At 72.4% G+C, this 57,163-nt stretch carries 52 protein-coding genes (1 of these 52 cut by a window edge); 38 read left to right on the top strand and 14 right to left on the bottom strand.

Annotation, left to right across the window (positions count from 1 at the left end):
• From ftsY to ACFO4E_RS00180, 17 genes are all read left to right on the top strand, one after another.
• Nucleotides 1-472, top strand: partial view of a signal recognition particle-docking protein FtsY gene (gene ftsY / locus ACFO4E_RS00260; protein ID WP_378570302.1) — the 3' portion only. The gene continues 698 nt to the left of window position 1, outside the view; 472 of the gene's 1,170 nt are visible here — the last part of the coding sequence; the start codon falls outside the window, past its left edge; its stop codon occupies nt 470-472.
• Nucleotides 473-813: 341 nt separating this feature from the next.
• Nucleotides 814-2,118, top strand: a complete 1,305-nt coding sequence (locus tag ACFO4E_RS00255) for an ammonium transporter (RefSeq protein WP_378570300.1) — start codon at nt 814-816, stop codon at nt 2,116-2,118.
• A gap of 479 nt (nt 2,119-2,597) precedes the next feature.
• Entirely contained in the window at nt 2,598-3,830 is a 1,233-nt protein-coding gene (locus ACFO4E_RS00250; protein WP_378570298.1) for a hypothetical protein, read from the top strand.
• Between the two features lie 107 nt (nt 3,831-3,937).
• The gene (gene ffh, locus ACFO4E_RS00245) at nt 3,938-5,539 is read left to right on the top strand and encodes a signal recognition particle protein (protein ID WP_378570296.1); all 1,602 of its coding nucleotides are present in this window, start codon (nt 3,938-3,940) and stop codon (nt 5,537-5,539) included.
• 195 nt (nt 5,540-5,734) lie between these two features.
• Nucleotides 5,735-6,214 (top strand): 30S ribosomal protein S16, encoded by a 480-nt coding sequence (gene rpsP / locus ACFO4E_RS00240; RefSeq protein WP_378570294.1) that lies wholly within the window; start codon nt 5,735-5,737, stop codon nt 6,212-6,214.
• Nucleotide 6,215: 1 nt separating this feature from the next.
• Nucleotides 6,216-6,458: an RNA-binding protein gene (locus ACFO4E_RS00235; protein WP_067964979.1), complete on the top strand. Its 243-nt coding sequence runs from the start codon at nt 6,216-6,218 to the stop codon at nt 6,456-6,458.
• An 86-nt stretch (nt 6,459-6,544) separates the two neighbouring features.
• Nucleotides 6,545-7,057 carry a ribosome maturation factor RimM gene (gene rimM, locus ACFO4E_RS00230; RefSeq protein ID WP_378570292.1) on the top strand — a complete coding sequence of 171 codons (513 nt, stop codon included), beginning with the start codon at nt 6,545-6,547 and terminating at the stop codon, nt 7,055-7,057.
• 103 nt (nt 7,058-7,160) lie between these two features.
• Nucleotides 7,161-7,952 carry a tRNA (guanosine(37)-N1)-methyltransferase TrmD gene (trmD, locus tag ACFO4E_RS00225; RefSeq protein ID WP_378570290.1) on the top strand — a complete coding sequence of 264 codons (792 nt, stop codon included), beginning with the start codon at nt 7,161-7,163 and terminating at the stop codon, nt 7,950-7,952.
• A 157-nt stretch (nt 7,953-8,109) separates the two neighbouring features.
• Nucleotides 8,110-8,469 (top strand): 50S ribosomal protein L19, encoded by a 360-nt coding sequence (gene rplS / locus ACFO4E_RS00220; protein WP_378570289.1) that lies wholly within the window; start codon nt 8,110-8,112, stop codon nt 8,467-8,469.
• 78 nt (nt 8,470-8,547) lie between these two features.
• The gene (lepB, locus tag ACFO4E_RS00215) at nt 8,548-9,591 is read left to right on the top strand and encodes a signal peptidase I (protein WP_378570287.1); all 1,044 of its coding nucleotides are present in this window, start codon (nt 8,548-8,550) and stop codon (nt 9,589-9,591) included.
• A 159-nt stretch (nt 9,592-9,750) separates the two neighbouring features.
• Complete coding sequence (locus ACFO4E_RS00210; RefSeq protein ID WP_378570285.1) at nt 9,751-10,083, top strand: DUF2469 domain-containing protein; 333 nt, start codon at nt 9,751-9,753, stop codon at nt 10,081-10,083.
• Between the two features lie 338 nt (nt 10,084-10,421).
• Complete coding sequence (locus ACFO4E_RS00205) at nt 10,422-11,951, top strand: MFS transporter (protein WP_378570283.1); 1,530 nt, start codon at nt 10,422-10,424, stop codon at nt 11,949-11,951.
• A 37-nt stretch (nt 11,952-11,988) separates the two neighbouring features.
• On the top strand, nt 11,989-12,582 hold the full coding sequence (locus tag ACFO4E_RS00200; protein ID WP_378570281.1) for a TetR/AcrR family transcriptional regulator: 594 nt from the start codon (nt 11,989-11,991) through the stop codon (nt 12,580-12,582).
• A gap of 886 nt (nt 12,583-13,468) precedes the next feature.
• Nucleotides 13,469-13,891 (top strand): YraN family protein, encoded by a 423-nt coding sequence (locus ACFO4E_RS00195; RefSeq protein WP_378570279.1) that lies wholly within the window; start codon nt 13,469-13,471, stop codon nt 13,889-13,891.
• A gap of 292 nt (nt 13,892-14,183) precedes the next feature.
• Nucleotides 14,184-15,746: a YifB family Mg chelatase-like AAA ATPase gene (locus ACFO4E_RS00190; protein ID WP_378570277.1), complete on the top strand. Its 1,563-nt coding sequence runs from the start codon at nt 14,184-14,186 to the stop codon at nt 15,744-15,746.
• A 1,228-nt stretch (nt 15,747-16,974) separates the two neighbouring features.
• Nucleotides 16,975-17,913, top strand: coding sequence for a DNA-processing protein DprA (dprA, locus tag ACFO4E_RS00185; RefSeq protein ID WP_378570275.1), 939 nt, complete (start codon nt 16,975-16,977; stop codon nt 17,911-17,913).
• Nucleotides 17,914-18,454: 541 nt separating this feature from the next.
• On the top strand, nt 18,455-19,357 hold the full coding sequence (locus ACFO4E_RS00180; RefSeq protein ID WP_378570273.1) for a tyrosine recombinase XerC: 903 nt from the start codon (nt 18,455-18,457) through the stop codon (nt 19,355-19,357).
• Between the two features lie 490 nt (nt 19,358-19,847).
• On the opposite strand, the gene ACFO4E_RS00175 is transcribed toward ACFO4E_RS00180, so the two are convergent.
• Nucleotides 19,848-20,564: a murein hydrolase activator EnvC family protein gene (locus ACFO4E_RS00175; RefSeq protein WP_378570271.1), complete on the bottom strand. Its 717-nt coding sequence runs from the start codon at nt 20,562-20,564 to the stop codon at nt 19,848-19,850.
• A gap of 410 nt (nt 20,565-20,974) precedes the next feature.
• On the opposite strand from ACFO4E_RS00175, the gene rpsB reads away from it, so the two are divergent.
• The 5 genes from rpsB (at nt 20,975) to ACFO4E_RS00150 (ending at nt 25,522) form a co-directional block, all read left to right on the top strand.
• Nucleotides 20,975-21,919, top strand: coding sequence for a 30S ribosomal protein S2 (gene rpsB / locus ACFO4E_RS00170; protein WP_378570270.1), 945 nt, complete (start codon nt 20,975-20,977; stop codon nt 21,917-21,919).
• A gap of 111 nt (nt 21,920-22,030) precedes the next feature.
• Entirely contained in the window at nt 22,031-22,867 is an 837-nt protein-coding gene (gene tsf / locus ACFO4E_RS00165) for a translation elongation factor Ts (RefSeq protein ID WP_378570269.1), read from the top strand.
• Between the two features lie 180 nt (nt 22,868-23,047).
• A complete protein-coding gene (pyrH, locus tag ACFO4E_RS00160) occupies nt 23,048-23,773 on the top strand; it encodes a UMP kinase (RefSeq protein ID WP_378570902.1) in 726 nt (241 codons plus the stop codon).
• Between the two features lie 49 nt (nt 23,774-23,822).
• Entirely contained in the window at nt 23,823-24,380 is a 558-nt protein-coding gene (gene frr, locus ACFO4E_RS00155; RefSeq protein ID WP_378570267.1) for a ribosome recycling factor, read from the top strand.
• A gap of 305 nt (nt 24,381-24,685) precedes the next feature.
• A complete protein-coding gene (locus tag ACFO4E_RS00150; protein WP_378570900.1) occupies nt 24,686-25,522 on the top strand; it encodes a phosphatidate cytidylyltransferase in 837 nt (278 codons plus the stop codon).
• A gap of 15 nt (nt 25,523-25,537) precedes the next feature.
• Here the strand turns inward: ACFO4E_RS00150 and ACFO4E_RS00145 are convergent, their stop codons facing one another.
• The 4 genes from ACFO4E_RS00145 to ACFO4E_RS00130 form a co-directional block, all read right to left on the bottom strand.
• Nucleotides 25,538-26,776, bottom strand: a complete 1,239-nt coding sequence (locus ACFO4E_RS00145) for an MFS transporter (protein WP_378570265.1) — start codon at nt 26,774-26,776, stop codon at nt 25,538-25,540.
• Nucleotides 26,773-27,021 (bottom strand): hypothetical protein, encoded by a 249-nt coding sequence (locus ACFO4E_RS00140; protein ID WP_378570263.1) that lies wholly within the window; start codon nt 27,019-27,021, stop codon nt 26,773-26,775. The genes ACFO4E_RS00145 and ACFO4E_RS00140 overlap by 4 nt, the downstream gene beginning before the upstream one ends.
• The gene (locus tag ACFO4E_RS00135) at nt 27,018-27,335 is read right to left on the bottom strand and encodes a helix-turn-helix domain-containing protein (RefSeq protein WP_378570261.1); all 318 of its coding nucleotides are present in this window, start codon (nt 27,333-27,335) and stop codon (nt 27,018-27,020) included. Before ACFO4E_RS00135 ends, ACFO4E_RS00140 begins: the two co-directional genes overlap by 4 nt.
• Before the next feature lie 233 nt (nt 27,336-27,568).
• Nucleotides 27,569-28,657 carry a suppressor of fused domain protein gene (locus ACFO4E_RS00130; RefSeq protein WP_378570260.1) on the bottom strand — a complete coding sequence of 363 codons (1,089 nt, stop codon included), beginning with the start codon at nt 28,655-28,657 and terminating at the stop codon, nt 27,569-27,571.
• A gap of 174 nt (nt 28,658-28,831) precedes the next feature.
• Here ACFO4E_RS00130 and rlmN point away from each other — a divergent pair, with 174 nt between their 5' ends.
• Together rlmN and ACFO4E_RS00120 are read left to right on the top strand one after the other, a co-directional pair.
• On the top strand, nt 28,832-29,929 hold the full coding sequence (gene rlmN, locus ACFO4E_RS00125) for a dual-specificity RNA methyltransferase RlmN (protein WP_378570258.1): 1,098 nt from the start codon (nt 28,832-28,834) through the stop codon (nt 29,927-29,929).
• 3 nt (nt 29,930-29,932) lie between these two features.
• Entirely contained in the window at nt 29,933-30,406 is a 474-nt protein-coding gene (locus ACFO4E_RS00120) for a VTT domain-containing protein (protein ID WP_378570256.1), read from the top strand.
• A 36-nt stretch (nt 30,407-30,442) separates the two neighbouring features.
• On the opposite strand, the gene ACFO4E_RS00115 is transcribed toward ACFO4E_RS00120, so the two are convergent.
• On the bottom strand, nt 30,443-30,937 hold the full coding sequence (locus ACFO4E_RS00115) for an Lrp/AsnC family transcriptional regulator (protein ID WP_378570898.1): 495 nt from the start codon (nt 30,935-30,937) through the stop codon (nt 30,443-30,445).
• 334 nt (nt 30,938-31,271) lie between these two features.
• A complete protein-coding gene (locus ACFO4E_RS00110) occupies nt 31,272-32,882 on the bottom strand; it encodes a PucR family transcriptional regulator (RefSeq protein ID WP_378570254.1) in 1,611 nt (536 codons plus the stop codon).
• A gap of 242 nt (nt 32,883-33,124) precedes the next feature.
• On the opposite strand from ACFO4E_RS00110, the gene ACFO4E_RS00105 reads away from it, so the two are divergent.
• Together ACFO4E_RS00105 and ACFO4E_RS00100 are read left to right on the top strand one after the other, a co-directional pair.
• The gene (locus tag ACFO4E_RS00105; protein WP_378570252.1) at nt 33,125-34,420 is read left to right on the top strand and encodes an aspartate aminotransferase family protein; all 1,296 of its coding nucleotides are present in this window, start codon (nt 33,125-33,127) and stop codon (nt 34,418-34,420) included.
• A gap of 48 nt (nt 34,421-34,468) precedes the next feature.
• Nucleotides 34,469-36,022: a CoA-acylating methylmalonate-semialdehyde dehydrogenase gene (locus tag ACFO4E_RS00100; protein WP_378570897.1), complete on the top strand. Its 1,554-nt coding sequence runs from the start codon at nt 34,469-34,471 to the stop codon at nt 36,020-36,022.
• Between the two features lie 962 nt (nt 36,023-36,984).
• On the opposite strand, the gene gabT is transcribed toward ACFO4E_RS00100, so the two are convergent.
• Entirely contained in the window at nt 36,985-38,325 is a 1,341-nt protein-coding gene (gene gabT, locus ACFO4E_RS00095) for a 4-aminobutyrate--2-oxoglutarate transaminase (RefSeq protein ID WP_378570250.1), read from the bottom strand.
• A 141-nt stretch (nt 38,326-38,466) separates the two neighbouring features.
• Between gabT and ACFO4E_RS00090 the strand changes: the two genes are divergently transcribed.
• On the top strand, nt 38,467-39,939 hold the full coding sequence (locus ACFO4E_RS00090) for a PucR family transcriptional regulator ligand-binding domain-containing protein (RefSeq protein ID WP_378570248.1): 1,473 nt from the start codon (nt 38,467-38,469) through the stop codon (nt 39,937-39,939).
• An 18-nt stretch (nt 39,940-39,957) separates the two neighbouring features.
• Here the strand turns inward: ACFO4E_RS00090 and ACFO4E_RS00085 are convergent, their stop codons facing one another.
• Nucleotides 39,958-40,563, bottom strand: a complete 606-nt coding sequence (locus tag ACFO4E_RS00085) for a TIGR00645 family protein (RefSeq protein WP_378570246.1) — start codon at nt 40,561-40,563, stop codon at nt 39,958-39,960.
• 171 nt (nt 40,564-40,734) lie between these two features.
• Between ACFO4E_RS00085 and ACFO4E_RS00080 the strand changes: the two genes are divergently transcribed.
• Nucleotides 40,735-41,616 (top strand): Fpg/Nei family DNA glycosylase, encoded by an 882-nt coding sequence (locus tag ACFO4E_RS00080; protein ID WP_378570244.1) that lies wholly within the window; start codon nt 40,735-40,737, stop codon nt 41,614-41,616.
• Between the two features lie 108 nt (nt 41,617-41,724).
• Here the strand turns inward: ACFO4E_RS00080 and ACFO4E_RS00075 are convergent, their stop codons facing one another.
• Both ACFO4E_RS00075 and ACFO4E_RS00070 read right to left on the bottom strand, forming a co-directional pair.
• Nucleotides 41,725-42,351: a phospholipase gene (locus ACFO4E_RS00075; RefSeq protein ID WP_378570242.1), complete on the bottom strand. Its 627-nt coding sequence runs from the start codon at nt 42,349-42,351 to the stop codon at nt 41,725-41,727.
• Between the two features lie 152 nt (nt 42,352-42,503).
• On the bottom strand, nt 42,504-43,076 hold the full coding sequence (locus ACFO4E_RS00070; protein ID WP_378570240.1) for an LURP-one-related family protein: 573 nt from the start codon (nt 43,074-43,076) through the stop codon (nt 42,504-42,506).
• Nucleotides 43,077-43,305: 229 nt separating this feature from the next.
• Here ACFO4E_RS00070 and ACFO4E_RS00065 point away from each other — a divergent pair, with 229 nt between their 5' ends.
• A complete protein-coding gene (locus ACFO4E_RS00065; RefSeq protein ID WP_378570238.1) occupies nt 43,306-43,638 on the top strand; it encodes a nucleotide pyrophosphohydrolase in 333 nt (110 codons plus the stop codon).
• A 23-nt stretch (nt 43,639-43,661) separates the two neighbouring features.
• Here the strand turns inward: ACFO4E_RS00065 and ACFO4E_RS00060 are convergent, their stop codons facing one another.
• Both ACFO4E_RS00060 and ACFO4E_RS00055 read right to left on the bottom strand, forming a co-directional pair.
• Nucleotides 43,662-44,129, bottom strand: a complete 468-nt coding sequence (locus ACFO4E_RS00060) for a hypothetical protein (protein ID WP_378570236.1) — start codon at nt 44,127-44,129, stop codon at nt 43,662-43,664.
• A 143-nt stretch (nt 44,130-44,272) separates the two neighbouring features.
• Nucleotides 44,273-44,701: a spore germination protein GerW family protein gene (locus ACFO4E_RS00055; protein WP_378570234.1), complete on the bottom strand. Its 429-nt coding sequence runs from the start codon at nt 44,699-44,701 to the stop codon at nt 44,273-44,275.
• Between the two features lie 136 nt (nt 44,702-44,837).
• Here ACFO4E_RS00055 and ACFO4E_RS00050 point away from each other — a divergent pair, with 136 nt between their 5' ends.
• On the top strand, nt 44,838-46,178 hold the full coding sequence (locus ACFO4E_RS00050) for a DUF2786 domain-containing protein (protein WP_378570232.1): 1,341 nt from the start codon (nt 44,838-44,840) through the stop codon (nt 46,176-46,178).
• Here the strand turns inward: ACFO4E_RS00050 and ACFO4E_RS00045 are convergent.
• The gene (locus ACFO4E_RS00045; RefSeq protein WP_378570230.1) at nt 46,175-46,915 is read right to left on the bottom strand and encodes a hypothetical protein; all 741 of its coding nucleotides are present in this window, start codon (nt 46,913-46,915) and stop codon (nt 46,175-46,177) included. The genes ACFO4E_RS00050 and ACFO4E_RS00045 overlap by 4 nt on opposite strands.
• A 297-nt stretch (nt 46,916-47,212) precedes the next feature.
• On the opposite strand from ACFO4E_RS00045, the gene ACFO4E_RS00040 reads away from it, so the two are divergent.
• The 8 genes from ACFO4E_RS00040 (at nt 47,213) to ACFO4E_RS00005 (ending at nt 57,075) form a co-directional block, all read left to right on the top strand.
• Nucleotides 47,213-48,226 (top strand): LacI family DNA-binding transcriptional regulator, encoded by a 1,014-nt coding sequence (locus ACFO4E_RS00040; protein WP_378570228.1) that lies wholly within the window; start codon nt 47,213-47,215, stop codon nt 48,224-48,226.
• A gap of 40 nt (nt 48,227-48,266) precedes the next feature.
• Nucleotides 48,267-49,517: a sugar ABC transporter substrate-binding protein gene (locus tag ACFO4E_RS00035; protein ID WP_378570226.1), complete on the top strand. Its 1,251-nt coding sequence runs from the start codon at nt 48,267-48,269 to the stop codon at nt 49,515-49,517.
• Between the two features lie 145 nt (nt 49,518-49,662).
• Nucleotides 49,663-50,496 carry a carbohydrate ABC transporter permease gene (locus ACFO4E_RS00030; RefSeq protein WP_465263117.1) on the top strand — a complete coding sequence of 278 codons (834 nt, stop codon included), beginning with the start codon at nt 49,663-49,665 and terminating at the stop codon, nt 50,494-50,496.
• 5 nt (nt 50,497-50,501) lie between these two features.
• Nucleotides 50,502-51,323, top strand: a complete 822-nt coding sequence (locus ACFO4E_RS00025; protein ID WP_378570222.1) for a carbohydrate ABC transporter permease — start codon at nt 50,502-50,504, stop codon at nt 51,321-51,323.
• Nucleotides 51,324-51,429: 106 nt separating this feature from the next.
• Nucleotides 51,430-52,833: a GH1 family beta-glucosidase gene (locus ACFO4E_RS00020; RefSeq protein WP_378570220.1), complete on the top strand. Its 1,404-nt coding sequence runs from the start codon at nt 51,430-51,432 to the stop codon at nt 52,831-52,833.
• A complete protein-coding gene (gene yicI, locus ACFO4E_RS00015) occupies nt 52,830-55,199 on the top strand; it encodes an alpha-xylosidase (protein WP_378570218.1) in 2,370 nt (789 codons plus the stop codon). The genes ACFO4E_RS00020 and yicI overlap by 4 nt, the downstream gene beginning before the upstream one ends.
• A gap of 287 nt (nt 55,200-55,486) precedes the next feature.
• A complete protein-coding gene (locus ACFO4E_RS00010) occupies nt 55,487-56,593 on the top strand; it encodes a Flp family type IVb pilin (RefSeq protein ID WP_378570216.1) in 1,107 nt (368 codons plus the stop codon).
• The gene (locus ACFO4E_RS00005; RefSeq protein ID WP_378570214.1) at nt 56,590-57,075 is read left to right on the top strand and encodes a hypothetical protein; all 486 of its coding nucleotides are present in this window, start codon (nt 56,590-56,592) and stop codon (nt 57,073-57,075) included. The genes ACFO4E_RS00010 and ACFO4E_RS00005 overlap by 4 nt, the downstream gene beginning before the upstream one ends.
• The last annotated feature ends 88 nt before the right edge of the window (nt 57,076-57,163 follow it).

Raw genomic sequence — 57,163 nt, 5'->3', positions numbered from 1 at the left:
CCAGCTCGAAACCTGGGGCAGCCGGGTCGGCGCCCCCGTCGTCCGCCGCGACGAGGGCGCCGATCCCGCCAGCGTCGCCTTCGACGCCGTGGCCCGCGGGGTCGAGGAGAAGACCGACACCGTGATCGTCGACACCGCCGGGCGGCTGCACACCAAGACCGGCCTCATGGACGAGCTCGGCAAGGTCAAGCGCGTCGTGGAGAAGAAATCGCAGGTCGACGAGGTGCTGCTGGTGCTCGACGCCACCACCGGGCAGAACGGACTGCGCCAGGCGCGGGTGTTCGCCGAGGCCGTCAACGTCTCCGGCATCGTCCTCACCAAGCTCGACGGCACCGCAAAGGGCGGCATCATCATCCAGGTCCAGCGCGAGCTCGGCGTCCCGGTCAAGCTCGTGGGCCTGGGCGAGGGCCCCGACGACCTCGCCCCGTTCGACGCCGAGACGTTCGTCGACGCGATCCTCGGCGACAGCTGACCCGCACGCCGCCCGGCCCGACCACCACGGCCCCCTCCCCGCTCGGGGAGGGGGCCGTTCGGGTATCCGGGGGCGACGGCACGAATCCCCGGCGTCCCAGGGGTGCCCTGTTCGGTCGGGTGTCACCCCGCCGGCACCGCCCACGGCCCATCTGAGCAGATGCTTCACCGATCTGTAACACCGCAGGTCATCTCTTTACGCCGGGGCAACATCGGGGGCTCCACCGGGAAACACGCCGGTACGAGGCTTGCGGCCGTGGTGATCTTCACCGGGCCCGACGACGCGCCCGCTGACCTTTCCTCGATGGCGACGTAATCCCCCAGCCCGACTCTGGAGGCGGCATGGACAGCGGTAACACGGCGTGGGTGCTCATATGCGCCGCGCTGGTGATGTTGATGACACCCGGCTTGGCGTTCTTCTACGGCGGCATGTCCCGCGCGAAGAGCGTGCTGAACATGATGCTGATGAGCTTCAGCAGCATCGCGATCGTCAGCGTCCTCTGGGTGGTCTGCGGGTACTCGCTCACCTTCGGTGAAGGCTACGGGCCGCTCGCACCGCTGCTCGGCGACTTCAGCAGTGTGGGGCTCACCAGCCTGATCGGCAGCGGCGAGGACATCCCCGACCTGGCCTTCGCCGGGTTCCAGATGATGTTCGCCGTCATCACCGTCGCGCTCATCAGCGGCGCGGTCGCCGACCGCGCGAAGTTCGGCGCGTGGCTGCTGTTCGTGCCCGTCTGGGCGCTGCTGGTGTACTTCCCGGTCGCCCACTGGGTCTGGAGCGGCACCGGCTGGATCTTCAACCTCGGCGTGATCGACTTCGCCGGCGGTACCGCCGTGCACATCAACGCCGGCGTCGCCGCCCTCGCGCTGACCCTGGTGCTCGGCCGCCGCAAGGGCTTCGGGTCGGAGTCCATGCGCCCGCACAACCTTCCGTTCGTCCTGCTGGGCGCCGCGCTCCTGTGGTTCGGCTGGTTCGGCTTCAACGCCGGCTCCGGCCTGGCCGCCGACGGCACCGCGGCCCTGGCGCTGGTCAACACCCAGGTCGCCACCGCTGCCGCCACCGGCGCCTGGATGCTCGTCGAGCGGATCCGCTACGGCAAGATCACCGCGCTGGGCTTCGCCTCGGGCGCGATCGCCGGCCTGGTGGCCATCACCCCGGCCGCGGCGTCGCTGACGCCGATCGGCTCGATCGCCCTCGGCCTCATCGCGGGCGGTGTCTGCGCCTACGCGATCAGCTGGAAGTTCAAGTTCAAGTACGACGACGCCCTCGACGTGGTCGGCATCCACATGGTGGGCGGCATCATCGGCTCCCTGGCCATCGGCCTGCTGGCCGCCTCGACCGCGGCGTCGGTCAGCGAGGACAACGGCCTGTTCTACGGCGGGGGGGTCGGGCTCCTCGGCCTGCAGGCCCTGGCCGTGGTCGCCGTGATGGTCTACTCGTTCGTCGTCACCTGGATCATCGCCAAGGTCATCGACCTCGTCATGGGCTTCCGGATCCCCGAGCACGTCGAGACCAACGGCCTCGACCACGAACTCCACTCCGAGACCGCGTACGCCTTCGACGAGCTGGACGAGCTGGAGACCGGAGAGCTCTCCTCGCCGACGCCTCCGGGCGAGGAGAAGACCTCACAGCAGGTCGGGTCCTAGCGTCCCCAGCGTTGAGGCCGCGGTCCCGGCCGCGTATGCGGTGAGGTGGCAGTACGCCGGACCGGTGAGGAGTTCCTCCTCACCGGTTCCGGTGTTTTCCCGGGGCCGGCGCGCCCCCTCCCACTGAGCGGGGAACATCGAGCGTGCCCGTGGAGTGCCGGCGGTGGCTGGACCGCGGAACACGACCCGGCCGGGGAACGAGGGAGGGGCGTGTGACGCGGACGGTTCTCCCGGACCGGCGCCGCCTTGAGGGCGTCCCGCGGGCTGAGTGGGAAACACCGCTTTGACCGGGTGTGCGGAGGCGTTGGGTACGCTGTCCGCAACGGAGGGGCCGCACGAACGTGCGACGAGGGCTTTTCCGCCGCCCGCCGATCCCTACGGCAGTGGGCGCCGGGGCCCTGACCTCGCACGGTGCGTTCGATCCGAACCCCGCTCAGCCCGTCCAATCCCGTGTACCCCTCGGCAAGGGGCCAGGAGGCATGATGTCGCCGGACCAACCCAGCAGACGCCGACCGAGCACACCGGTCAGGTTCGCGGCCGCAACGGCCGTCTTCGCGCTCGGCGCGGCCGGTTGCTCGATCGACCTGAGCAGCTGGCGGCCGGGTGGCGGAGGCGAAGAGCCGGCGCCCTCGCCGACCCCGGTCGAAGCCGGCCCGCTGCTGGACGCCGCCCTCGAATCCCTGGCCGCCGCCCCCGCGATCACCGTGCAGGGGCAGATCGCCGAAGCCGAGGACCAGGCCGTCAAGGAGACCGCGCTGACGGTCACCGACGCCGGGGCCGCCTACGGCACCGTCCAGCAGAGCGAGAACGAGGCCGAGGTCCTCCAGGCCGACGGCAGCCTCTTCGTCAACGCCCCCGACGAGTACTGGCTCGACCAGGACGTCGCCAACCCCGACACCGACCAGTACGCCGGTGCGTGGGTGCGCGTCTCGGGCGCGCAGCTCGGCATCAACCCCGGCTCGGTGCTCACCCCCGCCACCCTCGCCGAGATCCTGCGCGGCCTGGCGCCCGAGAGCGGCGACGCCACGCTGGAGAACCTCGACGGCACCTCCGCCTACCGGGTCGACCTGGGCGGCGGCGAGCAGAACCGCGTCTGGATCGGCGAGGACAGCGGTGAGCTGATGCGGATGGAGATCGAGCAGCTCGCCCCCGAGGACGCCGACTCCGGCCCCCGCACGCGGCTCAACTTCGCCGCGCCCGAGGCCGCCGACATCGAGACCGTCTACGACGACATCCTCGCGGCCGCCGAGGACGGCCTGGGCTCCTCGCGCGATGCCCGCCTGCCCGTCAACTGGGAGGGGCAGCTCGCCCTGGAGTGCGCCGACGGAGGCGCGTGCACGGTCACCGGCCAGGCCGTCGACGAGTCCGGCGGCAGCGGCGACACCACCGTCCTGGTCCGCATGGACGCCGAGCTGACCAACGACGAACTCGGCGCGCAGGAGTGCAGCGACTCCGCCTCGCTCGCGGCCGGTGAGACCGCCGAGCTGACGTGCGAGGTCGACTTCGAGCTGGAGGCCAGCACGGAGCCGCAGGAGTACGAGATCGCCGGCGACGCCCTGCTGTCCACGCGCGGCCTCAGCAGCGACGCCCGCGACGAGCTGATCGCCACGGTGGGGGACCAGCGCGAGGCGACCCTGTCGCCCGAGGAGGGGGCCGGGTCGGCCGAGCCGTCGGCGGACCCCTCCGCCGAGCCCAGCGCATCAGGGAACTAGCGGGGCGAAGCCGCCCGGTGAAGGGCGCGCGGTGGCCGGGGCGCGCGATGGCGCCCCGGCGGGTAACCTAGGGAACAGAAACCTGCGACGAAGGACTGGCCACACTCGTGTTCGAGACGCTTTCCGACCGGCTGACCTCGGTCTTCTCCTCGCTGCGCGGCAAGGGGCGGCTGTCCGATGAGGACATCGACGCGACCGCGCGGGAGATCCGTCTCGCGCTGCTGGAGGCCGATGTCGCGCTCCCGGTCGTCCGCGCGTTCGTCGGCCAGATCAAGGAGCGCGCCCGCGGCGAAGAGGTCTCCAAGGCCCTGAACCCGGCGCAGCAGGTCATCAAGATCGTCAACGAGGAACTGATCGCGATCCTCGGCGGCGAGACCCGCGAGATCCGGTTCGCGAAGAACCCGCCGACCGTGATCATGCTCGCGGGACTCCAGGGCGCCGGCAAGACCACCCTCGCGGGCAAGCTCGCGCGCTGGCTCGCCGCCGAGCGCAACACCCCGCTGCTCGTCGCGGCCGACCTCCAGCGCCCCAACGCCGTCACCCAGCTACAGGTGGTGGGCGAACGCGCGAGCGTCCCCGTCTTCGCGCCGCAGCCGGGCAACGGTGTGGGCGACCCGGTCGAGGTCGCCCGCGCCTCCGTCGAGCACGCGCGGCGCAACAACCACAACGTCGTCATCATCGACACCGCCGGCCGCCTGGGCATCGACTCCGAGATGATGCAGCAGGCGGCCGACATCCGCGACGCCGTCACGCCCGACGAGATCCTCTTCGTCGTCGACGCCATGATCGGCCAGGACGCCGTCAACACCGCGCAGTCCTTCCTCGACGGGGTGGGTTACGACGCCGTCGCGCTGACCAAGCTCGACGGCGACGCCCGCGGCGGTGCGGCGCTGTCCATCCGGCACCTCACCGGCCGGCCGATCATGTTCGCCTCCACGGGCGAGAAGCTCGAGGACTTCGACCTCTTCCACCCCGACCGGATGGCGTCGCGCATCCTCGACATGGGCGACGTCCTGACGCTCATCGAGCAGGCGCAGCGCACGTTCGAGGAGTCCGAGGTCGAGCAGATGGCCAGCACGCTGGCCTCCGACCAGGACTTCACGCTCGACGACTTCCTCCAGCAGATGGCGATGGTCCGCAAGCTCGGGCCGATCAGCAATCTGCTCGGGATGATGCCCGGCATGGGGCAGATGCGCGAGCAGATCAGCAACGTCGACGACAAGGACCTCGACCGCATCACGGCGATCATCCGGTCGATGACCCCGGGGGAGCGGCAGAACCCGAAGGTCATCAACGGCTCGCGCCGGCTGCGCATCGCCAACGGGTCCGGTACCCAGGTCAGCGACGTCAACGGCCTGGTCACGCGGTTCTTCGAAGCGCAGAAGATGATGCGCCAGATGAAGAACGGCGGGATGCCGGGCATGCCCGGGATGCCGGGTATGCCGGGCATGGGCGGCGGCCGTAAGAAGGGCAAGGCCCAGGCCAAGAAGCTCAAGAAGGGCAAGCAGCGCAGCGGCAACCCGGTCAAGGCCAAGCAGCAGGAGGCCGAGCGCGCCGCCGAGCGGCAGCGCCGCAAGGACGACCCCGGTGGTCAGCAGGCGCCGCAACTGCCCCCGGGCCTCGGTGGCGGCGGTACGCCGCAGCTCCCGCCCGGCCTCGGCGGCGGCAACATCCCCGACCTCTCGGGCTTCAAGCTGCCCAAGAAGTGAGGCCGGTGCGCCCCGCGCGGCGTGGGGCGCACCGCGCACGCTCCGGCGTCTGGCACAATTGAGTGCTGACTAACGGTGCCGCGGGCCGGCCCTCTACCTTGCCCCGGCACCTACGTCCCCGCCTCGGCGGTGCGCCGCAACCCCACGCGGCGCCGAACCGGGCACACGCATCGCAATCGAAAGAAGACCACACCCGTGGCTGTCAAGATCAAGCTCAAGCGTATGGGGAAGATCCGTACGCCGCAGTACCGCATCGTCGTCGCCGACGCCCGCACCAAGCGCGATGGCAAGGCCATCGAGGAGATCGGCAAGTACCACCCGAAGGAGGACCCGAGCTTCATCGAGGTCGCCTCCGAGCGGGCGCAGCACTGGCTGTCCGTGGGGGCCCAGCCCACCGATGCGGTCAAGACCATCCTGAAGCGCACCGGCGACTGGCAGAAGTTCAAGGGCCTGCCCGCCCCCGCGCCGCTGAAGGTCGCCGAGCCCAAGGACGCTGAGGCCAAGGAGGCGGAGTTCCAGGCCGTCCTCAAGGAGCTCGTCCTGCCCGACAACGAGGGCAAGGGCAAGGCTCGCAAGTCCGAGAAGAAGGCCGACAAGGCGGAGAAGGCCGACAAGGCCGACAAGGCCGAGGACAAGGCCGCCGAGGTCGCGGAGAAGCCCGAGGGCGAGGACTGACGTGCTGGAAGAGGCGCTTGAGCACCTAGTGCGCGGAATCGTGGAGAATTCCGACGACGTCCAGGTGAGAGCCCGACGGCTCCGCAAGGGCAAGGTGCTCGAGGTCCGGGTCCATCCCGATGATCTCGGGAAGGTGATCGGCCGCAATGGCCGGACCGCCAAGGCCCTGCGGACCGTTGTGGGTTCGCTGGCCGGCGGCCGGTACGTGCGCGTCGACCTGCTGGACCTGAACGAAGTGCGCTGAATCGCGCACTGGGGCGCCGGCCGACGGTCGGCGCCCCAGTGTCGTGCCCGCCGGCCGTGCCGCGGGTACCGAGCACGAGGAGAACGATGCGTCTGGTTGTCGGCCGGATCGGCCGCGCACACGGAGTCCGGGGCGATGTCGCGGTCGATGTGCGCACCGACGATCCCGCCGAGCGCTTCGCCGCGGGCGCCCGGCTGCTGACCGACCCCGATGCCGCCGGTCCCCTGACCATCAAGTCCGTGCGCACCCATTCGGGGCGGCTGCTCGTGCGGTTCGCCTCGGTCGCCGACCGCGACGCCGCCGAGGCGCTGCGCGGCGTCACCCTCCTGGTCGATTCCGCGGACATCCCGCCGGTGGACGACCCCGACGAGTTCCACGACCACGAACTCATCGGGCTGCGGGCCGTCACCTCCGACGGCACCGACATCGGTGTGGTCGACGACATCCTGCACCACGCCCAGGACGTCCTGGTGATCAAGGACACCGAGGGCGCCGAAGTGCTGGTCCCCTTCGTCCGGGAGCTGGTGCCCGACGTCGACACCGGCGCCGGCCGCCTGGTGGTCGCGCCCCCTCCCGGACTGCTCGACCTGGGGCGCTGACCCCGGCACGCACCCGGCCCGCCACCGTCGCCGGCGCCCGCAGGAGCGGGGCGGCGATACCCACCGCGCCGTGGACGACGGCCCCCGAAGCCCGGAAGAACCCATGCGTATCGACATCATCAGCATCTTCCCCGAGTACTTCAGCCCGCTGGAGCTGTCGCTCCTCGGCAAGGCGCGCGCCTCGGGGCTGCTCGACATCCGCGTGCACGACCTGCGCTCCTGGACCCGCGACCGGCACAACACCGTTGACGACACCCCCTATGGGGGCGGCCCCGGCATGGTGATGAAGCCCGAGCCGTGGGGGGAGGCGCTCGACGCCGTCGCGTCCGGCGGCGACGAGGGTGCGGCACCGCGGCTCATCGTGCCCACGCCCAGCGGGCTGCCCTTCACCCAGCAGCGGGCCGACCGCCTGGCAGGGGAGCCCTGGCTCGTCTTCGCCTGCGGGCGCTACGAGGGGATCGACTCCCGGGTGGCGGCCGACGCCGCCGGGCGGATGCCCGTGGAGCACCTGAGCATCGGCGACTACGTGCTGGCCGGGGGTGAATCCGCCACCCTGGTGATGGTCGAGACCATCTCGCGGCTGCTGCCCGGAGTGCTGGGCAACGCGGAGTCGGCGGTGCAGGACTCCTTCGCCACCGGCGCCATGGCGCACCTGCTCGAAGGCCCCGTCTACACCAAGCCGCCCGTGTGGCGCGACCGGGAGGTCCCGCCCGTTCTGCTGTCGGGCAACCACGGGGCGGTCGACCGGTGGCGCCGCGACCAGGCCCTGCGCGCCACCGCGCGCAACCGGCCCGAACTCCTCGACCGGCTCACGGCCGATGATCTCGACCGGCGCGACCAGGAGGTCATCGCCGAGGCTCGGTTACAGACCGGTGCCGAACCTATGGCAGACTAGACGAGTTGCCCCTGTCATAGAACCGTATCCGCATGCGCCGGGCACCGGCCGACGGCTGCGGAGCCCGCAGAGGCACACGAACACGACCCCAGCAGATCTGCCCGCGCGAACCGCAATGTCCGTCGCCGCGGCGCGCAATCGATGAGGAACCGCTGAGATGCACACCGCTATTCAGGAGCTTGAGAAGGACCAGCTGCGCTCCGACATCCCCGACTTCCGCCCCGGCGACACGCTCAACGTCCACGTGCGGGTGACGGAGGGGAACCGCTCCCGGGTCCAGGTCTTCAAGGGTGTCGTGATCCGGCGGCAGGGCCCGGGTGCGCGCGAGACCTTCACGGTCCGCAAGATCAGCTATGGCGTGGGCGTCGAGCGCACCTTCCCGGTGCACACCCCGGCCCTGGAGAAGATCGAGGTCGTCTCCCGCGGTCGCGTCCGCCGCGCCAAGCTCTACTACCTGCGCAACCTGCGCGGCAAGGCCGCCCGCATCCGCGAGCGCCGCGAGCCCGTCGCCCGCTAGGGCGAAGTTCTTCACAGGCCGTATCCGGGTGCGCCTTTTCCGGCGCCCGGCGTCGTGCTCGGCTAGGCTTCGATCCCGATGAGCAACGACGATTTGGACCCTCGCGAGGCCGGGCCCCACACCGGTGGGACCACCCGGCCCGAACCGGGCGACCTGCCCGATGACGCTGGCTCCTCCGTGCCCGAGCACGGAGGAGCCAGCGTCATGTCGGGGGCCGGTGCCACGAAGGAGACCGTGACCGCGGATGAGGTCGATGCCGAGAGCCCAGGGGATGCGATGAGCGCCGAAAAGGAACGCACCAAGGACGAAAAGGCCGGGTCCTTCTGGAAGGAACTCCCGATCCTGATCGTCATCGCACTGGTCTTGGCGTTCGTCATCAAGACCTGGGTCGTCCAGGCGTTCTACATCCCCTCGAAATCGATGGAGAACACCCTCCTGGTCGGTGACCGGGTCCTCGTCAACAAGCTCGTCTACCAGGTCCGCGACATCGAGCGCGGGGACGTGGTCGTCTTCAACGGAACCGGCTCCTGGGACGAGGAGAACACCGTCACCGTCGCGCCCCCCTCCAATCCGGTTTCGCAGCTCTTCACGTGGGTGGGGCAGCAGTTCGGGGTCGCCCCCACGGGCAAGGACTACATCAAGCGCGTCATCGGCGTCCCCGGCGACACCGTCGAGTGCTGCGACGAGGAGAACCGGGTCATCGTCAACGGCGAGCCGATCGACGAGCCCTACCTGTTCCCCGGCAGCCAGGAGACCCACACCGAGTTCGGCCCGGTCGAGGTGCCCGCGGGGCGGCTGTGGCTCATGGGCGACCACCGCGAGATCTCCTACGACTCCCGGCTGCACCAGAACGACCCCGGTGGCGGCAGCATCGCCGTCGACAGCGTGATCGGGCGCGCGTTCGTCGTCGTGTGGCCGCTCAACCGGATCACCACCCTCCCCATCCCCGACAGCTTCGCCCCCCTCAACTCCGAGGACTCCGCCGCGGCCCCCGTCGCGCAGGGGGCCGCCGCCGCTCTGCCGCTCGCCCTGGGTGCGGCGGGTGCCCTGCCCGTCCACCGGGCCGGCCGCCTGGTCACCCGGCGTATCCGCCGCTCACACGCCGGGGATTCGGCGGATTGACCCCATGCGGTTGACACGTGGCGCATCATGGATTCTGTAGCGGATACGTCCGCTGTCAAGGCCACGACACCAGACGACACCGCATGACAGTGCAGTGCACGAGGGCGAAGGGGGCCGGGCCGGCCGAAATCGGGAGTGCACGACGAAAGCGAGCGCGAGATGAGTTCTGAGGACCTGGAGAAGTACGAGGCCGAGATGGAGCTACAGCTCTATCGCGAGTACCGCGACGTCGTCGGCCTCTTCAGCTACGTGGTCGAGACCGAACGCCGGTTCTACCTGACCAACCACGTGGACCTGCAACCGCGCAGCACCGAGAACGGTGAGATGTACTTCGAGGTCACGATGGAGGACGCCTGGGTCTGGGACATGTACCGCCCGGCCCGGTTCGTCCGCAACGTGCGCGTGGTGACGTTCAAGGACGTCAACGTCGAAGAGATCACCAAGGCCGATCTCGAAGTCCCCGACTCCGGCGACCCGGGCACAGCGGACTGACCCGCCCGGACACAACGGACCACCCGGCCAGACCCGAAGGGGGCGCCCCGCCAAGGGGCCGCCCCCTTCTGCGCTGTGCCGGGGCTTCCCCCCCGGGGCCGATGGCCACCGCTCGGGGAATCGGCGGTGCTCCTCATGCCCGGGACCCGATCGCGCCATCGCCATCGCGCGCTTGCTCCGCCTTCCCGTCGGGACCCTCCATGTCCGCCTCCGCTGTTCGCATCCGGCCGCATTGAAGGGTCGCGTCGGAGGGAGCGGTCCGGATGCTCCGCCCGCAGTATATTTTGAACGATAGTTCTAATTGTACTATCGTTCAAATATCTGACGAAGGGGGAGCGGTGGAACACGCGGGAAGAGGGCGCGCGGACGCGCGCCGGTGGGCGGGCCTGGGACTGCTGGCCCTGCCGACGGTGCTGCTGGGGCTCGATGTGACGGTGCTGTACCTGGTGTTGCCGAGCATGGCCGCGGACCTGGCCCCTTCGGCGACGCAGACGCTGTGGATCATGGACGCCTACGGCTTCTTCATCGCCGGGTTCCTGATCACGATGGGAACCCTGGGCGATCGGGTCGGTCGGCGCCGGCTGCTGGTGATCGGCATGGCGGCGTTCGCCATCGTGTCGGTCTTCGCGGCGTTCGCCCCCAGCGCCGGACTGCTGATCCTCGCGCGAGCACTGCTGGGCATCGCCGGAGCCACGCTCATGCCCTCGACGCTGTCGCTGATCTCGAACATGTTCGCCGATGTCCGGGAACGCGCGCTCGCGATCGGGGTGTGGGCGACGATGTTCGCCCTCGGCATGGCGGCGGGGCCCGTGGTCGGCGGTGCGCTGATCGGGGCGTTCTGGTGGGGCGCGGCCTTCCTGATCGCCGTGCCCATCGCCGTCGTGGTGCTGGCCGGGGCGCGGGTGCTGCTCCCGGAGTACGCCGACCCGCACGCGGGCCGGCTGGACCCGGCCAGTGTGGCCCTGTCGCTGATGGCGATCCTGCCCGTCGTCTACGCGGTCAAGGAGGCGGCCGTTCACGGACCCGACGTGCGGACGGCGGTCCTCCTGGCGGCCGGACTGGCAGCGGGAGCGGTGTTCGTGCGCCGCCAGCGCCGCCTGGCCTCCCCGCTGCTGGACGTGGGCCTGTTCGCCGACCGGGCCTTCTCCGCGGCGCTGGCGGTCCTGCTCGTCGGACTGGTGGGAGTGGGCGGCACGATGTACCTGGTCACTCAGTACCTGCAACTCGTTGAAGGGATGACCCCGGCGGCGGCGGGACTGTGGATGGGGCCGCCCGCACTGGCGATGTTCGCCGCCGCGGTCGGAGCCCCGCTCATCGCCAGGCGGGTGCGCCCCGGCCTCGTCATGGCCGCCACCCTCGGCCTGTCCGTCATCGGCTACGCCCTGCTCGCCGCCAGCGGTACCGGCGACGCCCTGGCCGTGGTGGCCGGGTTCGCGCTGGTCTACCTCGGACTCGGGGCGATCGCCGCTCTGGGCACGGACATCGTTGTCGGCGCGGCACCGGCCGAGAAATCGGGCTCGGCGGCGGCCATGTCCGAGACCGTGCAGGAGCTCGGCATCGCCGTCGGTGTCGCGCTCCTGGGAAGCCTGACCACCGCCGTCTACCGCGCCCAGGCGCCCGACCCTGAGGGCGCGCCGCCCGAAGCCGCCGACCGCCTCGCCGACAGCCTCAGCGGCGCCATCGCGGTCGCCGATCAGGTACCGCCGGCCTCCCTCGCGGCGGCTCGGGACGCCTTCACCACGGGCGTGAACGCCGCTTCCCTCGTCGCGGGAGCCGCCATCGCGGCAGCGGCGGTGCTGTGCTTCGTCGCGCTTCGGCACGTGCGCCCGCTCGGCGAGGAGCAACGCGTGGAGGCGCCCCTGCCGTGACCGGCTCGACTACCCTGAGGGGCGTCGGGAGGGAGCCATGGGCGACGAGGACGGCAAGGTCGACGGGCGCAAGGCCCGAGGGCGGAAACGCCGCGCCGAGATCATCGAGGCCACTCTCGCCGTCGTCCAGCGCGACGGCGCCGGCGGCGTCACCCACCGCACGGTCGCCGAGCAGGCCGGTATCACCACCAGCCTGAGCACCTACTACTTCGCGACCATCGACGACCTGCTCGTCGCCGCCCTTTCCAGCGTCAGCGACGCCTACACCGCGCGCATCCGCGACATCATCGACCACCAGGACGACCGGCTCCGCGGTCTGGCCGAGCTCATCGTCGAGTCGGTCGGCCCTGGTCGCGAACGAGCCCTGGCCGAACGGGAACTCTCCACCCTCGCCGCCCGCAGGCCCGCCCTGCAGCCTGTCGCGCGAAGGTGGCGGGAGAACGTCGCCGAACTCGCCGCCACCGTCACCGGCGACCCCGAGGCCATCGCCGCGATCGTCGCCGCCTCCGACGGTCTGTGCACCGCCCTGCTCATCGACAACGCCCCGGCTCAGGCCGACTTCGTGCACCGGGTCCTCCTCCGGGCGCTCGGCACCCGCCGCCCCGCGCCGCCGGCACCGCACCCCGCCTGATCCCGCTGCGCGGCGCCTCACGAGCGCACCGACCGGCCCGGCCGATAACGCCCGCCCGCCCTGCCGGCTAGTGAGGACGGGGCCACCGTGGGTGCCGACCGGGCGGGTGTTCACACGTTTCGAGGGCGCGGGGGTGCGGCCGGGGGTCGGGCGGGTCGGGCGAGCGACGTGTTCCAGCCGATCGCCTCGGAGACGAGGCCGCCGCCGACCGGGCTGAATCGACGCCGCCATGGCCCCGGCGCCGTTGCGTCGGGCGGCGTTGAGTCCGGGGGCGTCGAGTCGGGCGGCGGGGGACCCGGCAGGGCGGGCCTTCGCCCCACAGGACGGGCCGGAGGGCCGCCTGCTTCGGCAGTGCCGCTGAATCGTTCCCGGCGGGTTTTCCACAAGCCAAGGATCGAGGTCGCGGGGAAAGGAGCCGTTCGGTCACTGTGGGTAGTGGAGGTGATCCACCTTGACCGGATCCACACGCCCCCTGTCCGCCGCCCTCCTCACCCCGGCGGCCGCGTCCGCCCAGAAAGCCCCGTTCGCCGTGGCGGCCACGTCCGCCCCGGCGGCACGCGCCCCTCGTCGTCGTACCGGCACCCACCGTCTCGCCGGCCTTCGCCGCCCCGTGGGCACTCACCGCCTCGTCGGCCTTCGCCGCCCCATTGGCACCCATCCCATTGTGGGTACCGCTCGCGGTAGCAACGCGGGTCCACGGGTCCCCGTCCTTCCTTGTGGATTCCGCACCCATCCCCGCGCGGCACGCTCACGCCACCGCGGCCCGCGCTGCCGACCGCCAGGGTGGCTGCGCGCCCTGTGGGCGGGGGTCCTGTGGCACGTGGCGGCCCGGGAGCCGGTGCCGCATCGGTCGGGCCGTCCGGGGACCGCTCGGCAAGCCGATCCCATGACTCCGGTGATGCCGGCCACCCCGGTGATGCCGTCGCCCCCGTCCGATCCGCCTCCGCGCCGGGTACGGCACAAGGACGCACTGGGGCGGCGGGGCGAGGACATCGCGGCCGCCCATCTCGAACGCTGCGGGGTCCGCGTGCTCGCCCGGAACTGGCGGTGCCGCGAAGGCGAGATCGACATCGTGGCGCACGACGCCGGCACCCTGGTCGCCGTCGAGGTCAAGACCCGCACCAGTCTCCGCTTCGGCTCCCCGCTCGACGCCGTCACACCCGCGAAACTCCGCCGCCTGCGCCGCCTCGCCCGATCGTGGACAGCCGAGCACGGCCGCCCTGGATCGCGCATCCGCATCGACGCCATGACCGTCCTGACCGGAACCGGCGGCCGCATGTTCCTCCGACACCACCGGGGGATCGGGTGAACATGTGGGAGGGGCCAACGGAGCCCGGTACCACTGGTGAGCCGCACGTCTCTTCGGCATCGCCGGGGGATGGGGCGGTCCTGCCGGAGGGGCCGATCGCGCCGGGCGCTTCCGCGCGGTCGGGGGTCGCTGCGGCAGCGTCGTGGGGTGGGGCGAGTCGGCCGGAGGGGTCGGTGGTGCCCGGTACCACTGGTGAGCCGCATGTTCCTTCGGCACCGCCGGGGGAGGGGGCGGGTCTCCCCACCCGACTGACAGGGGTCGGCTCCACCTCGCGGCGACCCTGCCGCATCGTGTGTGGAGCACGCCCGCCCGGGGGGTCGTAATGGGACTGGCGCGTACGAAGTCCGTCGCGCTCCTCGGGGTCGAGGGCCACACGGTCGAGGTCGAAGCGCACCTGGGCGGCGGGGCCGCCGGACTCACCCTGGTCGGGCTGCCCGACACCGCACTGCGCGAGGCCCGCGACCGTATTCGGGCGGCGGTCGTCAACGCCGGTGAGACGTGGCCCGAAGGCCACATCACGGTCAGCTTGTCGCCCGCCAGCCTGCCCAAGCGCGGCAGCGGGTTCGACTTGGCCATCGCCGCCGCCGTTCTCGCGGCCGACGGCGCCATTTCGGCCGAAGCCGTGCACGATTGCGTCCTGCTGGCCGAACTGGGGCTCGACGGCCGCGCCCGGCCGGTCAGCGGCGTCCTGCCCGCGGTCCTGGCGTCGTCCCGCCGCGGCGACCGCACGGTCATGGTCGCGCGGGGCAACGCCGCCGAGGCATCCCTGGTCCCCGACATCGAGGTCGTTGCGATCGGTAGCCTCGGCGACCTTCTCGCCTGGGTTCGCGGGGAGCCCATCCCCGACACCCCCGACGATGACGATCATCCGGATCCCGGCACTCCGGAGCCCTCTCACAGCCGCAGCCCCGACCTCGCGGACGTACTCGGACAGCCGGTCGCCCGGCGTGCGGTCGAGATCGCCGCTGCGGGCGGGCACCACCTGATGATGATCGGTCCGCCGGGCACCGGGAAGAGCCTGCTCGCCGAACGCCTCCCGACCGTCCTGCCGCCGCTCACCCAGGCGGAATCGATCGAGGTCACAGCGGTGCACTCGGTGGCCGGAACCCTGCGCAAGGGCGAACCGCTCGTCACACGGGCTCCGTTCTGCGCCCCCCACCACACCGCCACCCGCGCGGCGATCGTGGGCGGCGGCAGCGTCCGCCTCCGGCCCGGTTGCGTGTCGCTGGCCCACCGGGGTGCGCTGTTCCTGGACGAAGCACCGGAGTTCGCCACGGGCGTGCTCGACTCCCTGCGCCAGCCGCTGGAATCCGGCGAGGTCATCGTCTCCCGCTCTGCGGCGACCGTCTGCTTCCCCGCGCGCTTCCAGCTCGTGCTGGCGGCCAACCCGTGTCCGTGCGGGAAATCGGGCAACGCCTGCACGTGCTCCTCGCTTCAGCGCCGCCGCTACCTGGCGCGGCTCTCCGGCCCCCTGCTCGACCGCGTCGACCTCAAGGTCGAGCTCCAGCCGGTGTCGCACGCCGAACTCCTCGCCGACCGCGCCTATGCCGAATCGTCGGAGACCGTGGCGGAACGCGTCGCCCAGGCACGCGAACGCGCGGCCAAGCGCCTCGCCGCCACACCGTGGACCACCAACGCCGAGGTTCCCGGCGCCCACCTGCGCAGGGACTTCCCCGTCCCCGGCCAGGCGCTGCGCATCCTGGCCGCGGCCCTGGACCGCGGCGAGATCAGCGCACGCGGCGTCGACCGTGCGATCCGCCTGGCATGGACCCTCGCCGACCTCGCCGGCCGCCCGCGCCCGGAGGTCGAGGACACGGCCTACGCCTTCGCCCTCTGGTCAGGGAGGACCCCATGACCCCCCTCGGCCCCGAGCCGGTGTCCCGTCCCCGTGCGTCGCGACTCCTGGCGACACTCCCTCGCGTCGCCATCCCGCACCGTGGCACCGCGATTCCCCTTGTGCGTCGCAGGAATGGGCAGAGGGATTGCCACTGCTCGGCGCCGGCGGTCCCGCGATGCCGGTGGATCTCACGCCCTGTCACATATCGCGCGCCTATCCGGAGGGCGGCCGGGCACCCTCCGGACGGTGCCGGCCGACCCGGGGACGTGCGGATCCGGTGGGGGAGGGAAGCGAAGTCGACTCAGGCGCCGATCACGGCCGCCGATGATCATGCCTCGACGGATCTCAGCGGCGTCGACCGATGCGTGGCGCGGACCGATCCCGCGATGGCGATCGATGCCTCTGTGGCAGCGGTGTCGGCCCTTCCGGCGGTAGATGTGCACGGCGGTGGCCCTGCCTGCCCGTCCCCGCCCCACACGGCGGCGGTCAGCGGAGCCGCCGTCCACTGGCCCGACCGACAGCGTGCGGCAGCACGGGGGACCGGCCTCCTGGCCGCGGAGAGTGGTCGTCGTGAATGCCCGTCGGCACCGCGTTCGTTCGTTTCGACCGCCGTGCACGTCGGGGCGCACGAAAGGGGTGGCGCGTTCCGGCAGGCGGTTCTGGGCCACCCGATGCCGCCGGTTCGCCTGCGCGCGGTACGGGAAGGGCGAGGCGGGCGGTGCTGCCCTCAGGAGTTGTTCGTGGGGTTCTGGTGGTGGCGAGTGCCTTCCCCGTCAAGCGTTGGCGTGTCGGGATCAGCGCGGTGTGGAGGCCGTGGGGCGTCCTGGGGAGGCGGGACGCTCGGCTCGGCGGCCGCCCGATGGCACTGTGTCGCCTGTGCGCCTTACAGGTGTGGCAGGGACGCGTGGGGCCGTGCCCGGGACGGGTCGGCTGTGTCGGGCTGGTGTGTCCGGGGCGGTGTTAGGTGTCGATGGGGTACGTGGGGAGGGAGGGTGTGGTGAGTTCGGGGACGGCGGACTCCGGTGGGTCCGATGATGGTGTTGCCCGTGCGTGCCTGACCGCTGTGGCGGGGGCGGGGGATCCCGTTATGGGGGTGCTGCTCGACACGTATGGCGCCTCCTCCGTGTGGGAGGCGCTCCGGGGCGGTGACCCCCCACCCGAACCGGCCGGTGTCCGGGGCCGGTCGCTCGGCGACCGGTGGGAGCGCTGGCGTCGGCGTTCCGTCGGCGTCGACCCGGATCGGCTGATGAGCGCCGCCGCCGACATCGACAGCCGTCTCGTTGTCCCGGGTGACCCCGAATGGCCCCACCAGCTCGACCGACTCGCGGAGCGGCGGCCCTACGCGCTCTGGGTCCGCGGCGCCCACGACCTCCGCAATGCCTGCCTGCGCTCCGTGGCCGTGGTCGGCTCGCGTGCCGCCTCCTCCTATGGCCTGCACGTCACGGGCGACCTCGCCTGGGCGCTCGCCGAGCGCTCCTGGACCTGTGTGTCGGGCGGTGCCTATGGGATCGACTCCGCGGCCCACCGTGGAGCGCTGGCCGGGGGAGCACCCACTGTGGCGGTCCTGGCCAGCGGCCTCGACCTCGGCTACCCCCGCGGCAATGAGGGCCTCTTCGCCGACATCGCCGTGCGCGGCACCCTGGTCAGCGAGCACCCGCCCGGAACCGCGCCCACCCGCCACGGCTTCCTTGTGCGAAATCGGATCATCGCCGCCCTCACACCAGGCACGGTCGTGGTCGAGGCCGGGCTGCGCAGCGGGGCGCTCAACACCGCCCGGCACGCCCTCGACCTGTGCCGCGTGCTCATGGCCGTGCCCGGCCCGGTCACCTCCGCGCTCTCCGCGGGCTGCCACCGCCTGCTGCGCGAGTGGCGCGCGGTCTGCGTCACCGACGCCACCGACGTCGCCGAGCAGGTGGGACACATCGGCGCCGACCTTCGGCCCGGAAACGGCACCGCCCTGGCCCGAGACGCCCTCGACGACCTCGCGCGCAAGGTCCTCGATTCCGTCCCGGTGCGTACCGGCGCGGGTACGGCCACCATCGCGTCGAAGGCGGGCCTCGACCTCGATCTCACCCTCGGACGCCTCGGACTGCTGGCGGCCGGGGGCTTCATCGAGCGATGCCTGGCAGGGTGGCGTGTCCGCCCCGGAACCGCCGACGATGACCGGGGTAGTGTGACGCTATGACGAACCGTCACGGCGACGCCGTTCCGGCGGGCGGGCCGCTCGTCCCCGCCTCCGGCGGGACGCCGCGCGGCGCCGATGCCGGTGCTGCCGGCAACGGCGCTGAAGAATGGCGGAGGCGCGTGGCGTCCGGCACCATCACCATCACCCGCGCGCAGTCGGCCCACACAGTCGGACCCCGCGACGTTCGACTGGTGTCCGATCGTGCTCTCGCGCATTGGCCGTACCCCGTGGCCCTCCACATCCGGTGGCCGGCAGGCCGAGGTCTGGCGCGTCGGCCGCGTCTGGCGGCCGACCTCGTCGGGCTGGTGTCTGTTCGTGCTCTTGCGCGTCTGCCGTATCCCGTGGCCTTGCAGGTTCGGTGGCCGGTCGGCCGCGGCCTCGTGCGTCGGCCGCGGCCGGCGGCCGTCCTCGGTCGACGGATGCCCGGTCGTGGTCCCGTGAGCATGCCGCATCCAGCGGCCGCCGTCCTCGCCGGGAGGAGCGGGTCGGTCGGCCCGCGTCGTCGCGCCGGGGCCGCCACCCCCATACCCCTCAGCGCCGCATGACCGCGTCCGCATACGACGACCTCGTCGAAGAGTTCCGGCGCCACATCGGCGCCGACCGGTCCGCGCACACCGTGCGCGCCTATGTCGGGGACCTCCGCGGGCTGCTCGGCCACCTCGACTCCGTCGGCTGCGCCGTCGGCGAGATCGACGTCGCCGCCCTGCGCGGCTGGCTCGCGGCGCAGCACGAGGCCGGTGCCGCGCGGTCGACCGTCGCGCGCCGGGTCGCCGCCGCTCGGGCCTTCACCGCGTTCCTGCACCGCACGGGCCGGCTGGCGGTGGACCCCGGACCCCTGATCGCCACCCCCAAGGCCCATCGCACCCTGCCCGTGGTGCTCGACGAAGCGCAGGCCGGCTCCGCGCTCGACTCCGGTACCGCCTCCGACGACACCACCGCGGACGGGCTGCGCCGCCGGGCCGTGGTCGAACTCCTCTACGCCACCGGTATCCGGGTGGCCGAGCTGTGCGCCCTGGACGTGGACGACATCGACCGCGAGCGCCGCACGGCCCGCGTCTTCGGCAAGGGCGGCAGGGAACGCGTTGTCCCCGTCGGCGTCCCCGCGCTCGATGCGCTCGACCGGTGGCTGACCTCCGGCCGCCCGCACCTGGCCGCGCCCGGCAGCGGCCCGGCACTGTTCCTGGGGGCGCGCGGCGGACGGCTCGGCACGCGGCAGGCGCGCCGCGATGTGCACGCCCACATGGGCGCGGCCGAGGGCGACGCCGACATCGCCCCGCACGGCCTGCGCCACAGCGCAGCCACCCACCTGCTCAACGGCGGCGCGGACCTGCGCAGCGTCCAGGAGATGCTGGGCCACTCGTCTCTCCGGAGCACCCAGATCTACACCCACGTCTCGATCGAGCGCCTGACCCGCACCTACAACCAGGCCCACCCCCGAGCCTGAGCGAGGGCGGGGTGCGCGGGGGTGCCGCCGATCATCGTCCGAGATCCGGGGCCGGAGCCCGAGCTCGGCGTTCCCGTTGCCCGGGGCGGCCTCTCGGCCCCGAGGGGTATGTCCTCAGCGGGCCCGTTCAGATTCGCGTTGCTAGAAGGCGGCGGCCGGATCGCAGGAGCACCCGGCGGTTCCTCCGCCTTGATGGTGGTGGTTGCTGCGCGCCCGGGCCGAGGCGGCCGACCGGGCGATGGCAGGCCGCCCCGATGCACGCTGTACTTCCGGGATCAGACGGCACGGCGACTTCCCTCGGTGCTCACCCCGTTCACACACGGTGCCTCACCCCGATCACAGTGCCGCTCCGTGCACCGGTGGGGTCTGGACGCGTGGCCGGTGACGGGCCCGGTCGAGTGCCGAGGAGCCGTTCCGCCGTGCGCCGCTCACCCCGCCGGTGCGGATGACCCCGTGCCGGTCGTCCTGGCGCGTCCATTCGCCGGCGCCCTCAGGTCCTGGGGCCGTGGAGATCGCGGGCCGGATGGGGTGCGGACAGGGGCAGCAGGCGGATCTCTCCGGTGCCCAGCAGGGACATGGGGTCGAGGTAGTCGGTGCCGCGGCGCAGGCCCCAGTGCAGGCAGGGGCGGTCCGGGCAGTGCGGCGGGTTGTCGGCAAGGGTGCCGATGAGGGTTCCGGCCGATACGGGGTCGCCGCGCACGACCGTGGGTGCGACGGGCAGGTAGGTGGTGCGGAGTTTGCCGTGGACCACGGTGACCGCCCCTGTTCCGGCGACCCGTCCGGCGAAGGCCACTCGGCCCGCGCCAGCGGCGACGATATCGGCCCCCTCGGCGGCGGCGAGGTCGACGCCGCGGTGCCCCGGCAGCCAGGGGCGGTCCGGCGGGTCGAACGCGCGCAGGACCACGGGGCGGCCGTCGAGCGGCGGGCGCCACGGGCCGTGGTCGGCGGCCGCCGGGCCGGCGGTGAGCGCCACGAGGGCCACAAGCGCCACGACGGCCGGGAGCAGCAGCGCCGATACTCCGAGGATCGGGGCGGGTGTCGGCCGGGGTTCGAGCCGGGCGGCTTCCAGCCGCGGCGTGAGGTGGGCCGGTGTCAGGCGGGACGGGAGACGGGCGGTTCTCCGGCGGGGATCGAGCCCGGCGGACCTCGGCCGGGGGTGGAGCCGGGCGAGTATCGGCCGGGGCCAGATCAGGGGGCGGGGCGTCATCTCTTGAGCGTGCCCGGCGGCGGGCCCCGGGAGCCAGGACGATGTACGGCCTGTGGACAGGGGCGGGCCGCTGCGGGCGACGGCGCGGCGACGGCGCGCGGTGGCGTGGAGTCCGTCCGAGCCCCGCTCGGTCGGTGTTCCGGGGTCGCCTCGCCACCCGCTGTGACCCGGTGTGACACAGAGGTGCTTGACATCCGGCGAGCCGATCCGGCCCGGCTTGGACGGCCCGCGATCACGGTTAGAATCTTGTATGGCTCGTCATGAGCCGACAACTACGCACGTCCTCGTGCTTCCCCAGGGAGGGGCCGCTCTCACGGTCCGCGTCGTCGAAGAACGGCGCGGCGGAGCGGCCGGGGCGTCAGGAACAACCGAAGGCGGGCCCGCCCCGCCGCACCAAGGAGGACCCGGTCATGGCCACAGTCGTGACGATCCGTCAGCTGCTCGAGAGCGGCGTCCACTTCGGGCACCAGACCCGTCGCTGGAACCCGAAGATGAAGCGCTTCATCTTCACCGAGCGCAACGGCATCTACATCATCGACCTGCAGAAGTCGCTGGCCTACATCGACCGCGCCTACGAGTTCGTCAAGGAGACGGTGGCCCACGGCGGCACCATCCTCTTCGTCGGCACGAAGAAGCAGGCGCAGGAGGCCATCGACGAGCAGGCCCGGCGCGTCGGCATGCCCTTCGTCAACCAGCGCTGGCTGGGCGGCATGCTCACCAACTTCTCCACCGTCCACAAGCGGCTCCAGCGGCTCAAGGAGCTGGAGGAGATCGACTTCGACGACGTCGCCGCCTCCGGCCTGACCAAGAAGGAGCTCTTGGGCCTGCGCCGCGAGAAGGAGAAGCTGGAGCGTACGCTCGGCGGTATCCGCGACATGTCCCGCGTGCCCAGCGCCGTGTGGATCGTGGACACCAAGAAGGAGCACATCGCGATCAGCGAGGCTCGCAAGCTGAACATCCCCGTGGTGGCGATCCTCGACACCAACTGCGACCCCGACGAGGTCGACTACCCGATCCCGGGCAACGACGACGCCATCCGCAGTGTCAGCCTGCTGACCCGCGTCGTGGCCGACGCCGTCGCCGACGGCCTGCTCGCCCGCTCCGGTGCCTCCACCGCCGGTGAGGAGAAGGCCGCCGACGAGCCGCTGCCCGAGTGGGAGCGGGAGCTCCTTGAGGCCAAGAGCGAGGCCCCCGCCGCGGAAGCCGCCGCTCCGGCCGAGGCCGCCCCGGCTGAGGCCCCCGCCGCCGAGGCCCCGGCCGAGGCTCCGGTCGCCGAAGAGGCCCCCGCCGAGACTCCGGTCGCCGAAGAGGCGCCTGCCGAAGAGGCGCCCGCCGAGGCCCCGAAGGAAGCCTGAGCCGCCGAGGCCGTGTGTCGTCCCTCCCCGCGCCCGCGGGATCCGTCCCGCGGGCGCGGAGGGGCGCTTAGAGACCCCGTCGACCCACACCAAGGGAATTAGAGAACAGCTATGGCGAACTACACCGCCGCTGACGTCAAGAAGCTGCGCGACCTGACCGGCGCGGGCATGATGGCGTGCAAGAAGGCGCTGGAGGAGAACGACGGCGACTTCGACAAGGCCGTCGAGTTCCTGCGCGTCAAGGGAGCCAAGGACGTCGGCAAGCGCGCCGAGCGCACCACCGCCAACGGCCTGGTCGTGCTGAAGCAGGACTCCGACGCCGCGGCCGTCCTCGTGGAGATCAACTGCGAGACCGACTTCGTCGCCAAGAACGACAAGTTCCAGCAGCTCGCCGGCGAGATCGCCGACTTCGTCGCCCGCGCCGACGCCGCCGATGTCGAGGCCCTGCTCGCCACCGAGTACGCCGACGGCAAGTCCGTGCAGCAGGTCATCGAGGAGAACAGCGCCGTCATCGGCGAGAAGCTCGAACTCCGCCGCTTCGCGAAGTTCGAGGGCGCCTACGTCGCCAGCTACATGCACAAGTCCGACCCGGACCTGCCGCCGACCATGGGCGTCCTGGTCGAGCTGGACAAGGCCGCCCCCGAGGTCGGCAAGGACCTCGCGCAGCAGATCGCCGCCCTCGCTCCGAAGTACGTGAGCAAGGACGACGTCCCCGCGGAGATCATCGAGAACGAGCGCCGCATCGCCGAGGCCACCGCCCGCGAGGAGGGCAAGCCCGAGCAGGCGCTGCCCAAGATCGTCGACGGCCGCGTGAACGGCTTCTTCAAGGACGCCACCCTGCTGGGGCAGCCGTTCGTGAAGGAGAACAAGAAGACCGTCCAGAAGATCGTCGACGAGGCCGGTGTCACCGTGCGTCGGTTCGTGCGCTTCAAGGTCGGGCAGGCGTAGACCTTTGACATGATGGAGGTGCCGGGGAGGAAGCGTCGTCCCCGGCACCTTCGGTGGATAAGGCGCGGTTCCGTCCCGGCACGGGTGGGGCCGCGTGCCGCAATACCACTCGGGGGAATCAGAAGGAGGCCGAACGCCGTGCCGGAGACCGAAGACCGCACCATCGCCGATGGCCCAGCCATGCACGATTCGAGCTGGAGCCGCGTCGTACTCAAACTGTCCGGCGAAGCGTTCGCCGGCGGTGAGCAGCAGGGCATCGATCCCGGAGTCGTCCAGTACGTGGCCGAGGCGGTCGCCGCGGCCGTATCGGAGGGCATCGAGGTCGCCGTCGTCGTGGGCGGCGGGAACATGTTCCGCGGCGCCGCCATGGCCGAGCACGGAATGGAGCGCGGCCGCGCCGACTACATGGGCATGCTGGGCACGGTCATCAACTGCCTGGCGCTCCAGGACTTCCTGGAGCGGCTCGGGGTCGAGACCCGTGTGCAGACCGCCATCCACATGAGCCAGGTCGCCGAGGCCTACATTCCGCGTCGCGCGGTCCGCCACCTGGAGAAGGGCCGGGTCGTCATCTTCGGCGCCGGTCTGGGCGCGCCGTTCTTCTCCACCGACACCACCGCCGCCCAGCGCGCGCTGGAGATCGGTGCGCAGGCGGTGCTGAAGGGCACGCAGGTCGACGGCGTGTACGACTCCGACCCGCACCGCAACCCCAACGCGGTGCGCTTCGACCGGCTCGAATACAACGAAGTGCTCACCCGCGGCCTGAAGGTCATGGACGCCACCGCGGTGAGCCTGTGCATGGACAACGGCCTGCCGATCGTGGTCTTCGACCTCATGGGCGAGGGCCACATCCTCCGCGCCGTGCGGGGCGAGAAGATCGGCACCATCGTCTGTCCGGCCGATAGCTGATCCGCGCACACCTCGAACCGACGGACCACAGCGACATACGGGAGCCGCAATGACCGAAGAGACCCTCCTCGAAGCCGAGGAGAAGATGGAGAAGGCCGTCGTGGTCGCCAAGGAGACCTTCGCGGGGATCCGCACCGGCCGCCCGAGCCCCGCCACCTTCAACAAGATCACCGCGGAGTACTACGGCACCCCGACCCCGATCAACCAGCTCGCCTCCTTCTCGGTCCCCGAGCCCCGCATGGTGGTCGTGTCCCCGTTCGACCGGTCATCGATGCAGGCCATCGAGAAGGCGATCCGCGACAGCGACCTCGGCGTCAACCCCGCGAACGACGGCGCCGTCATCCGCGTGGTCTTCCCCGACCTGTCCGAGGAGCGCCGCAAGGAGTACGTGAAGGTGGTGCGGACCAAGGCCGAGGACGGCCGGATCTCCATCCGCAACATCCGCCGGCAGGCCAAGGACAGCTTCGACAAGGCCGTCAAGGCCGGCGAGATCGGCGAGGACGAAGGCCACCGCGCCCAGGAGGAGCTGGAACAGCTCACCCACAAGTACGTCGGCGAGATCGACGAACTGCTGAAGCACAAGGAATCCGAACTGCTAGAGGTCTAGGTTCTGTGTCGTTGTCCGAGCCCGGATCCGAGCAGGGAGACGATCGCGGGCAGGCCGCAGCTTCCGGCCCGTCCGCTGCCGACTCCGGAGAGGTGCCGGTGGTGTCGTCATCCAACGGTTCCGCACGCGTGAGCGGAACCGCCCCAACCCCTGCCCACCCGGGCGACGGCGACGCCGCGGACGGCGCGTCCGACCCGCATCACGGTGCGAACGGCGCCGCCGCGACCGGCCCCGAGGGCACCGGCGGTGCGTCCGCCGCGGACGCCCCCGAGGACGCCGCCGACGGTGAGAAGCAGCGGTTCGTCCTGCACAAGCCCAGCGGCGAGCCCGTGCGCGCCGGGCGCAACCTGCCGTTGGCGATCATCAGCGGGTGCGCACTCGGCGCGCTCGTGTTCATCTCGATCTACCCCTTCCCGGCGGCGTTCGTGGCCATCACGTCGCTCGCCGTGCTGCTGGGGATGCGGGAACTCCACCGCGCCGTCGCCGCCCGCGGCACCCGCATCGCGCTGCTCCCCCTCGCTGTGGGCGGGGTCGCGATGCAGGCGGCCGCCCACTTCGGCGGGGCGGAGTGGCTGGTGGGCGTCACCGCCCTCACCGCCATCATCACGCTGTCCTGGCGGCTGCGCGACGGAGCCGAAGGCTACGTGCGCGACGCGGGCGCGAGCCTGTTCTCGCTGATCTACCTGCCGTTCCTGCTGGGTACCTGGCAGCTGCTGATCGCCACCCCCGGCGACGGCCAGGAGCGCATCGTCGCCTTCATCCTGGTGACCATCAGCAGCGACATCGGCGGGTACTTCGCCGGGATCCTCATGGGCAGGCACCGCATGGCCCCGGTGATCAGCCCGAACAAGACCTGGGAGGGCTTCGCCGGCTCGGTGCTCGGCTGCATGATCGCCGGGGGGCTCACCGTGGCCCTGATGCTCGACGGCCCGATCTGGGTCGGCCTGGTGCTGGGCGTGGCGATCGTCCTGGCCGCGACGGTCGGCGACCTCATCGAGTCGCTGGTCAAGCGCGACCTCGGACTGAAGGACATGGGGCGGTTCATGCCGGGCCACGGCGGCCTGCTCGACCGCGTCGACTCCCTCCTCATCGCCGGCCCCGTGGCCTGGGTGGTACTGACCCTTCTGATCCCCGCGGGGTAGTGAAGTCTTCCCCGCTCAGCCGGAAGGGGCGCGGGTGAGGCCGCGGACGCTCCTGCCGGCCGCTGCGAGCGCCGTCGACACCAGGAGCAGCGCGGCCATCCCCTTCAGCGTCGTGTCGGTGCCGACCGCCTCGGCGAGCGGGCCCACGGCGATCTCCCCGACGGGCAGGGCGATGAAGGACCCCAGCGCGTCGTAGGAGTACACCCGGGCCAGCTTGGCCGGCGGGATGTTCTCCTGGAGCGACACCTCCCAGGCCACGGTGAATTGTTCCAGGGCGACCCCGGTGAGGAACATCGCGCCGAACAGGAACGCCGGCGAGGGGGTCCCGGTCAGCCCCAGCATCGGCACGGCGTCGACCACGACGAGTACCACCCCCACCAGCAGCGCGCGGCGCGGCTGCCAGCGCGCCGCGAGTAGCCCGCCGAGGATGAGGCCGGCGCTGTAGGACATGAGGACCACGCCCCACGCCACCCGGCCGAAGGTGTCGTCGGCGATGGCGGGCCCCAGCACGGCGGTGGTGCCCGACCAAGTGGCGTTGACCACCATGAACTGCAGCACGACGATCCAGACCCACGGCCGCGACGCGAACTCGGTCCAGCCCTCGGCCAGCTCGCGCAGCGGATGGGCGGGCCCATCGGGGGCCGGAGCGGCGGCGGGCAGCCGGAGCAGTGCGAAGCAGGCACCCGCGAGCGCGAACAGGGCGGCGTCGACCGCGATGGCCCACCCGGGGCCGATCCCCCCGACGATGACGGTGCCGATCGACATGCCCGTGAGCAGCCCGATGTTGACGCCCACGCGTACGAGGGCGTTGGCCTGCTGGAGCAGCGCGCGCGGGACGGTCTGTGGGGTGAGCGCGGCCGCCGCCGGCAGGTTGGCCGCCGCCGCCGCGCCGTTGAGCAGGCTCAGCACGATCAGGATGGGCAGGTTCGCCGCCCCCAGGAGGACGGTCGCGGCGACCAGGCCCTGGGAGAGCGCCGCGAGGACGCAGCCGCCCTGGAGCACCAGCGCGCGGGGGAGCCGGTCGGCGAGTACCCCGCCGAACAGCAGGAGGATGACGTTGGCCAGGGAGCGCGCGCCGACGACCAGGCCGAGGTCCACCAGGGAGCCGGTGACGTCGAGCACGGCGAAGCCCAGCGCCACCGTCGCCAGGCCGTTCCCGAAGTACATGAGGGCCCGGCCGGCCGCCAGCGCGCGGAACGGGCCGTGTCGCAGTGGGGCCAGGACCCCGGGCCGCTGCCCGGTGGGGGCGGTCATCCGTGCTCCCCGGGATCGGGGCCGGCCCCGCCGTCGAGTTCGAAGAGCAGCAGCGAAGCGGTGACGGTGATCGTGCCGGGCGTGCGCGGCGGGCGGGCGGCGTCGTGGAGGTCGGCACCCAGCGCGTCCGCTCGGGCCAGGAGGTCGCGCCACACCTCCGGGTCGATCCACAGCTCGGCGTCGGTGAGGTGTCCGGACGCGCCGTCGCGCCGGCGTTCGGCGCGCGTGGCCAGGACGGCGGTCACCGCGGCGATGACGCGGCGGTGCTCCGCGGCCGAGGTGGTGGCGGCCCGCTTTCCACTGTCGTGGCGTGCCGGTAGCGCTTGGCGAGCCCACCGCGGATCTCGGTCTGCCCGGCGGCCTCCAGCAGGCCCGCGTCGTGCAGCCGGCGCAGGTGGTAGCTGACGTTGGCCTGGGTCTCGCCGAGTTCGCGAGCGGCTTCGGCGGCGCTCATGGCGGCGCCGGTGAGGAGGGAGAGGAGGCGCAACCGCAGCGGGTGCGCGAGTACCCGCAGCGCGGGCAGGCCGGGGGAGGGCGGGGCGGTCTCGTCATCGGGCACGCGGTTCAGGATCGGGCGTGCGGCGGCCACCGTCAAACAGTTATTTGGCGGTCGGTCGCGCGTCCGGGCACGTCGGCCTCCCGGAGCGGGGCGGACGAGCGGACGCGGCCGGATCCGGACACCGGCGAAGGGCTGGTGCGGGCGGGGCGGAGGCGGCGGTCAGAGGCCGCTGAGGGCGTCCAGCGCCGCCACGAAGGCGTCGCACCGCGGCCCTGGGGCGTGCGCGGCCCGGGTCAGGGGCCCAGGATCCAGCTGCGGCCTTCGGCGGCGAGTTTGTCGATGAGGGTGGCGGAGTCGTGCTCCTTGGCGAACAGGTGCTCGGGCCGGGTGATGGGCACGACCCACAGCCACGTCACGGGGTCGCCGTGGAAGGTCAGCCCGGTCGTGGCGGGGGGAACGTGGCCGTCGGGCCCGGCGAGCGGGGCGGGGTCGGCGATCAGCAGGACCGCCGTGCTGCCGCCGCGCATGGCGGAGTCCTCGGGGTTGTCGAGCCACTTCACGCTGTGGCCCGAGCCGAACCAGGTGACCGCCCGCCACGGGAAGGCGCCGATCCAGCGGAAGATCCGGGCCGAGACGTGGGCGGGCGCGGTGGTGGCGAGCGCGAGCTCGATGCGGGCGTAGGAGGAGGTGTCGGCCATGTACCGATCGAGCGTGGGCATGCGCTGCCCGCACATGCCCACCGTGCTCAGGATGGTGTAGGGCCGGGTGGCGGTGGGCGGGCGCTCCGAGACCCGGATCAGCGGGGCGTGGCCGTCGGACACGTCCCAGTAGTGCCCGGCCGGGCCGACCGTGCGGGTGAGGTGGTTGAACACCGTCCGCTGTACGCTGCGCCAGGCGCTGGGGGAGGAGCGCCAGTCCCAGTACGCCTCGGCGTGCACCACGCGGGGCCACAGCTGTGCGGCCACGGGGTCGAGGGCCCAGGCGTAGGGGCTGCGGCCGATCGCCTCGCGCGCGTAGCCGGGCAGCCCGCTGTCGGCCTCGGCCCAGCCCGGGATGATCGCCAGCAGCCCGTCGTCGTCGATCAGCGCGACGCCGTCGCCCTCCTCGAACCAGACCGCGCGCAGCCGGTCCGGATCGAACGGGGAGCGCCCCTGCGGGTGCTTGGTGTGGGCGGCGGGCATGAGGGGCGCCTGCCCCTCGTAGAGGCCCGAGGGGTCGCCGGTGTCGGGTGCCATGCCGTGGTTGGCCAGCCATACCGGGACCCGGATGGTCCCGCGGGCGTCGAGCAGGTAGGCGGCCGTGGTCCGGGAGTCGTATTCGACGATCACGCGGCGGCTGCGATACGGGCTGAACTGGTCGAGGAGGACCTGCGCTCCTGCCACCTGCCCTCCTTGTCGGCTCGTCGCACGGCGGTGTCCGGGCGCCGCATAGTATGAACCGTAGTGCCCTAAGGGTGGCACTGCGGTGGTGAACGCGAAAGGTCGTACAGGCCCCTAAAGTACCGCGCATCGCCGTTCACGTCCGCCCCTCCCCTTCCCCGTCCACGTTGGAATCCCATGCCTGCCGAGCTCACCTTCGCCGCACCGCGCCGGGCCAAGCCGCCCCGCCACCTCGCCGACCTCACCCCCGAGGAGCGCCGCGACGTCGTCGCCGAGCTCGGTGAGAAGCCGTTCCGCGCCAAGCAGCTCGCCCAGCACTACTTCGGCCACCTCGAATCCGACACCGCGGCGATGACCGACCTCCCCGAAGCGTCGCGGGAACGGCTCGGCGAGGCGCTGCTGCCCACGCTGCTGACCCCGGTCAAGCACATCACCTGCGACAACGGCATGACCCGGAAGACCCTGTGGCGGGCCTTCGACGGCGTGCTGTTCGAGTCCGTGCTCATGCGCTACCCCGACCGCGCCACGCTGTGCGTGTCCTCGCAGGCCGGGTGCGGGATGAACTGCCCGTTCTGCGCCACGGGGCAGAACGGCCTCACGCGCAACCTCTCGACCGGTGAGATCGTCGACCAAGTGGTCTCCATCGCGCGCGATCTCGCCCGCGGCGAGGTCGCCGGCGGGCCCGGGCGCATCAGCAACATCGTCTTCATGGGCATGGGCGAGCCCATGGCCAACTACCGGCGGGTCCTCGACTCCGTGCGGCGCATGACCGACCCCGTCCCCGGAGGGCTGGGCATCTCCCAGCGCGGGGTCACGGTCTCCACGGTCGGGCTGGTCCCCGCCATCGACAAGCTCATCGCCGAGCGGATGCAGGTGCGGCTGGCCATCTCGCTGCACGCCCCCGACGACGAGCTGCGCGACGAACTCGTGCCGGTCAACACCCGCTGGAAGGTCGCCGAGGTCCTCGACGCCGCGTGGCGCTACGCCGGGACCACGGGCCGCCGGGTCTCCATCGAGTACGCGCTCATCCGCGACATCAACGACCAGGCGTGGCGGGCCGACCTGCTGGGACGGCTGCTGAAAGGCCACCTGGTGCACGTCAACCTCATTCCGCTGAACCCCACGCCGGGGTCCAAGTGGACCGCGTCGCGGCCCGAGGACGAGCGCGAGTTCGTCCGCCGGCTGGAGGCGCACGGGGTGTCGACCACCATCCGCGATACCCGCGGCCAGGAGATCGACGGCGCCTGCGGCCAGCTCGCCGCCGCCGAAGGCTGACGGGTGGCGGCGACGGCACTGGCGTTCGCGGTCGCGCTGGTGTCGGCGCTGCTGCCGTTCCTCAACATCGAGCTGTACCTGCTGGGGGCCGCGTCGATCTCCAGCGGGCCGGTGCTGACCGCCATGGCCCTGGCGGCGGGGGCCGGGCAGACCCTGGGCAAGGTCGCCTACTACTACCTGGGCCGCGGCGTGCTCGATCTGCCGTGGCTGCGCCGCCGGGCCGACAAGACCGGCAAATGGGGCGACCGGGTCGCGGACCTGCGCGCCAAGGCCGAGGGCCGCCCGTGGTGGACAGCGGGCCTGGTGGCGGTGAGCTCGTTCGCCAGCATCCCGCCGTTCATGGTCGTCTGCGTCCTCGCCGGAACGGTCCGCATGCCGCTATGGGCGTTCGCGGCGGTCACCATGGCCACCCGCTCGGCGCGCTTCCTGCTGCTGGTGCTCGCGCCGGGGACCGCCATGGCCCTGCTGCCCGGCTGACTCGGCGCGTGGAGCGGCGGCGGCCGCTCCGGGTCGTCAGCGGGTGCCCCACGCGTAGGACTGCTTGCGCAGCTTGAGGTAGACGAAGCTCTCGGTGGCGGTGACGGTCGGGACCGCGCGGATGAGGGTCAGGACCTCCAGGAGCTGGTCGTCGTCGGCGGTCACCACCTCGGCCAGGACGTCGAACGACCCCGCGGTCACCACCACGTACTCCACGCCCGCCAGCGCCGCGATCGCGTCGGCCGCGGCGGTGGGGTCGCCGCCGCACCGCACCCCGATCATGGCCTGGCGGTTGAACCCGAGCATCATCGGGTCGGTCACGCCGACGACCTGGACCACTCCGGACTCCAGCAGCCGCTGCACGCGCTGGCGAACCGCGGCCTCGGACAGGCCCACGGCCTTGCCGATCGCCGCGTAGGACCGCCGCCCGTCCTGCTGCAACTGCTCGATGATGCGCTTGGCGGTCGCGTCGAGCACGACGCCCGACGGTGTCCTGTGCACCGTGGTCTCCGGGACGTCCTGGTCGGTCACACGGTCCTCCGGTTTCTCGGGCACGCCCCGACCGGTCACGGAAGGCCGGTCGATCGACGCCCCGAAACCCTGAATCGGTGGTCGCGGGACGCATGGGCGACGGAATCCGATTATCCCACGGTTCCTCTGGTCACGCTCGCCTTCTCCCTCGGCTCCGCCGGCCCCGCGTGGGGGGCCTTCGGCCGGGGGCAGGGCCGGCTGCGCTCGCTCGGCGGCTCGCCGTTCGGGTCCTCTGGTCACGCTCGCCTTCTCGCTCGGCTCCGCCGGCCCGGCGTGGGGGCCTTCGGCCGGGGGCGGCGCCGGCTGCGCTCGCTCGGCGGCTCGCCGTTCGGGTTCAGCCCGTGAGCCGGTCGCGCACCGAATCGAGCGACAGCAGGGCCACGTGCAGCGACAGGCAGGTCTCGACGGAGTCGAGGTCGGCCTGGAGCACGTGCGAGATCCGGCGCAGGCGCTCGTAGAACGCCGGCCGCGACAGGTGGGCGGTGGAGGCCGCGAGCGCCTTGTTGCGCCCCGAGGTCAGGTAGCACCGCAGCATCGCGGTGAGGTCGGTGCCGTGGCGGGCGTCATAGGCGAGCAGCGGGCCGACCTCGCGCTCCACGTAGGTCTGCAGCCGCTCGTCGTCGCGGAACAGGTGCAGCAGCCCCCGCAGGTGCAGGTCGGGCAGCCGGTAGAACGGGCGGTCGTCGGACTGGTGCACGGCGACGTCGGCCACCTGGCGCGCCTCCAGGAAGGAGCGGCGCACCTGCCGGATGTCGTCGGTCTGCGATCCGACGGCCAGCACCGGCCCCAGGCCGACCCGTTCGCGGACGCGGTCGGCCATCCGGTGCACGCAGTCGTCCAGGCCCTCGCGCGGGGGCAGCGCGAGCAGGATGCCCACCCGGAGGTCGTCGACCGACCCGACCAGCGCCGCCAGCCGCAGCTCCCGGCAGGCCCGGGCGACACCCTCGGCGCTGTCGGCCAGCCGGGCCTGGGCGGCCAGGCCGGTGCCGCCCTCGCGCAGCCGCAGCACCATCCCCACCAGGTTGCGCCCGGTCAGGGGCACCCCCACCGCGCGGGCGCGGACCAGCGCCTCCTCGGGGTCGGAGTAGGCGCGGTCGATGATCCCGGCGATGATCGTGCGGTGGGTCTGGCGCTCCAGGCTCTCCTGGTGGCGTTCGAGCAGCCGGCCCAGCGCGAGCGTGGTGGCGGCCCGCTCGACCAGCATGGTCTGCCGCGGAGCCGGGGAGGCGCCGCAGATGAGGATGAGCCGTCCCCAGTCCTGGCCGCGCGCCCCGACCATGGTCACCAGCCACCCGGTGGCGGGGTCGTGGACGGTGCGCGGGCCGTTGCGGATCGCGCGCGACCTGCTCTCCCACGACGTCAGCAGCGCCCCCGGCTCCTCGCCGTTGAGATCGCACACCAGCACCTGGTGGGCGAGGTTCTCCAAGACCACGGGGCACCCCGACAGGTGGGCGACCTCCTCCAGGACCTGGGCGGGGCGCGCGCCCTCGACCGAGAGCTGGGTGAACACCTCGTGCAGCCGCTCGGACTCCCGCAGCTCCTCCAGCTGCCGGTTGACCACCCGGACGTGGACGGCCTCGGTGATCTCCACGAACCTGGTCTCGCGCTCCAGGGAGATCACGGGGACCCCGGCCTCCTGCGCCGCGTCGAGCAGCGCCCCCGGGAGTTCGGAGTGGTACTTGCGGCCGAGCTCCACCGCGATGCCGCTCACACCTGCCGACGCGAGGTCGTCGACGTAGCGGCGCAGCGCAGCGGGGTCGTCGGGCATGGCGATTCCGGTGGTCAGCACCAGTTCGCCGCCGCGCAACAGGTGCGCGAGATCGGTGACCTCGGCGATGTGCACCCACCTGACGGTCACCCCCAGGTGCTCCGAACCGACGACAACGCGCGGGCGGGCACGCTGGACGGCGGGCAGGCCGAGCACGTCGGCAAGGGTGGGCAGCACCCCCTCAGTCTAGGCGGCGCGGCCCCGGGCGGCCCGAGGTCCTTTACAGACTGCTCGATCGCGCGGTGTCGCCTGGTCGCAGGGCGAGCGGAGCGACCAGGAAGGGTTCGCCGGCGGCACCTCCGGCCGTCCGTGCGGAGGTGGAATGCCCCGCTTTCTGCTTGACACTCTGTCAAGAGCGCCGGTGTGACCTCAACAGTCTGGTCCTGGCGGCGCCGGGATCCGCTTGTGAGACTGAACGCATGTCGGAACTCCTCGCTCGCCACCGCGCTGTCATGCCCTCGTGGCTCTCCCTCTACTACGACGCCCCCATCGAGATCACCGGTGGGAAGGGCGTTCGCGTCACCGACGCCGACGGCAACTCCTACCTCGACTTCTTCGCCGGGATCGTGACCAACATGCTCGGCTACGACGTGGCCGAGGTGCGCGAGGCCGTCGAGCGCCAGATCGCCACCGGGGTGGCGCACACCTCCACCCTCTACCTGCTCCGCGGCCAGGTGGAGCTGGCCGAGAAGATCGCCCGCCTGTCCGGCATCCCCGACGCGAAGGTCTTCTTCACCAACTCCGGGACCGAGGCCAACGAGACCGCGCTGCTGCTCGCCACGCAGGCGCGCGGCACCGACCAGGTGCTGGCCATGCGCAACAGCTACCACGGGCGCTCCTACGGCACGATCGCCGTCACCGGCAACCGGGGCTGGAAGAACTCCTCGCTGTCGCCGCTCAACGTCCACTACCTGCACGGCACCGACCGCGACACCCCGGCGTTCCGGGGCATGGGCGACGCGGAGTACATCGAGGCGTGCGTCGCCGACCTGCGCGACGTGCTCGCCACCGCCACCGCCCCCGATGTCGCCTGCCTCATCGCCGAGCCGGTGCAGGGCGTCGGCGGGTTCGCCATGGCCCCTGACGGCCTCTACGCCGCCTACAAGGAGGTCCTCGACGAACAGGGCATCCTGTTCATCTCCGACGAGGTGCAGACGGGCTGGGGCCGCACCGGCTCGTCGTTCTGGGGGATCGGCGACCACGGGGTGGTCCCCGACGCCATCACCTTCGCCAAGGGCCTCGGCAACGGCTTCGCCGTGGGCGGCGTCGTCGCGCGCGGCGACCTGATGGACGGGCTGACCGCCAACGGCGTGTCCACCTTCGGCGGCAACCCGGTGTCGATGGCCGCCGCCAACGCCACCCTCGACTACGTGCTCGACCACGACCTCCAGGCCGCCGCCGCGCGCCTGGGCCCGGTCGTCCTCGACGGGCTGCTCCCGCTGACCGCCCTGGCCAGTGTGGGCGCCGTGCGCGGGAAGGGCCTGATGTTCGCGGTCGAGATGGCCGACCCCGCCACGGGGGCGCCGTCCCCCGCTCTGGCCGGGGCCGTGCTGGAGGCGACGCGCCGCCGAGGGCTGCTCATCGGCAAGGGCGGGCTGCGCGGCAACGTCCTGCGCATGGCGCCGCCGCTGACGATCACCGAGGCCGACGCGCGCGAGGCCCGCGACATCCTCGTCGACGCCATCACCGAGGTCGACCACGACGCCGCGTCCTGACGAGCCCGGAGCCCCGCAGGCCCCACGCCACCACCGAATGAGGTCATGATGAGCAAGCACGTCACCCACTGGATCGCGGGCAAGCCCTTCACGGGGACCGCCGCCCGCCGGGGCGACATCCACAACCCGGCGACCGGCCAGGTCTCGGGCACCGTCGACTTCGCCGGCCCCGACGAGGCCGCGGCCGCCGTGGCGGCCGCCCGCGCGGCGTTCCCCGGCTGGCGCGACACCTCGTTGTCCAAGCGGACGTCGATCCTATTCCGCTTCCGCGAGCTGGTGCACGCCCACAGCGGTGAACTCGCCCGGCTGATCAGCGCCGAGCACGGCAAGGTCGTCTCCGACGCCGCGGGCGAGGTCGCACGCGGCCTGGAGGTCGCGGAGTTCGCCTGCGGGATCCCGCACCTGCTCAAGGGCGGGTTCTCGGAGAACGTCTCGACCGGTGTGGACGCCTACTCCATCCTCCAGCCGCTCGGCGTCGTCGCGGGCATCACCCCGTTCAACTTCCCGGCGATGGTGCCGATGTGGATGTTCCCCGTGGCGATCGCCTGCGGCAACACCTTCGTGCTGAAGCCGAGCGAGAAGGACCCCTCGGCGGCGGTGCGCATCGCCGAGCTGTGGTCGGAGGCGGGGCTGCCCGACGGTGTGTTCAACGTCGTGCACGGCGACAAGGAGGCGGTCGACGCGCTGCTGGAGGCGCCGGACGTCAAGGCGGTCAGCTTCGTCGGCTCCACGCCCATCGCCCGCTACATCTACGAGAACGCCGCTCGCGCCGGGAAGCGGGTCCAGGCCCTCGGCGGGGCCAAGAACCACATGCTGGTCCTGCCCGACGCCGACCTCGACCTCGCCGCCGATGCGGCGGTCTCGGCGGGGTTCGGCTCGGCCGGCGAGCGGTGCATGGCGATCTCGGCGGTGGTGGCCGCGGACGCGATCGCCGATGACCTGCTCGACCGGATCAAGGATAGGGTGGCCGGGCTGCGTGTGGGCGCCGGCGACGACGACAGGAGCGACATGGGCCCGCTGGTCACGCGCGCCCACCGCGACAAGGTCGCCTCCTACCTGGAGTCCGGGGTGCGCGAGGGCGCGACCCTGGCGATCGACGGCCGCGTGCACCCGGTCCTGGGCGACGCCGCCGAGGGGTTCTGGCTGGGGCCGTCGCTGCTGGACCACGTCACGCCGGAGATGGCCTGCTACCGCGACGAGATCTTCGGGCCGGTGCTCAGCGTGCTGCGGGTCCCCGGGTACGACGCCGCGCTGGAGCTGGTCAACGCCAACCCCTATGGCAATGGGACCGCGCTGTTCACGCGCGACGGCGCGGCCGCGCGCAGATTCCAGAACGAGGTGGAGGTGGGCATGGTCGGCATCAACGTGCCCATCCCGGTTCCCATGGCCTACTACTCGTTCGGCGGCTGGAAGCAGTCGCTGTTCGGCGACTCCCACGCGCACGGCACCGAGGGCGTGCACTTCTACACGCGCACCAAGGCGGTGACCTCGCGGTGGCCGGACACGGGCGGGGACGCGGTGGACCGGCGGGCGGGGGCCGGCGCGGCCGGGGCAGCGCGGTCCCCGGGCGGGGTGGACCTGGGTTTCCCGACCAACGGGTGATCCCGGCGGGTTCCGGTGGCCGCGCGGCAGCGGATTGGCCTACTCTCGGTCGCTCGGGCGCTACGAGGAGTATCGTGGTGTCCGGTCAACCGCGGTGCCGGGCGCACGGGTGCCGCGGCCGACCGCGGACCTCGCCGGACGACGCGCTCATTCCCCTCCTCCCCCCATGGAAGCGGGCGCGTCACAGAGGCGCTCCGGGACCTAACTCCCCCCTGGTCCCGGAGCGCCTCCCCGCATATCGCTGTCAGTGGGCGACGAGCGCGTGCTCTAACTCGCGGGCCGCGTGTGAGGCGGCGAGTTCCGCGCACTCATCGCATCCGTAGACCTCCGCGCCGCCGGGCAGCGCGCCCAGCGGATTGCGGGGTCGCGGCCACCTCGCGTGGCAGACCACGCAGGCGTCCCCCAACGCCTGTGCGGAGCTGAGTGCCCCTGGATCGTAGATACAGCTGTCGCTTGTGTCCGCATTCGGTGTGCTTGACGCGCACATAATGCTCAGACCGCTCAACGTCCCTGCTCCCCCCGTGGTTTAGGACAGTCTGGCGGACCTATAGTTATCGACTCTTATTGAACCAGAGCGAGTCTGTCTCGGGAATAGGTCAGGCCGATTTTTGTGACTGTGAGCTTAGTCAGAATAACTCTCTGTAGTTCAGAAGGGAATATGCCGCCCGATTGTGTTGTGAGACGGGTGACATGTCGGATTTGTCGCACTGTCAGGGAGCGTGCGGGCGACCCTTGGGCGGGTCCTTTCGCGCGCCGATCGCGCCCCGGAGGTTTGAACGCCGGAGCTCCCCGCTCCGCCTGGGCGACGGCGGAACGGGGAGCTCCGGTGGGGTGGGCGGGGGCGGGCGGGGGTGGCGGCGGCCGCGGGCGGTTCACCGGGATAAGGGTCATTTGGTCACAAAAAGGACAAAAGCGTCATTAAGCGAAACCGTGGGCGATTCGGGATGGGGTGCGTGCGCGGCCTACAGTCGCGCGAACGCGTCCTCCAGAATGGACAGGCCCTCGTCCAGCAGGGCGTCGCCGATCACCAGCGGAGGCAGCAGCCGGATGACGTTGCCGTAGGTTCCGGCCGTCAGCAGGATCAGCCCCTGGGAGTGGCAGTGGCGCACGACCTCCGCCAGCGCCTCGGTGTTGGGCGCCGTGTCGCCGGCCCCCGCCACCAGTTCGACCGCCACCATCGCGCCGCGCCCGCGCACGTCGCCGATGACGTCGTGCTTCTCCGCGAGCGCGTGCAGCCGGTTCAGCAGCGTCGCGCCGATCTCGCGGGCGCGCTCCACCAGCCCGCCGGACTCGATGGTCTCCAGAGCGGCGAGCGCGGCGGCGCACGCCACCGGGTTGCCGCCGTAGGTGCCGCCCAGCCCGCCCGCGTGGACCGCGTCCATCAGCTCGGCGCGGCCGGTCACCGCCGCCAGCGGCAGCCCGCCCGCGATCCCCTTGGCGGTCGCGATCAGGTCGGGCACGACGCCTTCGTGCTCGCACGCGAACATGTCGCCGGTCCGGGCGAAGCCCGTCTGCACCTCGTCGGCGATGAACACGATCCCGTTGGCGCGGCAGAACTCCGCGATCGCGGGCAGGAAGCCGGCGCCCGGTTCGATGAACCCGCCCTCGCCCTGGATCGGCTCGACCAGCACCGCGGCGACGTTGGCGGCGCCGATCTGCTTGCCGATCTGGTCGATCGCCTGGCGTGCCGCCTCGGGGCCGCAGTTCTCCGGCCCGGTCGGCCAGCGGTAGGGGTAGGCCATCGGCATCCGGTACACCTCGCCGGCGAACGGGCCGAACCCCTGCTTGTAGGGCAGGTTCTTGGCGGTCAGCGCCATCGTGAGGTTGGTCCGCCCGTGGTAGGCGTGGTCGAACACCACAACGGCGGAGCGGCCGGTGGCGCTCCGGGCCACCTTCACCGCGTTCTCCACCGCCTCGGCCCCGGAGTTCAGCAGGATCGACCGCTTCTCGTGGTCGCCCGGGGTGATCCGGTTCAGCGCCTCGCACACCTCCACATAGCCCTCATAGGGGTTGACCATGAAGCAGGTGTGGGTGAACCGGGACAGCTGCTCGGCGGCGCGCTCGACCACGGCGGGGGCGGCGTTGCCCACGTTGGTGACGGCGATGCCCGCGCCGAAGTCGATGAGGGCGTTGCCGTCGACGTCCTCGACGATGCCGCCCCCGGCGCCGCGCACGTACACCGGCAGGACGCTGCCGACCCCCTGGGCGACCGCCCTGCCGCGGCGCTCCTGGAGCGCGCGCGACCGCGGGCCGGGGATCTCGGTGACGATCCGGCGCTCCTGCGCGATCTCGGTCGTTGCCATGGGACGGTCCTCCTCGTACCTACGCGCCGGTACCTGAACGGCGATCGGGCTCGACACTAAGGGCGCGCGACCACCCCCGGAATCTCCTTTGTGGATAAGATCGAGCCAGCTCATTGGCCATTCCGGTGATCGGGGGACCGTGTGCCGCCAACGCTGGGCGCCCTGCTGCGCACCCCGCGCCTGGGACTGCGCCTCCTCACCCGCGAACACGGCCTCGACCGGCCCGTCCGCTGGGTGGCCGTCAGCGAGCTGACCGACCCCACGCCGTTCCTCGAGGGCGGCGAACTTGTGCTCACCACCGGTATCCGCTGGCCCGGCGACGACGACGGCCAGACCGCCCGCGACTACGTCCGCCGCCTCGTGGAGCGCGGGGTCACCGGGCTCGGGTTCGGCGTCGGGGTGGCGCACGACCAGGTCCCCGCGCGGCTCGTCGACGCCGCCGACGCCGCGGCCCTGCCGCTCATCGAAGTATCGCGCTCCACCCCGTTCATGGCGGTCGGCAAGGAGGTCTCGCGCCTCCTCGCACGCGAGGAGTACGAAGGGCTGACCCGTGCGTTCGCGGCGCAGCGGCAGCTCACGCAGGCGGCCCTGCGCGGCGCCGGGCCGGTGGCCGACCGGTTGCGGGCCGAGCTGGACGCCTGGGTCCTCCTGTTCGACGCCGACGGAACGCTGCGCCACGCGGCCCCCGCGGCGGCCGCCTCGCGCGCCCCGGCCTTGGCGGGGGAGGTGCGGCGGCTGCGCGGCTCCCGGCAGCGCGCCGGCGCCGCGGTGGCGGCGGAGGGCGAGAACGTCGCCCTCCAGCCGCTGGGAGTCGGCGGACGGGTGCGCGGTTTCCTGGCGGTGGGCGCCGGGCACCGGCTCGGCGCCGACCAGCGCACGCTGGTCAACGCCGCCGTCTCCCTGCTCTCCCTGGAACTGGAGCGCACCGCGCCCGGCCGTGCCGAGGAGCTGCGCGGCGGGCTGCTGGAAGCGCTGCTCGACGGCGCGGTCGACCTCGGCCGCGATTCCGCGGCACGGCTGCGCGCCGCGCTGCCCGCCGAACCCGTGGCCCTGGCCGTGACCGACGCCGCCGGAGGGCAGGGCCCCGTGTGGGATCCCGCGCTGGACGGCTGCCTGGTCGCCGAGGCCGGCGGATACCTCACGGTGCTCGGCGCCGCCTCCGCCGACCCGGGGGCGGTCCTGGCCCGGGTCACCGGGGGCCCGGTGGGCGCCGCCGATCCGGGCACCTATGCGGCGCTGCCCGCTGCGCGGGCCCAGGCGGAGCGGGCGCTCGACGCCGCGCGCGCCGACGGCGCCGCCCTGGTCCGCGCGGCCGACCTGCCCGGCGGCTTCCTCGGCCTGGCCGCGACCCCCGCGGGCGCGCGCATCGCCCGGGACCTGCTCGCCCCGCTGCTGTCGCACCGCACGGGCGACGATCTGGTGGCGTCCCTGCGCGCCTACCTGGCCGCGGCGGGGCGCTGGGACGCCGCGGCCGACACCCTCGGGGTGCACCGGCACACGCTGCGGTACCGCATCACGCGGATCCGCGAACTCCTCCCCGGCGACCTCGATGATCCCGACTACCGCACCGAGCTCTGGACCGCGCTGCGCACGCTGGACCGCACCCGGCCCTGATCCGCCCGGCCGGCGGGGTCAGACGCGTGCGTCCTCGTGGTCCTCGCGGTCCTGGCGGGCGGCCTGCCGTTCGCGGGCCACCCGGGCGACCGACGGGCTCAGCATGCGGTCGATCAGCGCCAGCGCCAGCGCCGACACCACGAAGGTCAGGTGCAGCACGGTCTGCCAGAGCATGGTGTCGGATTCGGTGCGCGCGGCCTCGATGAACGTCTTGAGCAGGTGGATCGAGGAGATCCCGATGATCGCCGTGGCCAGCTTGACCTTGAGGATGTTGGCGTTGACGTGGTCGAGCCATTCGGGCTGGTCGGGGTGGCCGTCGAGGTTGATCCGCGAAACGAAGGTCTCGTATCCGCCGACGATCACCATGATCAGCAGGTTGGCCACCATCACGACGTCGACCAGGCCGAGGATGATCAGCATGATGGCGGTCTCGTCGACGTTGCCCAGCGCGACCTCATGGATGAGGTGCCACAGCTCCAGCATGAACAGCCAGACGTACACCAGCTGGGCGACGATGAGGCCGAGGTACAGGGGCACCTGTAGCCAGCGGCTGAGGAACATCAGATAGCCGAGACTCAGTCGGCTGGTAGAGGAGATCTTCGTGGCGGCGGGCACGTCGGTCATCAGGGAATCTTCTTCTCACGGGCGCGTCAATCGGGTGGGATGCCTTCACTTTAGGCGGGTCCGCGACCGGGTGATCACATCCGTCCGCGCCCGTCGAAGCGCCCGGACGCCCCGATAGAGTGCGCATCGTCCGGGCCGCCGCGGCCCGGTGAGCACACGGGGAGGACGCACGTGCCCGAAGGCCACACCCTGCACCGCCTGGCCGCGCATTTCACCAAGCACTTCGGCGGCTCCCGGGTGCGGGTGACGAGCCCCCAGGGGCGGTTCGCCGACGGCGCGCGGCGCATCGACGGCCGTACCCTCGCCGAGGCCGAAGCGCACGGCAAGCAGCTGTTCCTGGCGTTCGACTCCGGTGACCGGCTGCGCGTGCACCTGGGGCTGTACGGGGCGTGGACCTTCGGCGACGCCGACGGCGAGCGCCACCTCGGCGCACCCCGGGTGCCGGGCGGCGAAAAGCGCGACCTGATGCGCGACCCCGACGGCTTCGTCCTGGCCCCCGCGCCGGTGGGCACCGTCCGGGCCCGGATCGTGACGGCGTCGGGCTGGGCGGACCTGCGCGGCCCCTCGGCCTGCGAGGTCATCACCGAGGAGGAGAAGGAGGCCGCGCGGGCGCGCCTGGGCCCCGACCCGCTGCGCCCCGACGCCGACCCCGAGCGCGCCTGGCGCACCATCAGCCGGTCGCGCACCACCATCGCCGCGCTGCTGATGCGCCAGGACGTCATCGCCGGGATCGGCAACATCTACCGGGCGGAATCGCTCTTCCGCGCTGGAATCGACCCTTACCGCCCCGGGCGCGAGATCACCCGCGCCGAATGGGACGCGCTGTGGGCCGACCTCACCGCGCTGCTCCAGGACGGCGTGCGCGACGGCTACATCATCACCACCCGCCCCGAGCACCGGCCCGACCCCGCGGCCCTTCCGGTTCCGCGGCCCGACACCCTCTACGTCTGCTACCGCACCGGCGAGCCCTGCCGGATCTGCGGCACCGCGGTCGTGCAGGCCGAGCTGGCCGCGCGCACCCTCTACCGGTGCCCCGCCTGCCAGGCCCGCTGACCTTCCGGCCGTACCGGCCGGCCGCACGGCCGGCCGGGCGACGGCCCCGGCGCGGTGCGCCGGAGCCGTGCGGCCGGGCCGGAGCGGCCGGGCGGGAGAGCGCGGGACCTAGTCGGCGACCGGGTAGCCGCGACGGATGTCGACGTCGTTGCCCTGCTCGAATGCGGTGAGCAGGCGGTCGGCCTCGGCCTGGGTGTCGGCGTGCTCCAGGGACTCCGTGGTGGCGGCGAGGGCGCGCACGGTGTCCTCGGTGCCGGCCCGGGTCAGGGCGTCGGCGGTGCTGGTGCTGGAGGCGCCGAACTCGCGCACGGCGTTGTAGTAGATGTCCGCGGTGCCACGGCACAGCCAGTTGCCGCCGCACTCGTTGTAGAGGTCGTCGCGGAAGTGGTCGTCGATGCGCAGCCGGGTGTCCTCGTTGAAGCGGGACTGGAGCTTGTAGTTGCGGTAGCCGAAGTCGTGTCGCTTGCACGAGGGGTCGAAGTCGAACCCCAGGGGGGAATCGGGCGACCAGCTGCAGGAGTCGCTGCTCCAGTCGAGCTGGTCGGAGTAGGGGGCCTGGTCGCGGGTCGCGATGAACGTGGTGATGGAGTCGGTGAAGAGGTACTGGTCGGTGACGCGCTGCAGTTCGGCGGGGGGCAGGGCGGCGTTGGCGACGCCGGCTCCGGTGAGGGACACCAGGGCCGCCGCGGCGATCGCGACGAAGGACTGGCCGATACGTCGAGCGGGGTGACGCATGTGGGGGATTCCCTTCCGTCCAACACGATGTGACCCCTGAGTAATAAGGGAATCGGCCGGTCAATGGAAGAAGGACACGGGGAATCAGGGGTAATGATCGTGTGTCCATCCGGATACGGCGGGCAGCGCCCCCGCCGTATCCGGCGCGCGCGTCAGCGCTCCTGGAGCGCGTCCAGGGCGACGGCCATGGCGATGACGAGGCGGCGGTCGATGTTGCGGTCGTGGATCTCGACCGTGTACCGGTCGCGCAGGCCGAAACGCTTGTCGACGCTGAACACCGGCGTGCCCTGGATCGTGAAGTCGAAGTGGTACGGGATGATCTGGGCCGCTTCGAAGAGCCTGCGCAGCACCGCCAGCGCCCCGTTGCGCTCCTGGCCGACGATCGGCGGCAGGCCGGGCTGCTCGACGTGCCAGGTGCTGCGCAGCAGCGACCGCTTGAAGTCCTTGCGGAACAGGCCGACGGGCTGCCCCGACGCGTCGAACACGTCGTAGGTCGCACCCAGGTCGATGGCCTGGCGGGCCTTGAAGCCCAGAACGGGGTACTGCTTGGAGTCGTCGGTGTAGAGCGTGACCTGCTCCTTGAACGCCAGCCGTTTCTGCTGGGCGAACGCCAGCAGGGGGCCTTCGCCGCCGTCGGGCGCGGTGGCGTGTACCTCGTACTGGTTGACCATCATCCGGACGCGCTGGCGCACGGTGAGGTGGGTGAGCGACTGGAGCTGGTTCATCGTCGGCCTTCGCGTGCTGGTTGCGGGTGTGGCTGCGGGGCGCGTCCGGCGGCGGAGGAACGTGCCGGACCGGATGGCCGCCGCGACAGCATCAGACGGCCGGGCCCGCGTTCCGGTTGCATCGGGGGCGGAAATGTCGCCGATCCGGATACCCGGGGGGCGGGGGCGGGGGTGCGCACGACGCGGCCAGGCGCGCCGCGCGGCCCGCGGAGATGGTAGAAACCGCCGTGTGAGCATAACCGAGCTGCAACTCCTGCTGGCGGACTTCGCCGAGCGCCGCGACTGGGGCCCCTTCCACACGCCCAAGAACCTCGCGATGGCCCTGACCGGTGAGGCGGGGGAACTGGCCGCGGAGTTCCAGTGGCTCGAACCCGGGGAGTCGGACCGGGTCATGGACGATCCCGACAAGGCGCGCGCGGTCCGCTTGGAGATGGCCGACGTCTTCAGCTACCTGCTGCGGCTCGCCGACGTGCTCGATGTCGACCTGGAGGCCGCGCTCCGCGAGAAGGTCGCCATCAACGAGGGCCGCTTCCCCGCGGCGCGGCCCGTGCCCGACGACTGACGGCCCGCGGTCCCGCGAACCGGTCAGGCCGGGGAGACCTCACTGGTGACCTCCCAGGAGATCTCCTCGGCGAGGTCGTCGGTCAGCTCGCGGCCGCCGAGGCGTTCGGCGAGCTGCGCCGCGGTGTAGACGACGCGGAAGGCGCGCTGCTCCGCCTCACCGGCGCTCATGACCGCGTAGTGGCCCCAGGTCGCGGGGTCGACGGCCAGGACGGTGATGTCGCTGTTGTGCGGCACCGCCCCCGCCTCGTGCGCCTCGTGGATGTCGCGGATGTCGTCGGCCTCGACCACCGGCAGGTCGCGCTCGGCGAGGAGGTTCTCCGCCAGGGCGTCGGCCTGCTCCCCGCTCAGCCGCTCGTGGTCGTAGCCGAAGGCGTCGGCATGGCCGGCGAGCAGCCGTTCGATGCCCTCGATCTGCCGGGCGACCGCCGCCGCGCTCGCCGGCCCCAGGACCTCCCCGCGGATCCGCACCGCCAGCCGATGGATGTCCACGCCCGTACCGCCCCCTCGAATGGCCGCATGGGGCGGCGCCGCCCCACCGCCCATGATCCCACCGCGGGAGCGCGGTCGTGGCGCACCGTCCACGGGGCCGTCCGGATCGCCGGAGCGGGCGGGCGTGCGGGGGCGCCCCGCGGTCACCCCCGGGACGCGGCGGCGCGTTTCATGACGGTGGCGACCACGCTGATCGCCGTCGCGCCGGCGATCAGCGCCAGCGGGATGACGATCGCCTTGGCCGGCCGGCGGATCGGCACGAACGCCGCCCCGCCGTCCTTGATCTCGATGAAGCCGACGGGGACGGCCGTCCCGCCGCCGCCCGCTCCGTCGCCCGACCCCGGGGCGTCCGCGGTCCCCTCGCCCGAACCGCCGCCGAAGCCGAACGCGACCTTGGTCACGGGGACCACCGTGACCCCCGCGCACTCGATCGGGGCGCCGTAGACGGTGTGCGCGCTGAGCGCGCCGCCGATCCGGGAGGCGAGTCCGTCCACGACCGAGCCGCGGGACGCCGCGACCGCCGCCTTCGCGGTCGCCGGATCCACCTCGGCGGGCAGGTTCGAAGCGCTCATGAGTCCTTGGGTCCTTTCCCCGTTGCACCGGGCTCTCACGCTACCCCCGGGGGGACGGCGCTGCGGTGGTCCACCGGAAGCTGGGACCATGGGCGTACCAGGGCACGCGGCGCGCCCATGGCGGAATGGGGGACCAGTGGGCAGGGCCGATCAGGGGCGCGGACGTGCCGGGCGGCACAAGGGCGACGGCCGGGGGCGCGGTTCCGCCGCGCGCGACCCGGCGGCCGGCGGCGGGACGCGCTCCGGCGCCGCCCCCGCGCCCGAGGCGGCGGTGCGCGACGACCTGATCGGCGCCGCGCTGGACGCGCACGGCCGGGGCGACCACGCCGGGGTGCGGTGGTACCTCGACCAGCTCACCGCCCGGCCCGATGAGCGGTCGTGCGACGACGCCGACCGCGCACTCGTCTCCCGGCTGGTCGCCACCACCACCTCGGCCTGGCACAGGGGCTGGCAGCCGGCCGAACTCGTCCGCCACGTGCGGCGCGCCGCCGGCGAGCGGCAGGCCGGCGTGGCCGCCGACATGATGGCGGCCGAGCTGCGCCGATACGACCCGCGGACCATCGACGCGAGTTGGGACGCGCAGCTCGCGTCGGTCGGCGCACACCAATGGTGGGACGGCGACGACGCGTACGTCCGCGCGTGGACGCGCCGCGCCGGCGCCCTGCGCGCCGAGTGGATCGAGGCCGCGGTGGAGGCGCTGCACGTGCTCTCGCGGCTGCCGCGGATCACCCTGCTGCGGCCGCCGCCGGGCCGGGCGCGGCGCACCGCCGCACCGTCGGCGGCCGCGGGCGCCGCGTCGGTGGACCGGCGCATGCTCGACAAGGTCCGGGCGCTGCTCGGCAAGGCCGAGAGCACCGGATTCCCCGCCGAGGCCGATGCGCTCACGGCCCGCGCGCAGGAGCTCATGGCGCGGCACCGGATCGACGAGGCGCTGCTGGCCGCGGCGGAGGCCGGCGACACCGGCGGGCCGGTCGGCAGGCGCATCCCGGTCGACGACCCCTACCCCGACGCGAAGGCGGTTCTGCTCGACACCGTGGCCGAGGCCAACGGCTGCCGCGCCGTGTGGGACCAGGACCTCGGCTGGTGCACGGTGGTCGGGTTCCCCGGTGAACTGGACGCGGTGGAGCTGATGTTCACCTCACTGCTGGTGCAGGCCACCGGGACCATGGCCGGCGGCCGCCGCAAGGCGTTCCGCCACTCGTTCCTGCACGCGTTCGCCCAGCGCATCGGCGAGCGGCTGCGCGCGGCGGCCGGAGCCGAGGAGCGGCGGGCCGCCGAAGAGCGGCCGGGCGGCGACCTGCTGCCCGTTCTGGCCGCGCGCGACCGGCAGGTCGAGGACGCCACGGAGGACCTGTTCCCGCAGACCGTGCGGGGCAGGGTCCGCGGCGTCCATGACCACGAGGGCTGGGAATCGGGCCGTGCCGCGGCCGACGACACCGCGCTGGACCCGCGCGGCCGGCTGCCCGGCGGCCGCTAGCCCTGGTCGAGGAGGCCGCGGGCGATGACGTCGTCGGTCAGGGCGCGGATGATCTCGTCGGAGTCGCCCGCGTGGCCCGCGTGCTCGGTGCGGCGCCGGAGTTCGGCGCGGATGGCGGTCACCACGGACGTGCTGCGCAGCGCGTCGGCGAGCGGGGCCGGGCCCAGGGCCGCACGCCACTTGCGGAGGTCGCCGAGGCGGCCGTTCTGCACGGCTTCGCGGCTGAGGTGGAACAGCGCGTCGACGGTGACGGCGCGCGCGTCCTCGTCTTCGTCGAGCACGTCGACGTCGATGATCAGTTCGGACATGCCGGACTCGTCGTGGGGGAGGTGGTGGACCTGCCACACGGAGCCGTTGGTGAGGATCACCCACTTCACGCTCTCGGACACGGCCTGTAGTTTCGCCTGGCGGAGGTTGCGGTGGTCCAGGCTCTGCCCGGCGGGTTTCACTTCGACGAGGGCGAACAATTCGTCGTCGAGGACGATCCCGTAATCGACGGATTCACCCTTGGTGCGGTATTCCGTGGTCAGTTCGCCGTACTTGTTGTAATTGAGGGCGTCGCTCAGGAAATCCGTCACCAGGAGGCGGGTGTCGCCTTCGTTCGCGCCGCGCTCCACGAGCTCGGCCAGGGGGCCGGCGAACCGCCGCATCGCCCCGCCCAGGCGGTCGCGCGCCACCGCCTCCCAGGGGGCCGGGGCGGGCTCCTCCTCGGCGCCGAATTGCCCGCTCCTGTGCATTACCTGAGTCGCTTCCAGATCCACCGCTGTTCCATCCCGGACAAGGCGGGCCGCCAGCCGCCCCACCAAAAAACATGAACGTGAGAAACGATATCCCTCGGCGTCATTCCTGGCAAAGGGAGGGTAAAGCCCTCGCTTCGGCGGTGCCCGGGCCGCCGTCCCGCGGGCGGGCCGCGGCGGGGCATTGACCGGTGGGCGCCGGGTTCTTACGATCCCCATGAGGTGAATCGATTCGACACCGCCCCGCCCGGGCGGGGCGGATCGTCCGGCGCGGTCGACGGCGGGAGGCCGGTTGTGGTGACGATCAAGGATGTCGCCCGGGCGGCCGGAGTAGCGCCCTCCACGGTCTCCTATGTGCTGAGCGGATCGCGGAAGATCTCGGCCGAGACCGGCGACGCCGTGCGCGCCGCGATCGCCGAACTGGGCTACCACCCCAACGCCGGCGCGCGGTCGCTGCGCAGTACGCGCACCAACGTCATCGCCCTGTCCCTGCCGCTGCCCTCACGCGGCTACCTGCCGGTGGGCGGGCGCTTCATGTACGGGCTCAGCGAGGCGGCCCGCGAACACGGCCACGACCTCCTGCTCATCACCGCCGGCGACGGAGGATCCGGGCTGGAGCGCGTCGCGCGCAGCCGGCTGGCCGACGCCGCGGTGCTCATGGGCGTCGAGATGGAGGACCCCCGCATCGACGCCATGCGCGGCCTCGGCCTGCCGGTCGCCCTGCTGGGCCGCCCCGCCGACGAGGCCGCCGCCCCCTGGGCCGATCTCGACTGGGCCGCGGCCGCCGCGCTGGCGGTGCGCACCCTCCACGACTCCGGGCACCGGCGCATCCGCTACCTCGCCACGGTCGAGGCCGATATCCGCACCCGCCGCAGCTACTCCGTCCGCGGCATCGACGGCGCCCGCCGCGCGGCGGCCGGCCTCGGCGTGTCCGCGCCCGTCCACCCTTCCAGCCCGGACCCCGCCGAGCTGGCCCGCCGGATCGACGCGCTGCTGGCCGCGCCCGACCCGCCCACCGGCCTGGCCGTCCAGCACCCCGCCGCGATCCCCGGCATCCTGCGCCACCTCTCCCGCCGCGGCCTGGAGGTGCCGCGCGACGTGTCGCTCATCGCCATCGGCAACTTTCCCGAAGACCTCGGCGGACTCGACACCACCCGCATCGAGCTGCCCGTACCGGAGATGTCGGCCGCCGTGACCCGGCTGGCCGTCGCCGCCGCCTCGCGTTCGGACAGCGAGGCCCCCGATCCGGGGAGCGGCATCCTGATCCCGCCCCGGCTCACCCGCGGGGGCACCCTGGCGCCCCCGCGCTGAATCCACCGCCCATCCGCCGTCCCGAGGACGGAGAACGCACATGCCCCACCGACCCCCCGACCCCGCCATCCCCCGTTCCCCGCGCCCCCTGCCGCTCGCCGCCGTTGCCGCGGCGCTGGCCGTCACCGCCGCCGGCTGCGCCGCGGAGCCGGATCCCGGCGTGTTCACGATCATGAACTCCGCCACCGATGAGCCCTACCACTCCTGGGACCAGGAGGAGATGGACCGCTGCGGCGAGGAGGCCGGCGTCCGCGTGCAGCAGCTCAGCGTGCCCGCCGACCAGCTCGTCCCCAAGGCGCTGCGCATGGCGTCGTCCGGCTCGCTGCCCGATGTCCTGATCGTGGACGGGTCGGACCTGCCGCAGTTCGCCGCGGCCGGCGGCCTGGTCCCGCTGGAGGAGCTGGGCCTGTCGACCGACACGCTCTCCGACGGCGCGCTGTCCTTCGGCGGCTACGACGGCGTCTACTACGGCGCCGCCCGTTCGGTGAACTCGCTCGGCCTCTTCTACAACACCGACATGCTGGAGGAGGCCGGGATCGAGCCGCCCGAGACCTGGGCGGAGCTGCGCGATGCCGCCGAAGCCCTCACCGAGGGCGACCGCTACGGCCTGGCCATCAGCGCCCTGGCCACCGAGGACGGCGTGTACCAGTTCCTGCCGTGGCTCTGGTCCAACGGCGGTGACGAACGCGAGCTGGCCGCCCCCGAAGCGGTCGAGGCGCTGACGTTCGTGACGTCGCTGATCGAGGCCGGGTACGCGTCGCGCTCCGCGGTGAACTGGACGCAGGCCGACGTCAACGACCAGTTCGTGGCGGGCAACGCGGCCATGATGGTGAACGGCCCGTGGCAGATGCCGGTTCTGCGCGAATACCCCGATGTGAACTGGGGCGTCGTGGAGATCCCGGTGCCGGAGGCGGGCGCGACACCGGTGGCCCCGCTGGGAGGCGAGACCTACACGGTCCCGCTCAACCGCGAACGCCCCGAACGCGAAAGGACGGCGGCGGCCCTCATCGACTGCCTCACCACCCCCGAGGCGCAGCTCGACTGGGCGGCCCGGGTCAGCAACGTCCCCCTGGACGCCGAGGCCGTCGACGGCTACCGCGAGGAGGTGCCCGAACTGGCTCCGTTCGCCGACCAGGTGCGGACCGCCCGCAGCCGGACCGAGTACGTGGGCACCGAGTGGAACACCTACTCCCAGGCGATCGGCACCGCGCTCCAAGCGGCCCTGACCGGTCAGGCCACCCCGGAAAGCGCTCTCAGTCAGGCGCAGGCGCAGATCGACGCGGAGCTGTGAGGGAGCCCCCATGACGACGACCACCTCACCCGCCGCCTCGTCCGCGATTCGGGAGCGCTCCCGGAGCCGCCCCGGAGACGGCCGGTCCGCACGGCGCCGCAGATCGGCGGCGCAGTGGCTGTTCATCGCGCCCGCCGTCCTCTACATGCTCGCCTTCTTCGGCTACCCGCTGATCCGCAACGTGACGATGAGCTTCCAGGACTACTCCGTCGCCACGTACTTCACCGGGGAGGCGCCCTTCACCGGGCTGGACAACTGGCGGGCCGTCTTCGCCGACGAACTGTTCGGCGCCTCGCTGTGGCACACCCTGCTGTTCACGCTGGGCTCGCTCGCCGGGCAGTTCACCATCGGCATGGCGCTCGCGCTGTTCTTCTCCCGCCGGTTCCCGCTGTCCGGCGTGCTGCGCTCCCTGCTCCTGCTGCCCTGGCTCATCCCCATGGTGGTGGCCGGCACGGTCTGGCGCCGCGTGCTCGACGAGGAGACCGGCGTGGCCAACGAGATCCTGCGCGGCCTCCAGCTCACCTCGGCCAACATCCCCTGGCTGAGCAGCCCGGACGCCGCCCTGATCTCGGTGATCCTGGTCAACATCTGGATCGGGATCCCGTTCAACATGGTCATCCTCTACGGCGGGCTGCAGGAGATCCCGGCCGACGTCCGAGAAGCGGCGGTGATCGACGGCGCGGGGCCGGTGCGCGCGTTCTTCGGCGTCGTCCTGCCGATGCTGCGCCCGGTCGTGACCGTGGTGCTCGTGCTCGGGTTCATGTCGACGGTGAAGATCCTCGACCTCATCCTCGCCCTCACCAACGGCGGCCCGGCGCACGCCACCGAGACCCTGGGCACCCACACCTACCAGCTGTCGTTCCTGCAACTCGACTTCGGCCAGGGCGCCGTCGTCGGCAACGTCCTGATCCTGGTCAGCATGGTCTTCGCGGTCATCTACCTGCGGGCCAACCGCGACGGCTTCACCGAGGGGAGATGACACCGATGCGCAGCACCACGCGGACCCGCCGCGGCCGTGCCGACCTGGTGGTCGGCACCGCGATCCTGGCCGTGCTGCTGTTCCCGCTGTACTGGATGGTCAACACGGCGCTGCAGCCCGGCGTCGTCATGGCCGAGATCGGCTGGTTCCCGCGCAGCCTCGACCTGGGCAACTTCGTCCGCGCCTGGGAGTCGCAGGGGGCCAACCTCGTCACCAGCATGCTCGTCGCGCTCGGAGCGGTCGCCGTGTGCCTCACCGTCGCCGCGCCGGCCGCCTACGCGCTGGCCCGGTTCCGCCCGCCGGGGTCCCGGTCGGTCGTCTTCGGGACCCTGATCACGCAGATGGTGCCCGGCATCGTGGTGGCCAACGCCATCTACAACGCCTACGTGGAACTCGACCTCGTCAACTCCTACCTCGGGCTGATCCTCGCCGACGCCTCCCTCGGGATCCCCTTCACGATCATCCTGCTCCGCGCCTTCATGGTGTCGATCCCGCGCGAAGTGGTGGAGGCGGGCATGGTCGACGGCGCCGGCCGGCTCCGGGTGCTGCTGCGGATCGTGCTGCCGATGAGCCGCAACGCCCTGATCACCGGCGGGCTCTTCACGTTCCTGTTCGCCTGGAGCGACTTCATGTTCGCCCTCACGCTCAACACCACCGACGCCGTCAAGCCGGTGACCCTGGGCATCTACGAGTACATCGGGGCACACATAGGGGACTGGGGGGCGGTGATGGCGGTGGCCACCCTGTCGTCCATCCCCGCCGCCGCGCTGCTGGTCGTCGCCCAGCGCTACGTCGCGGCCGGCATGACGGCGGGCTCGATCAAGTGACCCGGCCCCCATCGGCCCGCGGCCCGCCCGCGGTCGCGCCCCGGTCCCCGCGCGCAGCGCGCGTCCGCCAGAGAACAGCGAAACACTGACACGAGGACAGCGCACCATGACAGACGATCGGTTCCCCGCACTGCCCGCCGGCTTCCTGTTCGGCACCGCCACCGCCTCGTACCAGATCGAGGGCGCCGCCACCGAAGGCGGCCGCACCCCCTCCATCTGGGACACCTATGCGCACACCCCCGGCAACGTCCTGCGCGGCGAGACCGGCGACATCGCCTGCGACCACTACCACCGCTACCCCGAGGACGTCGCGCTGATGAAGGAGCTGGGCGTGGGCGCCTACCGCTTCTCCACCGCGTGGCCGCGCATCCAGCCCGGGGGGCGCGGGCCCGCCAACGCCGAGGGCCTGGCCTTCTACGACCGGCTCGTCGACGAGCTGCTGGCCGCCGGCATCGAACCCATCGCCACCCTGTACCACTGGGACCTGCCCCAGGAGCTGGAGGACGAGGGCGGGTGGCGGGTGCGCTCCACAGCGGAGCGCTTCGCCGAGTACGCGCGCATCACCGCCGACCGGCTCGGCGACCGGATCACGCGCTGGATCACCCTCAACGAGCCGCTGTGCTCGGCCTTCATCGGCTACGCCGTGGGCCGGCACGCGCCCGGCGCGCGCGAAGGCACCCCCGCGCTGGCGGCGGCCCACCACCTCATGCTCGCCCACGGGCTGGCGGCCCGGGAGCTGCGCGCCTCGGCCGCGGCCCGCGGCGGCACCGCCGAGGTCGGCATCACGCTCAACCTCGACCGGCTGCTGCCCGCCACCGAATCCGCCGCCGACCGCGCCGCCGTCGACCGCGCCGAGACCCTGCACAACCGCGTCTGGCTCGAACCCCTCCTCAACGCCCGCTATCCGCACAACGAGGCCGACACCTGGGGCACCCTGGCCGACGGGTCCTACCGCGAGGACGGCGACCTGGAGGTCATCTCGCAGCCGCTGGACTTCCTCGGCATCAACTTCTACCGGCCCGCCGTGCTGCGCGACGCCCCGCACCGGGAACCGGACACCGCCCTGCGCACCGCGATGGACATCGGCACCGAGGAGGTGCCGATCGAAGGGGTCCGCCACACGACCATGGACTGGCCGGTCGTGCCGGACTCCTTCACCGACCTGCTCGTGGACCTCGACCGGCGCTACGACCTGCCGCCGGTGTACATCACTGAGAACGGGTCGGCCGAGGCGGACGAGCCGGACGCCGGCGGCCGGGTGAACGACACCGACCGCATCGACTACCTCCGCGACCACATCGCGGCGGTCGCCGCCGCCATCGAGGCCGGGGTGGACGTGCGCGGGCACTTCGTCTGGTCGCTGCTGGACAACTTCGAATGGGCCTACGGATACGAGCGCCGGTTCGGGATCGTCCGGGTCGACTACGACACCCTGGAGCGGATCCCCAAGGACAGCTACCACTGGTACCGCGAACTGATCCGGCGGCACTCCGAGGGGGCCGCCCGATGAAGTTCACCGACGGGTTCTGGCTGATGCGGGAGGGCGTGCGCGCCCACTACGCCCGCGAGGCCCGCGACACCGCCGTGGCCGACGACCGGATCACCCTCTACGCGCCCGCCAAGCCGGTCCACCACCGGGGCGACACCCTCAACACGCCGCTGATCACCATCGAATGCTGGTCGCCCGCGCCCGGCGTGATCGGCGTCGAGACCACCCACCTCGCCGGCGGCGTGCGCCCCAACCCGGCCCACGCCCTCACCCCCGCCCCCGCCACCGCGGCCGAGACCGCCCGCGGCTCCGGCACCGTCGAGCTGACCAGCGGGGACCTCACCCTGAGCGTGGCGACGGACGGCCCGTTGCGGCTCGACTTCCGCGCCGGCGGGCGCACCCTCACCTCCGTCGACGCGAAGGGCACGGGGTTCGCCGAGACCCCCGACGGCAGGCACCACATGCTCACCCGGCTCGCCTTGGGCGTGCGCGAGCTGGTCTACGGGCTGGGGGAGCGCTTCACCCCGCTCGTCCGCAACGGGCAGGTCGTGGACCTGTGGCAGGCCGACGGCGGCACCAGCAGCGAACAGGCGTACAAGAACGTCCCGTTCTACCTGACCAACCGCGGGTACGGCGTCTTCATCGACCATCCGGGACCGGTGTCGCTGGAGGTGGGGTCGGAGTCGGTGGGCCGGGTCCAGATGAGCGTCGAGGACCAGCGGCTGCGCTTCTTCGTGGTGCACGGCCCCACACCCAAGGAGGTCCTGGCCCGGTACACCGCGCTCACCGGGCGTCCGGCGCTGCCGCCGCCCTGGTCGTTCGGCCTGTGGCTGTCGACCTCCTTCACCACCCGCTACGACGAGGAGACGGTCAACGCCTTCGTCGAGGGCATGGCGGAGCGCGACATCCCGCTGAGCGTGTTCCACTTCGACTGCTTCTGGATGCGGGAGTTCCACTGGTGCGACTTCGAGTGGGACCCGGAGGTCTTCCCCGACCCCAAGGGCATGCTGGAGCGGCTGCACGAGCGGGGGCTGCGCGTATGCGTGTGGATCAACCCCTACATCGCGCAGCGCTCGGCGCTGTTCGAGGAGGGCGCGCGCCTCGGCCACCTCGTGCGGCGGCCCGATGGGACCGTGTGGCAGTGGGACATGTGGCAGGCGGGGATGGCGCTGGTCGACTTCACCAGCCCCGCCGCGCGGGAGTGGTACGCGGGAAAGCTGCGCATGCTGCTCGACATGGGGGTCGACTGCTTCAAGACCGACTTCGGCGAGCGGATCCCCACCGATGTGGTGTGGGCCGACGGATCCGACCCCTACGGCATGCACAACCACTACACGCAGCTCTACAACGAGACCGTGTTCGAGCTGCTGCGGCGCCACCGCGGCGAGGGCGAGGCGGTCGTGTTCGCCCGCTCGGCCACCGCCGGCGGGCAGCGGTTCCCGGTGCATTGGGGCGGCGACTGCGCCTCGACCTTCGAGGCGATGGCGGAGAGCCTGCGCGGGGGGCTGTCCCTGGGGCTGTCGGGGTTCGGGTTCTGGAGCCATGACATCGGCGGGTTCGAGGGCACGCCCGACCCGGCCCTGTTCAAGCGCTGGCTGGCGTTCGGGCTGCTGTCCTCGCACTCGCGGCTGCACGGCAGCCGGTCCTACCGGGTGCCGTGGGCGTTCGACGGGGACGACGAGGGGGCGGTCGACGTCGCGCGCTCCTTCACCCGCCTCAAGTGCCGGCTCATGCCCTACCTGTTCGGGGCCGCGGTCCAGGCCCACGAGCAGGGCACGCCGGTCATGCGGGCGATGCTGCTGGAGTTCCCCGGCGATCCCTCCTGCCACCACCTCGACACCCAGTACATGCTCGGCGACGACCTGCTGGTGGCGCCGGTGCTGAGCGCCGACGACACCGTCGAGTACTACGTGCCCGAGGGGGAGTGGACCCGCCTCCTCACCGGCGAGACCGTCACCGGGCCGGGGTGGCGGCGCGAATCCCACGGCTTCGACTCCCTGCCGCTGCTGGTGCGCCCCGGGGCGGTGCTGCCGGTCGGCGCGACGGACACCCGGCCCGACTACGACCACCTCGACGGCGTGACCCTGCGCGTGTACGGAGCCGGGACCGCCCCGGAGGAGGCGGGCGGCGGGCCGGGCGCGGCGGAGAGGACAACGGTCGTGTACACGCCGGACGGGGGCCCCGCGGCGACGTTCACGACCCGGATCGGGGGCGGCGCGGTCGCCGTCACCACCGACCACCCGGACCCGCCCGCCTGGAACGTGCTCCTGGTGGGCGTGCACGCGACCGCCGAGGCCCAGGAGAGCGCGGAGGGCCGCGACACCGCGGAGGGCGTCGTCCTCACCGCCGCCCCGGGCACGCGTGAGGTGCGGGCCGTTCCGACCTGACCGGGTTCGCCCGCCGGCGGAGGCCCCGGCCCCCCTCGCCCGACGAGAGGGGGCCGGGGCCTTCTGCGGCGGGTCGCCGAACCGCGTGCCGCACCCGCTCGCATCGATGAGGTGAGAGGGCGAGGACCACGCGCCCCCGGGCCCGTGGGCCCACGCCGCTCGTCCGGGCGGCGTGGGCCTCGGACGGGGGGCTTGGGCCCACGGCCTCACGACACCGTCCGGTTGCGGATCGTAGGGTTTCGACCTATTGCGCCGAATGCGCGATCCGTCGATCTTGGAGGATCCCCATGCTCCGCCGTCGCGATGAGAACGATCCGCGCCCCGCGCGTCCATCGCACGCCGACCGCGGCGCGGGCATGGTGGAGTACGGGGCGGTGATCGCCCTGATCGCGATCGTCGCGGGCGTGGTCCTCACCGCCGGGATCCCCGGCCGGGTCTCCGGGCTGATCGAAGACGCCGTCTGCCGGGTCGAGACACAGGAGGACTGCACGGCCACCGCCGCCGGGTCCGACGGCGCAGCCGATCGGGACGGAGCCGCCGGGCCGGACGGTGTCGACCCGGCGGACCTCAGGACGATGGCGCCGCCCCCTCCCGATGGGGGCGGGGGGCCGGTCTGCGATCCGCTGTGCGACCCCGAGTCCGGCGACGTGAACCTGGCCGAATGGCCCCCGCCGCCCGACCACCCCGAGACCGGCATCGCGATCGAATCCTACGAGGAGTACGACACCAAGAACCCGGACGACATCTCGGGCACCGACTACACCTTTTGGCCGTTCACCCGCTCCAAACTGGAGGCCAAGCACCAGGCTGCGCGCGAATGGGCCTACGGCAGCCTGCTGATGCCCGGAACGGCCAACTCGCGCGCCGCGCTCCTGCACTTCCTCGACGGCTCCGGCGAGACGATGGAGATCGACGGGGACGACCTCATGGCGGACGTCCCCGAGTTCCGCGAGGAGGTCGAGTCCGCCCAGGACGACATCGGCCGCAGCGCGATCGCCGAGGCGCGGGAGCAGGGCGCCACCGGGCCGGTCACCTTCCCCTTCAGCACCGAGTGGAACGCCTTCGGCCGCGATCCGCGAACCGGGGAGTACATCTACGACGACTCCGACTGGATCAATACCCTGGGCAGCTGGAACTACAACCAGGTCGGAGAAGTCACCGTGTTCCCGCCCGCCGACCCCGAGGGCGTCTGGCGCTACGAGGTCACCTCCCGGACCAACGTCCAGAAGTACTACGACTGGGACCCGGAGAAGACCGACCCCGCGATCGGCGTCGGCCCCATCGACGCCCCGTTCAGCGAGCACGACCTGTGGAACATGCACCGGACCGGGCTGGCCCAGGAGTTCTGGGTCGAGGGGTCCACGACGACCACCCGTGGAGGGCACGAGGGATGATGAGCCGAACCGCGTTCGCCGCCGTGTCGCTGGCCGCCGCGGCCGCACTCTCCGGGTGCGGCGGCGCCGGCTCCGGGCCGGTGCCCACTCCAGAGCCCAGCCCGGAGCCGAGCCCGTCCGGGGCGCCCGCCGAGCAGATCGCCGAATTCACGGGGCTGACCCCGCCGGAGTCCGCCGGGGACCTCGACGTGGAGTCCACGACCACCGGCGACGGCCGCCGGACCATGGAGGCGTCGTTCACCACCGACCGCGCGGGCGCCGAGGCGTTCTGCGCGGCGGACGGCATCGGCGTCTACCCGGACCCGGAGGGGCCCGACGCCGAGGACCGCGAGACGTTCGGCGCCGACGAGGAGACCGTCGACGGCTCCACCTCCTGCCGCGGGGCCCTCCCCGGCGCGGGCCGGGTGCAGCGCGACGTCCTCGTGCTCTACCCGGCCGAGGACGAGGCGTCGGTCCGCGTCCTCGCCTACGAGTACGAGTGAGCGCGGCCCGGCACCGCTGAGCCCCCGCCCCGGTCCGCGGCCGGACGAACCGCCGCCGGACGCGTCGGCCCCCTCCCTCGGGAGGGGG

This window comes from Nocardiopsis mangrovi (assembly GCF_042653925.1).
GTDB lineage: Bacteria > Actinomycetota > Actinomycetes > Streptosporangiales > Streptosporangiaceae > Nocardiopsis_B > Nocardiopsis_B mangrovi.
The sequence above is the reverse complement of the archived record's forward strand: the minus strand, read 5'-3'. Positions and strand labels throughout refer to the sequence as shown.

Bases quoted from the DNA above. Each gene is read 5' to 3' on its own strand.
- ACFO4E_RS00255 (WP_378570300.1), top strand. From the start codon at position 814: ATGGACAGCGGTAACACGGCGTGGGTGCTCATATGCGCCGCGCTGGTG.
- ACFO4E_RS00250 (WP_378570298.1), top strand. From the start codon at position 2,598: ATGATGTCGCCGGACCAACCCAGCAGACGCCGACCGAGCACACCGGTC.
- rimM (WP_378570292.1), top strand. From the start codon at position 6,545: ATGCGTCTGGTTGTCGGCCGGATCGGCCGCGCACACGGAGTCCGGGGC.
- trmD (WP_378570290.1), top strand. From the start codon at position 7,161: ATGCGTATCGACATCATCAGCATCTTCCCCGAGTACTTCAGCCCGCTG.
- rplS (WP_378570289.1), top strand. From the start codon at position 8,110: ATGCACACCGCTATTCAGGAGCTTGAGAAGGACCAGCTGCGCTCCGAC.
- lepB (WP_378570287.1), top strand. From the start codon at position 8,548: ATGAGCAACGACGATTTGGACCCTCGCGAGGCCGGGCCCCACACCGGT.
- ACFO4E_RS00210 (WP_378570285.1), top strand. From the start codon at position 9,751: ATGAGTTCTGAGGACCTGGAGAAGTACGAGGCCGAGATGGAGCTACAG.
- ACFO4E_RS00200 (WP_378570281.1), top strand. From the start codon at position 11,989: ATGGGCGACGAGGACGGCAAGGTCGACGGGCGCAAGGCCCGAGGGCGG.
- ACFO4E_RS00195 (WP_378570279.1), top strand. From the start codon at position 13,469: ATGACTCCGGTGATGCCGGCCACCCCGGTGATGCCGTCGCCCCCGTCC.
- dprA (WP_378570275.1), top strand. From the start codon at position 16,975: ATGAGCGCCGCCGCCGACATCGACAGCCGTCTCGTTGTCCCGGGTGAC.
- ACFO4E_RS00180 (WP_378570273.1), top strand. From the start codon at position 18,455: ATGACCGCGTCCGCATACGACGACCTCGTCGAAGAGTTCCGGCGCCAC.
- ACFO4E_RS00175 (WP_378570271.1), bottom strand. From the start codon at position 20,564: ATGACGCCCCGCCCCCTGATCTGGCCCCGGCCGATACTCGCCCGGCTC.
- rpsB (WP_378570270.1), top strand. From the start codon at position 20,975: ATGGCCACAGTCGTGACGATCCGTCAGCTGCTCGAGAGCGGCGTCCAC.
- tsf (WP_378570269.1), top strand. From the start codon at position 22,031: ATGGCGAACTACACCGCCGCTGACGTCAAGAAGCTGCGCGACCTGACC.
- pyrH (WP_378570902.1), top strand. From the start codon at position 23,048: ATGCACGATTCGAGCTGGAGCCGCGTCGTACTCAAACTGTCCGGCGAA.
- frr (WP_378570267.1), top strand. From the start codon at position 23,823: ATGACCGAAGAGACCCTCCTCGAAGCCGAGGAGAAGATGGAGAAGGCC.
- ACFO4E_RS00145 (WP_378570265.1), bottom strand. From the start codon at position 26,776: ATGACCGCCCCCACCGGGCAGCGGCCCGGGGTCCTGGCCCCACTGCGA.
- rlmN (WP_378570258.1), top strand. From the start codon at position 28,832: ATGCCTGCCGAGCTCACCTTCGCCGCACCGCGCCGGGCCAAGCCGCCC.
- ACFO4E_RS00105 (WP_378570252.1), top strand. From the start codon at position 33,125: ATGTCGGAACTCCTCGCTCGCCACCGCGCTGTCATGCCCTCGTGGCTC.
- ACFO4E_RS00100 (WP_378570897.1), top strand. From the start codon at position 34,469: ATGAGCAAGCACGTCACCCACTGGATCGCGGGCAAGCCCTTCACGGGG.
- gabT (WP_378570250.1), bottom strand. From the start codon at position 38,325: ATGGCAACGACCGAGATCGCGCAGGAGCGCCGGATCGTCACCGAGATC.
- ACFO4E_RS00085 (WP_378570246.1), bottom strand. From the start codon at position 40,563: ATGACCGACGTGCCCGCCGCCACGAAGATCTCCTCTACCAGCCGACTG.
- ACFO4E_RS00075 (WP_378570242.1), bottom strand. From the start codon at position 42,351: ATGCGTCACCCCGCTCGACGTATCGGCCAGTCCTTCGTCGCGATCGCC.
- ACFO4E_RS00070 (WP_378570240.1), bottom strand. From the start codon at position 43,076: ATGAACCAGCTCCAGTCGCTCACCCACCTCACCGTGCGCCAGCGCGTC.
- ACFO4E_RS00055 (WP_378570234.1), bottom strand. From the start codon at position 44,701: ATGAGCGCTTCGAACCTGCCCGCCGAGGTGGATCCGGCGACCGCGAAG.
- ACFO4E_RS00045 (WP_378570230.1), bottom strand. From the start codon at position 46,915: ATGCACAGGAGCGGGCAATTCGGCGCCGAGGAGGAGCCCGCCCCGGCC.
- ACFO4E_RS00035 (WP_378570226.1), top strand. From the start codon at position 48,267: ATGCCCCACCGACCCCCCGACCCCGCCATCCCCCGTTCCCCGCGCCCC.
- ACFO4E_RS00030 (WP_465263117.1), top strand. From the start codon at position 49,663: ATGCTCGCCTTCTTCGGCTACCCGCTGATCCGCAACGTGACGATGAGC.
- ACFO4E_RS00025 (WP_378570222.1), top strand. From the start codon at position 50,502: ATGCGCAGCACCACGCGGACCCGCCGCGGCCGTGCCGACCTGGTGGTC.
- ACFO4E_RS00020 (WP_378570220.1), top strand. From the start codon at position 51,430: ATGACAGACGATCGGTTCCCCGCACTGCCCGCCGGCTTCCTGTTCGGC.
- yicI (WP_378570218.1), top strand. From the start codon at position 52,830: ATGAAGTTCACCGACGGGTTCTGGCTGATGCGGGAGGGCGTGCGCGCC.
- ACFO4E_RS00010 (WP_378570216.1), top strand. From the start codon at position 55,487: ATGCTCCGCCGTCGCGATGAGAACGATCCGCGCCCCGCGCGTCCATCG.
- ACFO4E_RS00005 (WP_378570214.1), top strand. From the start codon at position 56,590: ATGATGAGCCGAACCGCGTTCGCCGCCGTGTCGCTGGCCGCCGCGGCC.